This window comes from Mesorhizobium sp. WSM4809, from assembly GCF_055811655.1.
Map to the genome: position 1 here is coordinate 745,946 of NZ_JBVVQW010000001.1, position 55,300 is coordinate 801,245.

Below are 55,300 nucleotides of genomic sequence, written 5' to 3' on the forward strand. Positions count from 1 at the left end.
GCATGCGGATGACGTTTGGCCTGGAGATATCGATCGGCGGCATCGCCGAGGCCGGCCCGAGTTCGCCATAGGCCTCGTCGAGCACCAGCATGGTGGTTCGCGGCAGCGCCTCGGTGAAGCGGATGATCTCGCTCGCCTCCCACCAACTGCCCATTGGATTGTCGGGGTTGGAGAGATAGACCAGCGGGGCCTTGTCCTTGCGCACCGCCCCCAGCAGGCCATCCAGGCTTTCCTGGTCGTTCTCGTAAGCGACTGTCACCAGCCGCCCGCCGACACCGGCAATGTGGAAGTTGAAGGTCGGGTAAGCGCCGAGCGAGGTAACCACCGCGTCACCAGGCGCGACATACATGCGTGCCACCAGGCTGAGCAGGCCATCTATGCCTTCGCCGACAACGACGTTCTCGGCCTTTACGCCGTGATGCGCGGCGACCGCCACCTTCAGATCGTGATTGTCGGGATCGCAATACATCCACATGTCGCCGGCGATCTCGGCCATCCGGGCTGTGACGCGCGGCGAGGGACCAAAGCTGCTCTCATTGGCGCCGATGCGGGCGCGAAAAGCGCGGCCACGCTCGCGCTCCTGCGCTTCGGGGCCGACAAACGGCACCGTCGAGGGAAGCGCTGCGATGAGTGGCATGAGGGGAGGGCGCTGGTGCATGGTGGAAGCTCGCTTGAAAAGGGCCTTCTTGCTAGCGTGGAGGCATGTTCGGTGCAAGATGACAATGCCGCACTGGATTTCGCCGATCCGTTTTGTTAGCAGAATAGAATGAGCAACCGATTGCCGCCCGCTTGGGCCAAGCACCTTAATACCCAACTAGCGCCGAAGGGCGCACCGCCGAAGATTGGGCAACCGAAACCTAAGCCCGCAAAGGCAGCTCCGTCTCGCCCTCAGGCCACCGATATGATGTTGAGGCAGGCGCTCGAATTCCAGCAAGAGAATCGATTGCCTGAGGCGGAAGAACTCTGTCATCGCGTTCTGGCGAGAACGCCCGAACATCCGTTGGCCCTTTATATACTTGGGACGCTGGGGATCGGGTACGATGACGAAAAGGTCCTGCGGTATTTTGCTCGGGCGATCGCGCAGGAGCCTCTAAACCCCTACTATCACCTAAGCCTCGGTCAAGCCTATTTGAGGCTCAGCGAGTTTACACCAGCGATCAAACACATTCAGCACGCATTGGCATTGAAGCCAGATCTGGTGGAAGCGCTTTGCGCCTTGGGCGATGCATACAATTCGTTTGACAAGGGGGAAATGGCGCTGCCTCTCTTTGAGAAGGCGCTCAGGGTCGATCGAGATCATCCTATGGCCCGATTGGGGCTGCCTCGTGCGCTGGCAAGCCTCGGCCGCATGGACGAAGCCGCGGTTCATCTCAAAGAGGCAATAGATCGGCGCATCGCGATACCTGCTGCCTACAATTCACTTGTACGCACGCACAAATTCACTGAAGAGCCACCAGAACTCGCTGCGATCCTGACGGAGCTTCAAGACCCTGACCACGGGTCTAAGGGAGCGACGGCGCTCCATCACGCAGCCGGAAAGCTGCTCAACGACCTCGGTCGCTACAAGGAGGCGATGAAGCACTTCAAAAAAGGAAATCAAGCCGGCGGCAGCAGGTTCGATCTTCAATCCTATCGTCGTTGGGTCGACGCCCTGATCGAAACCTTTACACCGGATTTGGTGGCTTCAAGGGCTGCTTCTGGCAATGTCTCGGAGTTGCCCGTGTTCGTAGTCGGGATGCCTCGCTCGGGAACGACACTGACTGAGCAGATCTGCGCCAGCCATCCCTATGTTCATGGTGCTGGCGAGTTAACAAAGCTTAGGCGCACATCGAATGGGCTCGATCTTAGGTATGGATCCGGCATAAGCCCGGGTGAGGCGATCGCATCGATGACGCCACAGCTGTCCAGGGCGCTGGCTGCGGAACATCTTGCCTATCTGCGCGAGCGGGCCCCCGATGCGCTTCGAATTATCGACAAGATGCCTCACAATTTCGAGCTGGTCGGCCTTATTGGCGTTCTTTTCCCCAACGCCCGCATTATTCATTGTCGCCGCGACGCCATTGACAACTGTATCTCTTGCTTTGTCCTGCAATTCAATGAAGCGCATAGCTACAGCGCCGATCTGGAGACACTGGGGCTTTACTACAGGGAGTATGATCGCCTGATGCGGCATTGGGACAAGATTTTCCCGGGCCGTATCTTCGAAAACCGGTACGAGACGTTGATTGAAAATCAAGAACAGCAGTCGCGCTGTCTCATAGATTATCTCGGACTACCCTGGGACGATATCTGCTTGCGCTTTTTTGACAGGGGCGGCTCCGTAAACACCTATAGCAATTGGCAGGTGCGCCAGCCGATCTATAAGTCTTCCGTCAGGCAGTGGAAGAATTACGAAAGCGAGATCCAGCCCTTGATCGAGGCCCTAGGCGATTTGGCCCATATCTGATCTGGAAATCCAGGCATCGTCAGTGCACACCGCGTCGCCTGCTCCGGCAATCCGGGCAGTCCATCCATTGAGCAGGTCGACACCTGCAAGATCTAAAAGAGGCGCGACGGCCGAAAAACCCGGCGGTTGCCCGCCGGGTTAGATTTTCGGCCAGGCTCGGTCCGTTAGAACGAGCGCTGGAAGCGGAGGAGGCCGCCGACGCTGTTCTTCTTGTCGGCCGGAGTCCAGGCGACGTTATCCGTGCTGCCCTCATCGAACTTGCCGGCATGAAGATAGTCAACTTCGGCCGTGACGGTGAAGCCGGGAACGATGTCATAGGCAACGTTCGCTGCGACGCCGACGTTCTTCCAGTCATCAGCAGACGCCTGAAGGTTGAACGAGGTCTTCTCGTTGAACTTGTAGGTGCCACCGCCCCACACTGCCCAGTTGCCGCCCCACTGCTTGTAGAAGCCGCGACCGCCCGCGGGCTGATTATAGGTCGGGTCGTTGAGGTTGTCGTCGGTGCCATAGCCACCCATGATGAACAACGACAACTCGTTGGAAACGTTCACATCCAAGCGAACTTTGCCGGCGACTTCTTCGTAGTTGCTGTCATACGCAACGACACCGGTGATCGCGCCCCAGCCCTGGGTCCACTTCACGCCGCCGACAACATGCGGAACATAGCTATCGATCGTGCCAACGCCATACTTGCCGTTGCCAAGATCGTCGACGGAGCCGGCGCCCGAGCCTTCTTCGAGCGAGAGCACGGCCGAGAACCCATTGCCTGCGTCGAAATAGTACTGGACGACGTTGGTGTCGAAGTCGCCGTAGGGAACCAGCGTATCCTGGATGACATTGCCGGCGTAGCCGATGAACGTATCGAAGGCCGATTCGTCCTTACCGACGCGCAGACCGCCAAGTTGGATCCAGGCGAAGTTCAGCGATACGTCCTTGTTGTGCGCATCGTTCGGGCCAAAGTCGGGATCACCGTTGCTGTTGCCGAAATTGAAGCGGGTCTCGGTGTAGGTCTTCAAGGTGCCGAGCTCGGTCTCCTGGCCGGTCCAGGTTTTGAGCGTGAAGCGGGTGTTCTTGTACCAGGCTCCCTGGTTCTTGCCGTCCTGCACGTCATTGCTGCGAGCACCATCGAACGAGCCGACGTCGCCAGCACCGATGTCGTAACGGACATAGCCGCCGACGCGCAGGCAGGTTTCGGTGCCGGGGATGTAGAAGTAGCCAGCGCCGTAGACGTCACAAATCTTGACGTATTCAGCGGGTTCCGGCTCGGCGACGACGACGGCGTCGGCGGCGCGCGCACCGGAAACTGCGATCAGGGCCGCAGCGGAGCCGAGGAGAAGGCTCTTGATGTTCATTTTCTGACCTCCAGTCAGAATCGAGAGCGGAGGTCGGCAAAAACCAGCTCTCAGGCCTTTTTTTCTTTATGTTTCAGGTGGATAGGTAAAAATGCCTTCAGCGGGCTCTGTTCGCCAAAACCGTTTACTGGCGAAAGCCTTGCCCGATCGGTCTTGAAATATCGCTCGAGTTGCCGCGCGTTTGGCCTCGATTTCGACCGCGATTAGGTCTTCAGGGCTACAGGCAGATGGGCCCTGGTCGAAGTCACATAGCCTGATTGATGCGATTCGAACCGGCGTCGAAGATCGTTTGTCGACCCGACATAGACACCGCCATTATGAAGCTGCAGGAAATACACGTACCACATGGTCCCCCTACGCTACTTGGTAGCTTCGGGCGACACTCCCACGCCCGAAATGCGGTTCCGGGTGGCCTGCCACCCGAAGCCCGCAGGGCGTAGGGTGGCGGAGAGGATGGGATTCGAACCCACGAGAAGCTTTTGACCTCTACTCCCTTAGCAGGGGAGCGCCTTCGACCACTCGGCCACCTCTCCGTTGCGCCGCTGGATAAAGAAAAGCGCCGGCACAATCAACAAGCCCGCATCATTATATGCAAAAATAAGAAGGCGCCGAACCGCGACCTTCCATGGATGTGGCGGTTCTGCGGTTGTTTCTGGCCAGCGACTCGGGAACTCGCCATGATTCCGTCGGTCCATCGCCGGATTCGGCGACGAGCAAGGGGGTGCGGTGGCCTGATGGTTAACGAGAGCTTTCTGAGTGAGGCCAAATCGTGTCATTTGTGCAACAACGCTAGGGGATAGCAGCCAGGCAGCCCTTTCACCGGTACGATCGTGGTTGAACGCCGCCGTCTCATGAGTAATGTCGATTTCGAAGGAGCGGCGCGGTGCGCATCTTTTTCGGTAGTGGGGATGGGGCAGGGAACGCTGTCCTTCAGCAAAGAATACCCAGACCCGTTTTTTAACTTTTGACTGGAGGTCAGAAAATGAACATCAAGAGCCTTCTCCTCGGCTCCGCTGCGGCCCTGATCGCAGTTTCCGGTGCACGCGCCGCCGACGCCGTCGTCGTCGCCGAGCCGGAACCCGCTGAATACGTCAAGATTTGTGACGTCTACGGCGCTGGCTACTTCTACATCCCTGGCACCGAAACCTGCCTGCGCATCGGCGGCTATGTACGTTACGACATCAGTGGTGGTGACGTCGGTTCGTTCGATGGTGCGAAGTCCCGTGACGTGAATTCGGGTGACGAACAGGATACCTGGCGCAAGAAGGCCCGCTTCACGCTGAAGACCTGGACCGGCCAGGAGACCGAGCTCGGAAGCTTGAAGACCTACACCGAGACCCGCTTCAACTTCAACAACGCCAACGACTATGCCACCTACTATGGCAATCCTGCTGGCAACAGCGGTGCTTCGCTGAATTTCGCCTGGATCCAGCTCGGTGGTCTGCGCGTCGGTAAAGACGAATCGGCCTTCAATACGTTCATCGGCTATGCCGGCAACGTCATCCAGGATACGCTGGTTCCCTACGGCGACTTCGACACCAACGTCGTCCAGTACTATTTCGACGCAGGCAATGGGTTCTCGGCCGTGCTCTCGCTCGAAGAAGGCTCGGGTGACGGCACTCTTGGCGCGTATGGCGTCGGCACGATCGACAGCTATGTTCCGCATGTTGTCGGCGGCGTGAAGTGGACCCAGGGCTGGGGCGCGATCACCGGTGTCCTTGCCTATGACAGCAACTACGAAGAAGTCGCTGGCAAAGTTCGCTTGGATGTGAACGTTTCCAACGAGTTGTCGTTGTTCATCATTGGTGGCTATGGCACCGACGACAACCTCAACGATCCGAGCTATACGCTTTCGGCTGGCGGTCGCGGCTTCTACAAGCAGTGGGGCGGCAACTGGGCAGTGTGGGGCGGTGGCACCTACAAGTTCAACGAGAAGACCTCGTTCAACGCCCAGATTTCGTATGATGACTGGAAGAACCTCGGCATCGCTGCGAACATCGCCTATGACGTTGTCCCAGGCTTCACTGTGACGGCCGAAGTTGACTACCTCAACGCAGGCAATTTCGATGAGGCCGGCTTCTCCAATTGGACCAATGCCGACAAGAAGAGCAACATCGGCGGCATGCTCCGCTTCCAGCGCTCGTTCTAAGGGCTGGTTCCTTACAGGTGAAATCCAGCCCGGGCGCACAACGCCCGGGCTGTTTTTGTTTTCGTGGCTGGATCGAGGCAAACAGAAGGATGGGGGTAACGGTAGCTGAATAATCCGTGGAGTGGTTTCGTGGGATCCGCTGATGGGCGGATGAAATCACAACTGCGTGATTAAATTCTCTTGAAAGGACTCTTCCAAGCGGGTAGGGCTGACCTATCCCACTCGGGGGTGTGGCAAATGATGACGAACGAAGCGATTCAAGAGGGCGAGTCCTCTGATCATTTTTCGATGTTTTCTTCTCAAAATCCGAAGATTCGATACACCTACAACAAGATTAGAGAAGTAAAGTCGCATCGGGTCGGAGATCTTTTTTCAGCATATCGGGACATATTGTGGGACGACGGGCGGCATAAGTATAATGTCAGCTCGTTCATCGGCGAAATAGACGAAATTCTCCTTGGGGAGCGTTTCAGCGCCTTTGACCAAAGTACCCTGGACAACCTTATCGGCACCTTGCGCCAGCGCGGCAACAGCAACGCAACCATCAATCGAAAGATGGCTGCCCTCAGCAAACTGCTGCGCAAGGCTCACAAGATGGGAGATATCCACAGCCTGCCCGAGTTCCGCCGCCAGAAGGAGCGGGCGGGGCGGATTCGCTTCCTCGAGAGGGACGAAGAGGCAAGGCTGTTCGCCGCCATCAAGAGCCGAAGCGAAGATGCCTACAGGCTTTCCGTCTTCCTGGTCGATACCGGATGCCGTCTCGGCGAGGCGCTTGGGCTGATCTGGAACGATATCCAGGAGCATCGCGTCAGTTTCTGGATCACCAAATCCGGCCGCAGCCGCACCATTCCGATGACCGAGCGGGTCAAGGAGGTCATCAAGCTGCCTCCCACTGAGGGTCGCCGGCCCAAAGGACCGTTCACAAAGCTTAGCCAGGCACAGTTTCGTGCCATCTGGAACGACGCGAAGGCCGAAGTCGGACTTGGCGCAGACGACCAGGTGGTGCCGCACATACTGCGCCATACCTGCGCCTCGCGCCTTGTCCAGGGCGGCATCGACATCCGGCGCGTGCAGATGTGGCTCGGCCACCAGACGTTGTCGATGACCATGCGCTACGCGCATCTGGCCACCAACGATCTCGATGGCTGTGTCATCGTGCTGGAAACACCTCGATCGACTCAGCCGGGCGGCAATCGCGCTGAAGGCTCCATGTTTTCTTCGCCTATGACGACGCCTTCGTCGCCGACGGCAGGGCGGAAAAAGAAGGACGAGGCAGCCGCCGCCGCAAAGGAGTCGCCGAAAGCGACTCGGAAAAGTTCAAAAGCCAAGTAGGCTAAAGAATCCCCATCTATACTATCATGGCTATCCCGTGACCTTGTTTGGTCATGGGATTTACTTCAGGATATTCTTCCGCTCGGCTTGATCGAGAAAAGCGGCTATGTCGCCCGGTAGGCTGCCGGTCTCGAGGAATGGCGCATGGCCCTGGCCCTCGACAGTGATCGCCTCCATCACGGAATGGCGCTCTCTCATCTGCTTGAGCGAATCTATGGACAGCAATCTCGAATTGGCACCACGTATGGCGAGCAACGGGATGGCGGCCAACGCCTCGAATTGAGGCCATAGATCAGGCAGCTTCTGCGTCAGATCGAGGCTCGCCACGGTAGCCACCAGCTTCGGATCGAAATCCGGCATCAGCCCATCATCCGTTTCGCGGTAGAGAGCCCATATCATCCGGTCCCAGTCGGCGCCGGCAAGGGCGGGGAAGTCTTCGTCATGCACGCTGCGCTGGGCGGCAATTGCCTGTGGGCGGGTTTTCGGTGCCGGGTCGCGCTCGAGATAAGACTGGATATGGGCAAGTCCGGCCGCCTCGATCACCGGCCCGATGTCGTTGAAAACAATGGCTTTCAGGACCGATGGCCGCATCATCCCGAGCACATGGATGATCAGCCCGCCGCGCGAGGTGCCGATGAAGGCCGCTTCTCCGATGTTCAACGCCGTCAGCCCGGCCAGGATGTCGCCAGCCTCCACGCCGACATTGTAGTTTTTGGCGTCGGGATCATAGGCTGACTGCCCGCGCCCACGGTAGTCGAAGGCGATTACCTTGCGCGGAGTTGCCGCATCCGTCGACAGATAGAGCGCCAGCTCGTGAAAATCCCTGGCGTTGCGGGTCAGGCCAGGCAGGCAGACAACCGGCCAGGGTCCGCTATTGGCCTCACCGTAGATGCGCGCATGAAGTTTTAGCCCATCCGGTGCACTGTAGAAGAAGTCGGAGAAATTTTGCTTGCTTGCCATCGGAATGTTCGATCTCGCTGTACCGATTTGGACAGCTACAGGCGAGGGCAGGGATGGTCAAATGAAAGGCGCTCTTGCCTTCTCCCCTTGTGGGAGAAGGTGAATCGGCGCGCTAGCGCCGAGACGGATGAGGGGTGTTCCTGCGAAGTGAGGCGTTGGCGTTCCCTGGAACCCCCCTCATCCGTGGCCTTCGGCGACACCTTCTCCCACAAGGGGAGAAGGACAGAAAGCCTCAACTCCGCCCGTTCACCAGATCCCCGACAATGTCGTATTTGCCCGAAATACGCATCTTGTAGACCTCGTAATTCTCCATCACGCGCTGAACGTAACTCCTTGTTTCCGTATAGGGAATCCGCTCGATCCAGTCGACGACCGCGTCGATGTCCTTGCCGCGCGGGTCGCCATATCTGGCCACCCACTGGCTGGCTCGGTTGGGGCCGGCGTTGTAGCCGGCGAAGGTCAGCACGTAGGAGCCGTTGAAGCGATCGAGCTGTTCGCCGAGGAAGGCTGAGCCAAGCGTCGCATTGTAGCCGGCATCGGTGGTCAGCCGTGTTTGCGAAAACTGCAGCCCGGCCTTCTTCGCCAGTTGCCTTGCGGTTCCCGGCATCAGCTGTAGCAGCCCGCGCGCGCCGGCGCTGGACACGGCGCCGATGTTGAATTCGCTTTCCTGACGGGCGATCGCATAGGCCAGGGCCTTGCCCGAGCCGGAAATGTCGGCCGAATCGGGAATGACGCCGAGCGGATGCGACAATGCGCCGACATCGATGCCACGCGCCCCGGCGATCTTGCCGATTTTCAGCGCCATGAAATGGTTCCCTTGCTTTTCCGCAAGGACAGCCAGCAGTGCCAGTTCGCCCGGACTGGTCAACTGCCCGGCAAGGTCGCGATAGAGCGTCTCGGCATAGCGGTCGTAGCCCGCCTCCTGCAGCCGCTTGATGGCGCTGACGGCCTCGCGGCCGGCAAAATTCTGCCGGTCGGCTGCACTTGGCGAGGGGTAGGCGATGTTCAGCGCCTGCCGGCCCACGCGTTCGGCGGCAAGCTGACCGTAGAATGTCGTGCCATAGGCAGCGGCGCGCGCAAAATAGTCCTTTGCATTGCCCGGACCACCGACTTCCGCGGCACGGCCGAGCCAGTAATAGGCGCGCGACAGCGTCATCGGCCCCTGGGCGAGGTTCGCGATGCGAGCGAAATGACTGGCCGCGGTTTTTGGGTCGTTCAGGCCGCGCAGCGCATACCAGCCAGCATGGAATTCGGCGTCTGCCGCATTGGCGGCACTTTCGGCGGCGTGTGTGGCGACGATCTTGTACGCGGTCTTCATGTCGCCCTGGTCTACCAGTTCGCGCGACAACACCCGGCGCTCGACCCACCAGGCATCCGGATCGACGAGAGCGTCGCGATCTGTCGGCGCCTGCATCACAATGGCGGCGGCCCCGGCAAAATCCTCCTGCTTGCGCAGATATTCGGCCTGCGCGAAGAAGTAGCCGGCCGAACGTTGCATTGCCGGCACGGCCTTCAGCAGCTTGGGCGCGTTCTTGTCGCCTTTGTCGGCCGCCGCCCAGGCCTCGGCGAGTTGCTGGGCGCCGGCCAGGCCGGCGACGCGCAAGGCGGAATTCGCGCGGTCGGCATAGAACATGCGCTCCATGCGAAAACGGTGGTCGGTGGCCGGGATCAAGCTGCCGAATTCCTTGATCAGCGCCGCCTCGTCCCTAGCCTCCAGGATCGCGGTGCGCCAGAAGGGCGACAGCACCGAACGTGCCGCCTTGATATTGCCTGACGCCACATAGGCGCGGGCAAGAACCATCACGCCTTCGAATGTCTGCGGCTGGCTGCCGTCGAACGCCCTGATAACGATGTCGGGGGCAGGGTTCTCGCGATAGAGTGCGCGCTCGCTGTTCCTGCGCAGGGCGACGGTGCCCGGCCAATTGGGCAGCATCTTGGCCGCAGCAGTGATATCGCCGCTCGGAACCTTGTCGCCGCCATAAAGCGCGATCGCCCAGGCAAGGATATGCTGGTCGAGCGACTGAGCCGGAAGGGCATTGCGCACTCCACGAGCGCGGGGACTATCGCCCGCCGCCAACGCATCCAGCCCGCTTTTCAGGGGGGCGACGTCAGGCAAGGGCGCCTGTCGCGTCCTATCCTGCAGGTCTGGCAGCGCAATTGCCGCGCCTGGCATCGGAATGGCTGAGGTGACCCGTACGTCCACGCTACCGCTGATCGCCATGCCCGGCATCAGCGCGAGCGTGGCGCCAAGCAGCGCGAAAAGGTGAGGCCGACCGCCCGGCATGATCCTTAAGTCTTTCCTTGTCCTGGCATTCCACAGGCTGGCGAAGATGCCTCGAAGCCTAAACTTAGGTCGTGAAGAGCCCGTAAACAAAGGGTTAGCGAGGCTGTTCGAATTGCGCTTGCTGGCACCATGGCAATGCTTGCCGCGCAACCATGTCGAGACTATGGTGCGCCGCTTCGCTTTCGGTTAGAAGGCGCGACCACAAACACCGACACAAAACATCAGAAGTGCCAAGGAGTTGGACGACATGCTGAGAGGCTCGCTTACTGCGCTCGTGACACCGTTCCAAAAGAGCGGGCGTTTCGACGAGAAAGCCTTTCGCGCGTTCGTCGAATGGCAACTCTCAGAGGGCACGACGGGCCTGGTGCCGGTCGGCACCACCGGCGAGTCGCCGACGCTGTCGCATGACGAGCACCGCCAGGTCGTCAAGGTGTGTATCGAGGTGGCCAAGGGCCGCGTTCCGGTCGTCGCCGGCGCCGGCTCCAACAACACCGAGGAAGCAGTCGGCCTCGTGCAGTATGCCGAGAAGGCCGGCGCCGATGCCGCCCTCGTCGTCACGCCCTACTACAACAGGCCGACACAGCGCGGTCTTTACGAGCATTTCGCGGCGGTCGCCAAGGCGACCAAGCTGCCGATCATCATCTACAACATCCCGCCGCGCTCGGTCATCGACATGATGCCGGAGACGATGGGGCGGCTCGCGCACGACTTCAAGAATATTGTCGGCGTCAAGGATGCCACCGGCAAGGTCGAACGGGTCTCCGAGCAGCGCGCCACGTGCGGCAAGGATTTCATCCAGCTCTCGGGCGAGGACGCTTCGGCGCTCGGCTTCAACGCCCATGGCGGCGTCGGCTGTATTTCGGTGACGTCGAACGTCGCGCCGCGGCTCTGCGCCGAATTCCAGGAGGCAACGCTTGCCGGCGACAGCGTCAGGGCGCTGGATCTGCAGGATCGCCTGCTGCCGCTGCACAAGGCGATCTTCATCGAGCCTGGCGTTTCCGGCGCCAAATATGCGCTGTCGAAGCTAGGCAAGGTCGAAAACGTGCTGCGCTCGCCGCTGGTGACGATCGAACAGTCGACTGCCGACAAGATCGATGCGGCTATGAAGTACGCCGGCTTGATTAATTAGGGATGAGGCGCCACCTCTCCACATCATGAATCAAGTCAGAAAAGCCGATCCCAACAACAAGACCGTTTCGGAAAACCGTAAGGCGCGGTTTTCCTATGAGGTGCTTGACACGGTCGAGGCCGGTCTGGTGCTGACCGGCACCGAGGTCAAGTCGCTGCGCCAGGGCCAGGCCAACATCCAGGACAGCTATGCCTCGGTCGAAGGTGGCGAGATCTGGCTGATCAATTCCTATCTGCCGGAATATCTGCAGGCCAACCGCTTCAACCATGAGCCGCGGCGGCGCCGCAAGCTGCTGCTCAACAAGCGCGAGATGGCGAAACTGTCACAGAGTGTCGACCGCGAAGGCATGACACTGGTGCCGCTGAAAATCTATTTCAACGACCAGGGCCGCGCCAAGCTGCTGCTCGCTGTCGGCCGCGGCAAGAAACTGCACGACAAGCGCGAATCCGAGAAGCAGCGCGATTGGTCGCGCGAGAAGGGCCGGCTGTTAAAAGAGCGTGGGTAGGCGGGGCCATTCGCTTGAAGAACCGGATTGTTCTCTTTGGTTTGGCCAGCCTGGTCTTGTTGTGTTTCCTCGCAGCAGGCGGCTATCTCTATTTCAGGTCATTCTCGCCGGATCGCGATAAATATCCGGTCAGGGGCATCGACGTCTCCCATCATCAGGGCCAGATCGATTGGCGGCGCGTAGCCGCCGACGATGTCGCCTTTGCCGTCATCAAGGCGACCGAAGGCGGCGATCATGTCGATGATGCTTTCGCACGGAATCTGGAAGAGGCCCGGGCCGCCGGTCTCGCCGTCGGCGCCTATCACTTTTTCACCTTTTGCCGGCCGGGTGCGGACCAGGCGAAGAATTTCATCTCGGTGGTGCCGCACGATCAGCCCCTGCTGCCACCGGTGGTCGATATCGAATTCGGCGGCAACTGCCCGCAGCGGCCGACGCCCGAACAATTGAACGCCGAACTGGCCGCGTTCCTCGCTCCAGTCGAGGCGGCGTTCGGCAAGCCGGCGGTGGTCTATCTGACCGACGACGCAGCGGAAGCGTATGCAGGGCGCATTGCTGCCCGTCCGCTCTGGCTCCGCTCATTGCTCCTGGAGCCGGATCGCGACGACTGGGTCTACTGGCAGTACCACAACAGGGGTCGCGTTGACGGCATCAATGGCGATGTCGACCTGAATGTGCTGCAGGGTGGGCCAGCCATGTTGGATGCGCTGAATGCACTGCCGCGCTGAGTTGATGTCTGCGGACACTAGCTCTAATTACTGCAAAAACATTTATGTCCGCAAGAATTCCGCTATCTGGCTGAAAACGCTAACGAACATCGCTTCGGTCAGCACGCCGGTATTGGTGTTGTAGCGTGAGCAGTGATAGCTCGAAAACAGCGTGACGCCACCGGCCGGCAGCTGCCCGCCATGCTTGAACGGGTAGGCGGCGACGCGCCCGCCCAGCGCCCGCACCGTCGACTGATGCGCGATCGATCCCAGTGCCAGCACGGCGCGCAAATTAGGGAACCGGGCGATCGTCGGCACCAGGAATGTCCGGCAGGTGGCAATCTCCGCGCCCACCGGCTTGTTCTCAGGCGGCACGCAGCGCACAGCATTGGTGATCGCCGTGCCGACAAGCTCCAATCCGTCGTCGGGTCTGGCCTTGAATTCGCCGCGTGCAAAACCGTGCGAAATCAGGGTCGAGTAGAGCAGGTCGCCGGCATAGTCGCCGGTGAACGGGCGGCCCGTTCGGTTGGCACCGCGAAGGCCGGGCGCCAGCCCGACGATCAGCAGTTGGACCGTCGCGTCACCTTCCGAGGGCAGGAAAGTCGGCACCGGCGCATTGAACCAGGATGGTTCGCGCTGCCGCCACTCGGCGATGTAGTCGTGCAGCCGCGGGCAGAGCGGGCAGTCGCGACTAGGCTCTGAGGCGCAAAGGGCGGTCAAGGCGACCGGCCTCAGTAATCATCCTCGTCGACTTCGGCCGGCTCGGGCCTGCGCACCGGCCGCTCGGACGGATCGCGGCCAACGTCGTTCTTCAAGGTCGTCAGGTCGATGAAATGGTCGGCTTGGCGGCGCAGATCGTCGGAGATCATCGGCGGCTGCGAGGCCATGGTCGAGACGATCGACACCTTGCGGCCGCGCCGCTGCAGCGCCTCGACCAGCGTGCGGAAATCGCCATCGCCGGAAAAGATGACATAGTGGTCGACGACATCGGCGAGCTCCAGCGCATCGACCGTCAGCTCGATGTCCATATTGCCCTTGATCTTGCGGCGGCCGGTCGAGTCGGTGAATTCCTTGGCCGGCTTGGTGACCACCTTGAAGCCGTTATAGTCGAGCCAGTCGATCAGCGGACGGATCGAGGAGTATTCCTGATCCTCGACCAGCGCCGTGTAATAATAGGCGCGCAGAAGATAGCCACGTTTCTGGAAGCTCGACAGGAGCTTGCGATAGTCGATGTCGAAGCCGAGCGCGCGCGACGTCGCATAGAGATTGGCGCCGTCGATGAATAGGGCGATTTTTTCACGAGGGTCGAACATGGAAAATATTCCTTCTCGAAATAAACGGCCGTCTAAACGAAATGCGATAGCGACGTTCGGTCAGGCTCATAATAAACCGGCTGACCTCCACGCCATCCGAGATAGCGCCAGATTCACGGCAATCCAAGGGCGCGTGCGGCACTGCAAGCAATTGTGATCAATGCCGGTTCGTCGCAGGCCGGCCCGGCCTTTCGTATTACGATCTCTATTCTTGCGCTGGAACCTGTAACGAGGCATGAGAAGTTGCAGCGGGTTCAGGAGGGGCAAATGAGCGACGAAATCAAGAAATTGATCGATCAGATTTGGGATGACGATCTTTTGGACAGAAAAAGTGAAGCGGAGTTTTTGCAGCGCTTTCTAGTTGGGCGTATGCAAGATCGACAAGCCGCCAAAGTCGCCGGATCATATGTAGTTAACATCGATGCGAGATGGGGAGCAGGAAAAACGTTCTTCCTGGAGCGGCTTGGTAAGCAACTAGAAATCGATCATGTCGTGGCGCGAGTGAATGCTTGGCGTGACGATCATCTAGATGACCCCTTCATAGCAATATTGGCAGCCATCGACGAGGCTCTAAAGCCGTATGTCAAGAAAGAGAAAAAGGCCGCAGCTCTTTGGAAGGGAGTCAAGCAAAATGCCGCACCTATCGCCACCAGGTTCGGCGCAGGAGTCGCCAAAACCCTTCTCAAGAAATTCGTTGGCAAAGATGAGGTTGAGGCGATCGCCGACATGATCATGGGCGATGCACCACCTACGCCAGCAGTCGTTGGGTCCGAAGGAACCGAAAAGAGCGCGCTAGAAGAGGCCATCGAGGCCGGAGCCGACGAGATCGTCGTCGAAATTCAAGGCGTTATAGACACCGGCGCACAGAAATTAATCGATCAGTTTAACTCACATAACGCGTCTGCCGAAGGATTTCGCCAAAAACTGGAAACGGCGATTGGCGCCCTTACGGAGAAGAAAATTCCGCTCTTTATTTTGATTGATGAGCTCGATCGTTGCCGTCCGTCGTATGCGATTTCACTTTTGGAGCGGGTGAAGCACCTCTTTGATGCTAACAACGTCGCCTTCGTTTTTGCGACTAATAGTGATCAGCTTCAGCACAGTATAGCTGGTGCCTACGGCGCAAATTTTGACGGGTTCCGGTATCTGAAGCGGTTTTTCGATAGAACCTATCAATTGAGCAAGCCGCCCTTGGAGCAGCTAGTGGCGTATGAAGCTCAAGACATCAATCTAAAAAGATTGCGCTCGCCAATGGGCAATCCGGTGGAGTTCTTAGCTTTTGCGTGTAGCGCGTATGAAATGGATTTGCGTCAAATTAAGCAGGTGACCGACATCATACGCACCGTATCATCGGCTTGGACATACGAACCTCCAGCGGACTTGATTGGTCTATTTCCCTTGGCTGCTCAATTCAACAAGGTAAGTGCGGCTGATTGGAGTGAGGCAGCCGCTTCAATACCAGACAAGGCGACAATAGAGTTTGGAACTAGGTATAATCATAGATCACGAGAGGAAAGCATAACTTTCAATTTGAAAGAAGCTTTTATATTGTTTAGTGACGCCATAAAGTCATTTGACAAGTCGATACGAATGGGCGAGAGAGAAGGGATGGGAAATGTACATAGATATGTTTTTGAGTCTATAAGCCCTGAATGGAACGGAAGAGCCATAAATAGATCGAGCCCCAGCATACAAATAAAATTGTCAGAGATGGTGGCCATGGCGGGTCGAATTGTGGATGAAGGAAAAGCTGTTGTGAAGTAGCTGGGCGCGACGTATCTCTTCACAGTGATCAACTCCTCCCCCAGTGCCTGCTGCTGTATGACGAATTGATTGGTTGTCTCGTCCGAACTCTGAATCCCTCATCGTCGGGTTGATCATCTCGGTCCTAAGCGCCCTGAAGCCCGGCCATTGCCATGATGCTTGTATTTTGGCGGCGTTCGGGTTATGGACCGCGCCTGTTTTCCATCAAATCCATCGCATGAAAGGGGCAATCCATGGCCCGCGTAACCGTTGAAGATTGCATCGACAAGGTCGACAACCGCTTCGAACTGGTGCTGCTTGCCGGCCACCGTGCCCGGCAGATCAGCCAGGGCGCGCCGATCACCGTGCCGCGTGACAACGACAAGAACCCGGTCGTGGCGCTGCGCGAGATCGCCGATGAGACGCTGTCGCCCGACGACCTCAAGGAAGATCTGATCCATTCGCTGCAGAAGCATGTCGAGGTCGACGAGCCCGAGGCCGATGGCGAGGCGATTGCCGATCAGACCGGCACCGCCGTTGCTGCCACCGACGCCGATGACGCCGAGGAGAACATCACCTTCGACCGCATGACCGAGGAAGATCTCCTGGCCGGCATCGAGGGTCTGGTGCCACCGGAAAAAAGCGACGACTACTAAGAGCCTGGATCAAGCATCCGGCACTTCCGTCCTGGCAGTTTCGTGGCTATCTATGACATGCGCCGTACAGCAGTGCGGCGCATGATTCATTTCACCGCTGCGAGATCCCGCCCATGATGCGTCAGTATGAGCTTGTCGAGCGCGTCCAGCGCTACAAGCCTGACGTCAACGAGGCGTTGCTCAACAAGGCCTATGTCTATGCCATGCAGAAGCATGGCCACCAGAAGCGCGCTTCCGGCGACCCGTATTTCTCGCACCCGCTCGAAGTCGCCGCCATCCTCACCGAGATGCATATGGACGAGGCGACGATCGCGGTCGCCCTGCTGCACGACACGATCGAGGACACGACCGCCACACGGGCCGAGATCGACGATCTGTTCGGCCCCGAAATGGGCAAGCTGGTCGAGGGCCTGACCAAGCTGAAGAAGCTCGATCTCGTCTCGAAGAAGGCCGAGCAGGCGGAAAACCTGAGAAAGCTTCTGCTGGCGATTTCAGAAGATGTCCGCGTGCTGCTGGTCAAGCTCGCCGACCGCCTGCACAATATGCGCACCCTCGACCACATGCCGGAGGCCAAGCGCCTGCGCATCGCCGAGGAGACGATGGATATCTACGCGCCGCTGGCCGGCCGCATGGGCATGCAAGGCATGCGCGAGGAGCTGGAAGAGATCGCCTTCCGCTTCATCAATCCGGAAGCCTATCGCGCCGTCACCGCACGGCTTGCCGAAATCTTCGAGCGCAACAAGGGCGTGCTGACGGACATCGAAAAGGCGCTGTCCACGCTGTTCGAGAAGCATGCGATCAACGCCGGCGTGAAGAGCCGGCAGAAGAAGCCGTGGTCGGTGTTCCGCAAGATGGAGGCCAAGGCGCTGTCCTTCGAGCAGCTCTCGGATATTTTCGGCTTCCGCGTCGTCGTCGACACGGTCGAGGATTGTTACAGGGCGCTTGGCGCCATCCACACCGCGTGGTCGATGGTGCCGGGCCGCTTCAAGGACTACATCTCGACGCCGAAGCAGAACGATTATCGGTCGATCCACACCACCATCGTCGGCCCGTCGCGCCAGCGTGTCGAGCTGCAAATCCGCACCCGAGAGATGAACAAAATCGCCGAATACGGCGTCGCTGCCCATTCGATCTACAAGGACACCGGCGGCAAGACGAATGGCGCCGCCCACGCGATTTCGAAGGAAACCAACGCCTACGCCTGGCTGCGGCGCACCATCGAGCAGCTTGCCGAGGGCGACAATCCCGAGGATTTCCTCGAAAATACCAAGCTGGAGCTGTTCCAGGACCAGGTGTTCTGCTTCACCCCGAAAGGCATGCTGATTGCGCTGCCGCGCGGCGCGACGCCGATCGATTTCGCCTATGCGGTGCACACCGATGTCGGCGACACCTGCGTCGGTGCCAAGGTCAACGGCCGCATCATGCCGCTGATGACGGAGCTGAAGAACGGCGATGAGGTCGAGATCATCCGCTCCAAGGCGCAGGTGCCGCCGGCGGCATGGGAATCGGTCGTCGTCACCGGCAAGGCGCGCTCGGCCATCCGCCGTGCCACCAAGAACGCCATCCGCAAGCAATATTCGGGTCTCGGCATCCGCATCCTGGAACGCGCCTTCGAGCGTGCCGGCAAGACCTTCACCAAGGAGAGCCTGAAGCAGGTGCTGCACAGGCTGGCGCGCAAGGACATCGAGGATGTGCTGGCCTCCGTCGGGCGCGGCGAGCTCGCCTCCACCGACGTCATGAAGGCGGTATTCCCCGACTACAAGGATGAGCGCGTCACTACGGCCGTCCCCAAGCCGCGCGAGGAGGGCTGGTCGAAGATCCGCAATGCCGCCGGCATGTTGTTCCAGATTCCGGGTCGTGCCGCGCGCAAGGACAAGGACCAGCCACGCGATGGCGCCGTGCCGATTCGCGGCGTGCGCGGCGATCTGCCGGTGCGTTTCGCGCCGGAAGGGGCAGTGCCTGGCGATCGCATCGTCGGCATCGTCCAGCCGGGCACCGGCATCACCATCTATCCGATCCAGTCGCCGGCGCTGCAGGCGTTCGATGACCAGCCCGAGCGCTGGATCGACGTGCGCTGGGACATCGATGAGCGCACCAAGGAACGCTTTCCGGCGCGTGTCTCGGTCACCGCCATCAACGCGCCGGGGTCACTCGCCGATATAGCGCAGGTGGTTGCCTCGAACGACGCCAATATCCATACGCTGTCGATGGTGCGCACTGCGCCCGACTTCACCGAAATGCTGATCGATCTCGAAGTCTGGGATCTCAAGCACCTCAACCGGCTGCTGTCGCAGCTCAAGGACAATTCGAGCGTCAGCGACGCAAGACGCGTCAATGGCTAGATCATGCTCCGGTTTCGGACAAAGTCATGGTCAATCAAAAAGAGGCAGAAATGAACACCGATGAAGTGCTGGGCATTTTCCGCGAGGCGGGTGCTGTTCTGGAAGGGCATTTCATTTTGACCTCGGGCCTGCGCAGTCCGGTCTTCCTGCAGAAGGCGCGCGTGTTCATGCATGCCGACAAGACCGAGCTACTGTGCAAGGCGCTGGCGGAGAAAATCCGCGCAGGCGTGCCCGGCAAGATCGACTATGTCGTCGGCCCGGCGATCGGCGGGCTGATCCCAGCCTACGAGACCTCGCGCCATCTCCGCGTGCCGGCGATCTGGGTCGAGCGGGAAGGCGGCGAGTTCCGCTTGCGCCGCTTCGAGATCGCCAGGGGTTCGCGTGTCGTCATCGTCGAGGACATCGTCACCACTGGCCTGTCGATCCGAGAGACCATCGAGTGCCTGCGCGATCTTGGCGCCGAGGTAGTGGCCGCGGCCTGCATCATCGACCGTTCGGCTGGCAAGACCGATGTCGGTGTGCCGCTCATCGCGCTGGCCGAGTATGAGGTCCCGGCCTATCCGGCCGACCGGCTGCCGCCGGAGCTTGCCGCCATCCCGGCGATCAAGCCCGGCAGCCGCAACATCTGACGGGGCATTTTTTTCGCCCAACAGTGTGCGGCGGTTTTGGGGAAAGCGACATGCGTGAAGACAAATTGGAAATGATCACCGGCATCGATCATTTCGTGCTGACGGTCGCTTCGCTGGAAGTGACCTGTGAGTTTTACCAGCGCGTGCTGGGTTTTGAGCGCATCGACGCGGCGGATCGGCCGACGGCGCTGGCTTTCGGTATCCATAAGATCAATGTGCATGAGGTCGGCCGCACTTTCGAGCCGAAGGCGAAGTCGCCGGCTCCGGGCTCGAGCGATTTCTGCCTGGTCACGGACGGGCCACTGGATGAGGTCCGTGCCCGGCTCGCGGCCAATGGTGTGGCGGTGGAACTCGGTCCGGTCGAGCGTATCGGGGCCCGCGGTCCGATGATGTCGGTCTATTTCCGCGACCCGGACGGCAATCTGGTCGAGGTCAGCGAATACCTGCCGTAGCGCTGGTGCTCTTCGAAAAAGCGACTGCCAGTTTTCCTTAAATTCGCCGCGATTGTCCAATGTTCGAAGCATGAACCACCCCGAGGGGCGGCGACGAGTGCGCATCGGACAGACGGTGCTTGGTTGTTCTTCTGTCAGCGCGTCGTTATATCATGCTTGCGATTGCCATTGGGTGATCGTCAAGCGCAAGATGTGGCTACCACGCCCGGCTAAGGTGCCGTTGCGGGAGCCGTGGAACGGGAACAGAGTGCTTTTTCGACGCCGCAAGCCTGATGGCCTTTATGAGCGGGTGCGTACCTACCTTTGGCCGCGCCGCTCATTTTCGCGCTCGCTTCAGTATTTTTCCAAGCGCATCCTGCGGCTGAAGGCCACACCGCATGCGGTGGCGGCCGGCGTTGCAGCGGGGGTCTTCGCTTCATTCTTTCCCGTCGGTTTCCATTTCATCATCGCTGCCCTCCTGTGCTGGGTGATCGCCGGCAATCTGGTGGCGGCCGCTCTCGGCGCGGTTTTTTTCGGCAACCCCCTGACCTTCCCGTTGCTATGGGGGGCGTCGTGGGAAACGGGCAAGCTCATCCTGCATGACCGCTTGCCGACGCATGGGCCGCCGGCACATCTGGGCGAGATGTTGCACAACCTCTCCTTCGCGCAATTGTGGAAACCGGTCCTTGAACCGATGCTGATAGGCGCGGTTCCGCTCGGGCTCGCCTTCGGGCTGCTGTTCTACGCCCTCACGCGCTGGGGCATGAACGCTTTCCGCGAACAACGGCGCAAACGTCTGGCCGAGCGCGCAAGCCGGCATGCGCAATCGTCCCATCCCGGCGCAAGCATCGGTTCCACCGCGCGATGATCATCGGCATCGGCAGCGACCTGATCGACATCAGACGCATCGAGAAATCGCTGGAGCGTCACGGCCAGCGCTTCATCCAGAGAATCTACACCGAGGTCGAACAGGCGCGTTCGGACAATCGAGGCGCCCGCGCGGCCTCTTATGCCAAACGCTTCGCCGCCAAGGAGGCCTGCGCCAAGGCGCTGGGCACCGGTATGGCGCAGGGCGTGTTCTGGCGCGACATGGGTGTCGTCAACCTGCCCAGTGGCGCGCCGACCATGGCTCTGACCGGAGGAGCGCAGGCCAGGCTGGACAAGATCCTGCCAAACGGCCATCGGGCGGCAATCCACCTCACCATCACGGATGATTTCCCGCTCGCTCAAGCCTTTGTGATCATTGAGGCGCTGCCCGTCGAAGAAGCGCCACATTGATTGCCTCTGACGACCGGCATTGACGTTGCCCAGCGCGCGCCGAGACTCTATACCATCCAACGCACAATCGAGGACGACATGAGCGTGGCTGAAAAATCCGAGAAGAAATCCGGCGGGCTTGGCGAGACCGTCAGCGTCATCGTCCAGGCGCTTTTGCTCGCCCTGGTCATCCGCACGCTGCTGTTCCAGCCTTTTTCGATCCCGTCGGGATCAATGCGGCCGACGCTTCTTGAAGGCGACTATCTGTTCGTCACCAAATGGTCCTATGGCTATTCGCGGTACTCGCTGCCTTTCGGCCCCGACATCTTTTCGGGCCGCATCTGGGGCGCCGAGCCGAAGCGCGGCGACGTGGCGGTGTTCAAGTTCCCGCCTGATCCGTCCGTCGACTACATCAAGCGCGTTGTCGGCCTGCCGGGTGACAAGATCCAGGTCAAGGACGGCCAGCTGTTCATCAACGGCGTCGGCGTGCCGCGCGTGAAAACAGGCCAGATCGACAATCCCGACATCACCGAGGAATCGCGCCCGATCGATGTCTATCGTGAGACCTTGCCCAACGGCGTCAGCTACGACACGCTCGACCTGAATTCGAACTCGATCGGCGACAACACCCGCGAATTCGATGTGCCGCCCGGCCACTATTTCATGATGGGCGACAACCGGGACAATTCCGCCGACAGCCGTTTCACCGTCGGCTACGTTCCCGCGGAAAATCTGGTTGGCCGCGCCAATCTTGTTTTCTTCTCGATCGCCGGCAAGGCGAGCCCTCTCGAAATCTGGAAATGGCCGTCGCTGATGCGCGCTTCGCGCCTGTTCCACTTCGTCAATTGATGGCTTTGAAGCGTCCGACAGGCGAAACTCTGGCCGGTTTGGTAAAAGCCAAGACCGGCCACGTCTTCAAGGATATCCGCTTGCTCGAGACCGCCTTGACGCATTCCAGTGCGGTCAAGGCCGCCACCAACAACCAGCGTCTTGAATTTCTTGGCGACCGCGTGCTCGGGCTTGTCGTCGCCGATATGCTTTTCGAAAAATTTCCCGATGCGCCGGAAGGTGAAATCGCGCCGCGCTTCAATGCGCTGGTCGATGCACGGACATGCTCCGAGATCGGCATCGAAATGCAGCTGGAGGATCTGGTCCGCGCCGATTCTGCCTTGAAGATGCGGTCGCGTGGCTCGGGCGGAAACTATCTGGCGGATGCGGTCGAAGCCCTGATCGCGGCGGTTTACGTAGACGGTGGCATCGAGGCCGCGCGGCGGTTTGTCCTGCGCTACTGGGAACCGCGCTCGCATACGGTGATCACAAAGCCGCTCAATCCGAAATCCGATCTGCAGGAATGGATTGCCAAGACCAGCGATATCAGACCCGAATACGTGATCGAAAAACGCGAAGGCCCGGACCACCAGCCCGTCTTCACCGTGTCCTTGCAGGTCCGAGGTTTTGCGCCGATAAGCGGCACTGGCGGCTCCCGCAGGGTTGCCGAAGAAGCGGCGGCTTCGGCATTTCTTGTGCGCGAGGGCGTCTGGGCCACCACATCGGCCCAAAAATCGGAGGGCGCGCGACCCTCCAGTGAAGGGAGTGCGGCATGACCGCTACCGAAGAGCCGGCGACCGCAGCCGCCGCCACGCATTCCGGTTTTGTCGCGCTGATCGGCGCGCCCAATGCGGGCAAGTCGACGCTGGTCAACCAATTGGTGGGCGCCAAGGTGTCGATCGTCACCCACAAGGTGCAGACGACCCGCGCCATCGTGCGCGGCATCGCCACGCATGACAATGCGCAGATCGTTTTTGTCGACACGCCCGGCATCTTCAAGCCGAAGCGGAGGCTCGACACGGCGATGGTGACCACCGCCTGGGGCGGGGCCAAGGACGCCGACATCGTGCTGCTTTTGATCGATGCCGAACGCGGCATCAGGGGCGACGCCGACGCCATCCTCGAACGGCTGAAGGATGTGCGCCAGCCGATGGTGCTGATCCTCAACAAGGTCGACCGCGTCAAGCACGAAGCGCTGCTCGCTCTGTCGGCGGCAGCGAACGAAAGGGTGCCGTTCAAGCGCACCTTCATGGTGTCGGCGCTGACCGGTTCCGGCTGCAAGGACGTGCTCGATTATCTGGCCGAGGCTCTGCCGGTCGGCCCCTGGTACTATCCGGAAGACCAGATCTCGGACCTGCCGATGCGCCAGCTCGCGGCCGAGATCACGCGCGAGAAGCTGTATCTAAGGCTGCATCAGGAACTGCCCTATTCCTCGCATATCGAGACCGAGAAATGGGAAGAGAAGCCGGATGGCTCGGTGCGCATCGACCAGACCATCTATGTCGAGCGCGACAGCCAGAAGAAGATCGTTCTTGGCCACAAGGGCGAGACAATCCGCGCCATCGGCCAGGCGGCACGCATGGAGATAGCGGGCATCCTCGAACAGAAGGTGCACCTGTTCCTGTTCGTCAAGGTGCGCGAGAACTGGGGCGACGACCCTGAGCGCTATCGCGAGATGGGGCTCGAGTTTCCGCGCTAGGCTCGATGGACAACAAGCCTCCGATTGACACAGCTTCGGTCCGCCGGTTGGTGGCCACGCAATTCCCCTGGTGGAAAGATCTTGCGGTCAGGCCGGTCGAATTTGGCGGATGGGACAACAGGACCTTTCATCTCGGCGACGAGATGACCGTGCGGCTGCCAAGCGCCGCGGCCTATTTCCTGCAAGTGGAAAAGGAACATCGCTGGCTGCCGAGGCTGGCGCCTCTGTTGCCGCTGCCGATTCCGGTGCCGCTGGCGATGGGAGTTCCGGCCGAAAACTATCCTTGGCACTGGTCCGTCTACCGCTGGATCGAAGGCGAGACGGCAAAGCGCGAGCGGATTGCCAGCCTGCCTCAATTTGCGACCGACCTGGCCGCGTTCCTGGTCGCCCTGCAGCGTATCGATGCCACTGGCGGACCGGCGCCGGGACAACACAACTTCTTTCGCGGCGGAGCACTCAGCGTCTACGATGGCGAAACCCGGCAAGCGATTGCAGCCCTCGACGGCAAGATCGATACGGTCGCAGCCCGCGCGGTGTGGGAGGCAGCACTTGCCGCGCCATGGCACGGTGCGCCGGTCTGGTTCCACGGCGACGTCAGTTGGGGAAACCTGCTGGTCAGGCAAGGCCGGTTGGGCGCGGTGATCGACTTCGGAACCTCCGGCGTTGGCGATCCCGCCTGCGATCTGGCGATTGCCTGGACATTGTTTGAAGGCAAAAGCCGGGAGGCGTTTCGCGCCGGCCTTCCAGCCGATGAGGCGATGTGGGCGCGTGGTCGTGGCTGGACGCTTTGGAAGGCGCTGATCACGGTAGCTGGACAGATCGACGTCAACCCTGTCGAGGTTGAAAAATCCCGTCATGTGATCGATGAGGTGCTTGCCGATCACGCGCGGCGGGGGTGAGGCGCCAAACGTTCAAGGCGCTCTCGCCCACCAGATCCTGATCCTGTCGCCGATCCATCCGCCCCCGTATGGCGCGACCAGGGACATTCTGGCCGAGGCGATGCTTTCCCGGACCTATGCGTGCCCACCCGCCTGATCGAGGCGGGGGGGAGCGCATCGCCTGCGTCGTTCAGGTCGACTGAGAGGGCGTCACGGAGGAATCGTTTTTCAACGGCTGGCTGCTGTCACAATCGGCGACACGACGGCACTCCAGGAAGTTTCGACCGCCTTGGAGGGGGCAGACACCCTTGGAAGCGTCATCCCGCTTTTCGCCTCGGTATCAGAGCGGGATTTGCAGATGGGCGTTATCTGGCAACAGAAGGGGAGGCGGCAATAATCGGATAAATTTCGACGGAATTGAGGTATACTTTGCGTATTGTGCGGCAATATTGGAAATATAACACGTTATCAGTATAGTTAGCCGCGAAAGTATCCGTATATATATTTAATAAATGACATTGTGCCATTTGTGCCGCTCGTCGGATTATCAAGTGTTATTTGTGCAACACGGCATTAATCTGTTTGGGGAATTGTCATTATTCCGGAAATCGTCATTGAAGGCAGATGATCGATGGTATGTTCGCCGCTGAAAAGGGCGAGCGGTGTGAGCCTTTTTCGTTGTGGGGGTGAGGCGGGAAAACATTGCCGCCAGCCACAAATCCGAAGCCATTTATAACTATGACTGGAGAGGTCAGAAAATGAACATCAAGAGCCTCCTTCTCGGCTCAGCCGCGGCCCTGATCGCGGTCAGCGGCGCGCGCGCCGCCGACGCTGTCGTCGTCGCCGAACCGGAACCGGCCGAATACGTCAAGATCTGCGACGTCTACGGCGCCGGTTACTTCTACATTCCGGGCACCGAGACCTGCCTGCGCATCGGCGGCTACCTCCGCTACGACATGGGCGTCGGCGATTCCGGCGCGCTGGATGGCGCCAATAACGTTGCCGATCACATGGACGGCTCTAGGAACGACACCTACTACAAGAACATGCGCTTCACGCTGAGGACTTATACCGGCCAGGAAACCGAGCTCGGCACATTGAAGACCTTCACCGAGACCCGCTTCCAGTTCGGCAACTCTTCCGGCGACTATACCGGTGACGGCACCGGCTGGCAGGCCGGCAACAAGGCCACTACCCTCAACTTCGCCTGGATCCAGCTCGGTGGCCTGCGCGTCGGTAAGGATGAAACGGTATACGACCAGTTCATCGGCTATGCCGGCAACGTCATCCAGGACACGCTCATCCCGTATGGTGTCAAGGATACCAATCTCATCAGCTACTACTTCGACGCAGGCAGCGGCTTCACGGGCGTGGTCTCGCTCGAAGAAGGCACCGGCGTCAACACGATCGACAGCTATGTTCCGCATGTCGTCGGCGGTTTGAAGTACAAGGGCGACTGGGGTGCGATCACCGGCGTCGTGGCCTATGACAGCAATTATGAGGAAGTGTCCGGCAAGGTCCGTTTGGACGTCAACGTCAGCAAGGAACTGACGCTGTTCGTCATGGGCGGCTACGGCACCAACGACAACATCAACGACTTCGGCACAGGCCGTACCCAATACAAGCCATGGGGCGGAAACTGGGCGATCTGGGGCGGCGGCACCTACAAGTTCAACGACAAGACCTCGTTCAACGCCCAGGTCTCCTATGACGACTGGAAGAACCTCGGCGTCGCGGCCAACGTGGCCTATACCATTGTGCCCGGCTTTACGATCACGACTGAAGTCGATTACCTCAATGCAGGAAAATTCGACGACTTGGACTTCAACAACTGGACGAAGGCCGACAAGAAGAGCAGCGTCGGCGGCATCGTTCGCTTCCAGCGCAATTTCTAACGGATCGACTGACCTCACCAGCCCGCCCGCAGCACATCGCTGCGGGCGGTTTTTTATGCATTGGCATGAGAGTTACCCGGGGGCCAAGCCCATACCTTGATTTCGCCACCCGATCGGTGAAAAGCTCCTGAATGGAATGGCGCGACGAGGGAATCATTCTCGGCACCCGCAAGCATGGCGAAACCAGCGCCATTCTCGAGGTGTTGACGCGAGCGCATGGCCGTCATCTCGGCCTTGTTCGCGGCGGCCGTTCGCGCAAGCAGCAGCCCGTGCTCCAGCCCGGCAATCGCGTGGACCTGTTGTGGCGTGCGCGGCTTGATGAACATCTCGGCACGTTCCAGGCCGAGGCGATCGAGATGAACGCGGCCCGGTTGATGGACAGTGCCGTCGCCGTCTACGGATTGCAGACCATGGCCGCGCATCTGCGCCTGCTGCCCGAGCGCGACGCGCATGAAGGTCTCTACGAAACGCTTGCCGTGATGATCGTCCATCTCGACGACGCCGACGTTGCCGGCGAACTGGTGGCGCGCTTCGAGCTTCTGGTGCTGGACGAACTCGGCTTCGGCCTCGATCTCAGCCAATGCGCCGCCACCGGCACGCGACAGGACCTGGCCTATGTCTCACCGAAGTCGGGACGTGCGGTATCGCGCGAAGCCGGTTTGCCGTGGCGCGACAAGATGCTGGCTCTGCCGGCCTTCCTGCAGCGCGGCTCCGGCCTGCGCGCCGATGCGGCTGATGTCGACGACGCCTTCCGGCTCACCGGCTTCTTCTTCAACCGTCACGTCTATGAGCCGCGCGGCATCGAGCCGCCGGACGCTCGTACCGGCTTCCTCGCCGCCTTGCGCAAACATCACGCGCGCGGCAAGGCCATAGCTGGCGAAGACGCAGCCAGAGAAATCATCACATGAGCGAGGTCGAACTTTATCCTGGCCGGGTCTCACCGCTCGGCCTCGGCACCATTCCGCACGCCGACATCCTGAAATACACCGGTTTGGAATTGCTGCAGCGCATCGTCGACGGCAAGTATCCGGCGCCGCCGATTTCCTTCCAGCTGAATTTCACTCTCACCGAAGTCTCGGAAGGGCGCGCTGTCTTTCGGGGCATGCCGAGCGAGCGCCATCTCAATCCGCTGGGCAGCGTGCATGGCGGCTGGGCGGCGACGCTGCTCGATTCGGCACTGGCCTGTGCCGTGCAGACGCTGCTCGAAAAGGGCGAGGCCTATACCACGGCGGAGTTCAAGGTGAATTTGACGCGTCCCATCACGCCGAAGACCGGCGAGGTGGTGTGCGAGGGCAGGGTTGTTCACAAGGGCCGCACGTTGGCGGTGTCGGAAGCGACGCTGAAGGATGCCGGCGGCAAGCTGCTGGCTTTCGGCACCGAAACATGCTCGATCTTTCCGGCCGCCAATCTGGCGGCGCGTTGACTGGCGGCGCATTGAGTTTTCCGAGCTTGGATTTTCTGGCCGTTTGGCCGCCGCATTTGAATGTCAGTAAGACGAATGTCAGTGAAAACTGGCCTGGTTTGGGGGAACCGCCATGTTTGAAAGCCTGATCGGCCTTGTCGCCATCATCGCCTTGTTCGTCATCATTTCGCGCCAGCAGAGCCGCATCGGCCTTGTCGAGCGCGAGCTTGGCGCACTGCGCAGCCTTGTGCTCTCGGGAGCCGTGCCGCCTGCGGCCAGGCCGTCCGAACAGGCGGTGGCCGACAACGTGCCCGCCGATATGGCTCCGGCCGTAGCGGCCGCGGCCGATATCGTTCCGCCGGAGGTAAGCGCAGCGGTCACCGTCCCGGCGCCAGCCACGGACACGGAAGACTCGACCGGCGAGATCGTCTCCGGGCCGTGGACCGCTGCAGAACCGGCCCCGAAGGCGGTGGATCCCGCGGAGCTTCCCGCAGCCGCGAAAGCCGCCCGCCAATCTGACGTCGAAACCGCGCTCGGAACCCGCTGGGCGGTCTGGGTTGGCGGCATCGCACTGGCGCTGGGCGGCCTGTTCCTGATCCGCTACACCATCGAGGCCGGCATTTTCGGTCCCGGCGTGCGGCTGGCCATGGCCGGCGTGCTCGGCCTGGTGCTGGTCGCCGGCGGCGAGTTCATCCGGCGCACCGGCTTCAAGGTGCCGGTGCAAGGGGCCGCCGGCGCTTATATTCCAGCGATCCTGACTGCTGCCGGTGCCTTCATCCTGTTCGGCACCGTCTATGCCGCGCATGGCATTTACGGCTTCATCGGCCCGGCACTCGCCTTCACGCTGCTCGGCGTCATCGGCGTGGCAACGATCGCGGCAGCCCTGGTCCATGGTCAGGCGCTGGCCGGCATCGGCTTGGTAGGCGCCATGGTGACGCCGGTGCTGGTCGCCTCGCAGGCACCCAATCCCTGGGCGCTGTTCGGCTACCTCGCGATCGTGCTCGCCGCCACCGGCGTCATCGCCCGCATGCGGGACTGGAAATTACTGATGGCGGCCGCCTTTTTCGGCACCGGTGTCTGGACCATCCTCTATATGACCGATGCGCCGGGGGCGAACCTCTCTGCCATCCTGTTCATCGACGCCGTCACGCTGGCCGTGCTCGTCCTTGTCTGGCTCGCTCGCCGTGACGACGAACCTGGACCAGCCAGGGCTTTCGACTGGCCGTCCATCGTGCCTGGCCTGTTCGTCGCATTCTCGGCGCTGGGCCTGTCGGTCGACCCGGCCTTCGCTGCCGCCGGCTACGCCTTGCCGGGCGCTGTGGTGATCGCCGCGATGGTGGGGGTCGCGCTTTATCGTCCGCTGGCGCTGCCGCTCCTCTATGCCGCGGGACTGGTCACGGTGCTGATCTATCTCGGCATCATCCCGCCAACCTCCATCGCTTCCGATTTTTCCAGCGGCGCCTTGGGCGTCGACGGACTGCCGGTGGCCACGTCCAACGTGCTGACCTTGCGCATCGGCATCGTGCTCGGCCTGGTCTTCATCGGCGCCGGCTTCTGGGCCGCGCGCCGGTTCGCCGCCGGCACGCAGATCCGCGCGGCCTCATGGGCAGCGTGGGGCGTCATCGTCCCGCTGGTCATCCTGCTGGCGCTCTGGTTCACCTTCGGCAATCTCGACCGTGACCTTGTCTACGCCGCCGCAACGGCACTGCTGGTCGTCATTTTCACCGCCGGCGGCGAGTGGATCGCGCGGGCCGAGGAGCCGCCGCTCAAGGGCGGTGTCGCGGTGTCGTTTGCCCTGGGTGGCGCGGCCATCGCCGGGCTCCTGCTCATGCATATGGCTTTCGATTCCGGCTGGACCACCATCCTGCTCGGTGCGACGGCCATCGTGCCAGCGCTGGCCACGCGCTGGCGCGCCTATCCGGTGCTCGGCTGGATTTCGGTCGGCGCTGTGATCGCGGTGCTTGGCCGCGTCGCTTTCGACCCGACCATTGTCGGCGCCGCGTTCCTGTCGAGGACACCGGTCTTCAACTGGCTGTTGCCCGGCTACGGCGTGCCGGCGCTGGCCTTCGGCTTTGCCGCCTGGCAGCTTGCGCGCACCACGAATGGCCGGCCGCGCCTTGCCATGGAGGCGGCTGCGGCGCTGTTTGCGCTGCTCACGCTCGCTATGCTGGTGCGCCACGCCATGCACGGCGGCGTCATCGACACGGGTGCCATGACGCTCGCCGAACAGTCGATCTACACCCTGATCGCCATCGGTGCCGGCGCCATCCTGGTCGCCATCGACATGCGCTCGCCAAGCTCGGTGCTGCGCTATGGTTCGATGGCCGCCGGTGTGGCCTCGGTCGCCTTCATCGTTGTCAGGCACTTCGTCGTGCTGAATCCGCTGTTGACAGACGAATCGACAGGCCGCATCCCGGTGTTCAACCTGTTGTTCCTCGCCTATCTCCTGCCTGCGGTCGCCGCCGGGGGACTGGCGCTCTACGCCAGGGACAAGCGGCCGAAATGGTATGCGCAGATGCTGGCCGTGGTGGCTGCCGTGCTTGCCTTCGCCTATGCCACGCTGTCGGTGAGGCGCCTGTTCAAGGGCGAGTTCATCGGCTTGTGGAGCGGCCTCGGCCAGTTGGAAACCTATACCTATTCGGCGCTTTGGCTGGGGATTGGCGTTGCGCTGCTTACCGCCGGCGTCTGGTTGAAATCGCAGGTGCTGCGCATCGCCTCGGCCGCGCTGATCGCGATCGCCGTGCTGAAGGTCTTCATCTTCGACATGTCGGAGTTGGAAGGCGTGCTGAGGGCGCTGTCGTTCATCGGCCTTGGCGCCGTGCTGATCGGTATCGGCCTGTTCTATCAGCGGCTTTTGACACGGGCGGCGAAGGAGGGATGATGCGCTTGCTTCCGTGAAGAGCTCTTACCCGTTCATGTGTCGGTTTGTCCGCTATTTTCGTACGACGCCGCGCACGCGGCGTTGTACGATTGCCTCTTTGATGAGGCCCGCGATCTTGCGAACAAACGCCGGGCTGAAGGAGCCGATTGGCTTCGTCGTGACGAGATCATAAGCTTCATCGATCTGTACGCGGTTGTACTCGTCTAGGATCAGCCATGACGGGAAATCGAGCCCACCCCTGCGACACTCGATTTCGCTCACGGCAACATGCGTGCGGGACCGGTCGGGCCTTTGCGAGGTGAGCGGGAACAAGAACAGTGCGGCAGGCGTTGCCGGCGTTCTGACCACAATGCAGACGGGCCGCGCCTTGCGGCCGGATTCCTCGCCGGCGTCAGCCTGTCGTGCCCATAGATAATAGTATCGAAGCAAATCGCCGGGCTTAAGCATTTGGCTTGTCGCTGGTTGTGATGGCCTCCAATCCGGACATGAGTTCATCGTGAACCTCGTCCGGCGCGTCCTCAAGCGTGTAGGCTACGGCATACGGCGAACTAACGAGCTGCCGATATTGGGCCGCTGATAGGATGATCAGCTTCTCTTTGCCGCGTTTCGTGAGAGCGACAGGCTCGATCATTGCCGTTTCGAGAATTTCGCCGGACGCCCGATTCATATCCGAAAAGGTGAATTGTTTCATTGAGTGACCCTCATACGTATTTTACATATTGTGCATATTTTACGTATTTGCGCAATCGATTTACCGCTGCCTTCGATCGGGAATAAATCGGCACCGGCCATCGTTATCTCATTGCTTGGGTGACCGGGGCGGGAGACCGCTTCGCGCTGGCCGCTTGCGCCGCGCCCGGAAGGCGCGTTCAATCGGGATCAACAAGGGCGACCTCGAAACCTGCGGTCATGGACGAAAAGAAGGCAGCAATCCTTGGCGAAATACCGCGCCTGCGCCGTTACGCGCGCTCGCTTTTGCGCGACCGCGACGCTGCCGACGACCTTGTTCAGGATTGCCTTGAGCGGGCGCTTGTGCGGCTCGGCAATTGGCAGACAGGAGAAAGCCCCCGGAGGTGGCTGTTTACGATCATGCATCATTTGTTCATCGATCAGATGCGCAAGGTGAACCGCCGCGGCGAGGCGGCGATGCTGCCGCTGGAGGCGGGCGAGACCGTTGCCCAGCCGGCCGAGCAGGTGGAGAACATTGCCTCGCGCGAGATCATCGACGCATTGCAGGCGATCAGCCCCGACCGTCGCGCGGCCCTTGTCATGGTTGCCATCGAAGGTTTTTCCTATGCCGAAGCCGCCAACATTCTGGGCGTGCCTGCCGGCACGCTGATGTCGCGCATTGCGCGCGGGCGTGAGGAATTGCGCGGGTTGCTGGACGACACGGCGCGCCGCCGCGCGATAAGGATCGTCGAGAAATGATCCGCCGCGACTTTTCCGAACGTGACATCCACATGGCGCTAGATGGCGAGCTGCCCAGCGATGAGCGCTCGGCCTACGATGCCTGGCTCGACGCCAATCCCGAGATGAAGGCCAAGAGCGCCCGTTTCACCGCCGACCGAGCGGCGCTGCGTGCCGCCTTCGCCGACGTGTTGGACGAAGCCGTGCCTGCGCGGTTGCGCAAGGTCGTGCTTGGCGAGGTGCCGGTCAAGGCATCTGTGCCACGCTCACGCTGGTGGCTTGCCGCTGCTGCCGCCGTGCTTCTGGTCACCGGCGGACTTGGTGGCTATTTTGCCGGCATCGACGGCATCGGCCAGGAGGACCCGGCGGAAGATCGGCTGGCCGAGCAGGCAATCGCGGCCCATGTCATCTATGCCGCCGAAAAGCGGCATGCCGTCGAGGTGCCGGCCAGCGACAAGGACCATCTGCAGACCTGGCTGTCCAACCGTGTAGGGCTGAAGCTGGTGGCGCCGGACCTGACCGCCGACGGATTCCAGTTGGTCGGCGGCCGGCTGTTGCCGGCAGGCGAGAGCAAGGCCGCCATGCTGCTTTACGAGGACGGCAATGGGCAGCGTATCTCGCTGTTCGTCACCACGGAATCGACGGAGAATGCCAAAGGCACCTACGCCGCCGCGCAAGACGGACCCGAGGCCGTCTACTGGCTGGACAAGGGCTATGGCTGCGCCGTGGTCGGCTCCTTGCCGCGCGAGCGGCTGGCCGAGGTCGCCAGGAGCGCCTACACGCAACTTGTGAACGGGCTGGCAAGCTGAACGGCATTGCTTTTGCCGGTGCCGTCGATCCGCGAATGCCGATCCGGCCGGAGGACCTTTTGCGCCCGTCGGGCCGGCGTCGGATTTGTCACAATTCGGCCCTAATCGAGGTGCGATAGCGCTTGATGAATGCCGTCGCATCGCCCCGAAAATCGGAAAGGGTTTTTGGAAACACGAGGCGAAGATTCAAGGTGGTGGAGCGGACTTCGTGCGCCCAGGTGGACGCCGGTTTTCCCAACGCCCTGGTTGGCGTCAAGGACGTGTTCGAGTAGGGCCATTTCCACCACCAATCGAGGTTTTCTGAAGCCGCATGCCTGCCGAGATCCGCACGGCCCGCGCGTCTGACGTCGATGATCTCGCCGCCATTGAGAAAGCTGTTTTCTCAAGCGACCGTATTTCCCGCCGCTCCTTCCGCCTGTTCATCGAGCGTGAAACCGCCGAGACGCTGGTCGCCGAAGTCGACGGCCGCGTGGCCGGCTATGCGATCGTGCTGTTTCGCAAGGGTAGCGGCGTGGCGCGACTCTACTCGATTGCGACCAGTCCGTTTTTCGGCGGACTGGGTGTCGGCCGCATGCTGCTCGGATCCGCCGAAGATGCCGCCTTCGAGCATGACCGCATGATGCTGCGTCTCGAAGTTCGCGAGGACAACAGCCGCGCGATCCGCATCTACGAACAGGCCGGGTATCGCAAGATCGGCCGCGAGCCCGGCTACTATGAGGATGGCGAAACGGCACTTCGCTACGAAAAGACCTTGCGTGGCGACATTCCGATCGCCACCAAGGTGCCGTTCTACCCGCAGACCTGCGAATTCACCTGCGGCCCGTGCTGCCTGATGATGGCGATGGCCAATTTCGATCGCGGCTTCGTGCCGGATCCGGTCATGGAAATCCGCCTGTGGCGTGAAGCGACGACCGTCTTCATGATGTCGGGTCCCGGTGGATGCGAGCCATTCGGCCTCGCTGTGTCGGGCTACGAAAGCGGGCTCGCGGTGGAGATCTACGTTTCCTTCTATGGCGCGCTGTTCCTGCAATCGGTACGCAGTGTGGACAAGCGCAGGGTGATGGAACTGGCCCAGGTCGACTTTCGCCGACGCGCGGAACTTTACGGCATCCCGGTGAATTACCGTGCATTCACAATCGACGATATCCGCGCTGCGATCGCTGGGGGAAAGCTGGTGCTGGTGCTGATCAGCGGCTTCCTGATGTTTGGCAAGAAGGTGCCGCACTGGGTGCTGGCGATCGGCGATGACGGCGACCATATCCTGATCCACGACCCTTGGGTCGAGGACGAAAGGCAGGAGACCATCCTTGATGCAGCCAACATTCCCGTGCCTTACGGCATCTTCATGAACATGGCGCAGTTCGGTCGCGATGGATTGCGTGCCGCCATCACTCTGGGAAAGCGTGACAGATAATGACCTGGGTCATCCTTACCGGCAGGCAGAGCGATCTCGACCAGGTGGCGACACCGCACAAGATCATCACCAATCGCGACTATCTCGCGCACCCGTCACTGTTTCGCGGCCAGCGGCCGAAGGTCATCAACCTGTCGAACAATTACGGCTACCAGAGCCGCGGCTACTATGCGTCGCTGCTGGCAAGCTCGCGCGGCCACAAGGTGATCCCGACGGTCGAAACGATGATCGACCTGTCGGAGCGCAAGCTCTATGAACACGCGCTGCCGGAACTGGAGCTGGCGCTCAACAAATGCCGCAAGGATCTCGCCGGCGTTTTTCCGCAAAAGGTCTGCATCTTCTTCGGCATCGGCCCGTCGAAAATCTGGGACCGCTTCGCCAAACTTCTGTTCGACTGGTTCCGCGCGCCGGCGCTCGAAGTCCACATCAAGGACAGCGCCGAATGGGCCTCGATCCGTAAGATCGGTTTCCATCCGCTGGCGCGGATGACCGAGGACGAGGAAAAAAGCTTCATCCAGTGCCTGGAGACCTACACCAACCGCGAATGGCGCGACACCAAGGGCCGCACGCCGGCGCGCTACACCTTCGCCACGCTGGTCGACCCGCATGAGGAATTGCCGCCATCGGAGATATCGTCGCTGCGCTATTGGGCCAAGATCGCCGAGAAGATGGGTGTCGAAATCGAGCCGATCACCAAGCGGGACCTCGCCAAGCTCGCCAATTACGACGCGCTGTTCATTCGCGAGACCACCTCGATCTCCAATCACACCTATCGTTTCGCCCGCCGCGCCCAGCAGGAAGGCATGCCGGTGATCGACGATCCACTGTCGATGATCCGCTGCACCAACAAGGTCTATCTCAACGAGCTGATGGCCTACAACAAGGTGCCGGTACCGCCGACGGTGATGATCGCCGGCACCTCGGATCTCGAATTGGCAGCGCAGACGCTGGGCTTTCCGCTGGTGCTGAAAATCCCGGATTCGTCGTTCTCGCGCGGCGTCAAGAAATGCGCCAATTTCGAGGAACTGAAGACGCTTGCTACCGAATGGCTGGAGGATTCCGACCTTCTGATCGCGCAAAAATTCATTCCGACCGAGTATGACTGGCGCGTCGGCGTGCTCGGCGGCCAGCCGCTGTTTGCCGTGCATTATCTGATGGCCAAGAAGCACTGGCAGATCGTCAACCATAAGGCCAACGGCAAGCCCGACCAGGGCGGCATCAAGACCTTCACGCTGAAGGAGACGCCCGCGCATGTCGTCGAGACGGCTGTGAAGGCGGCGCGCTGCATCGGCGACGGGCTCTACGGCGTCGACCTCAAGGAGACCAAGGACGGCGTCTTCGTCATCGAGGTCAACGACAATCCCAACCTCGACCATGGCTGGGAGGATTCCGGCGAGAAGGACGAGGTCTGGGTGCGGCTGACGCAGTGGTTCCTGGAGCGGCTGGACCGGCCGGGGCGGTAGTTTGATCGGGGGTAGAACATGCAGTTTATCGTGATCGAGGATTTCACCGGCTGCGACCGCAAGGAGATCTATCGCCGCTTTCGCGACCGGGGCCGCCTCAAGCCGGACGAACTCGTCGTGCACCACAGCTGGATCGCGGCGGACATGAGCCGCTGCTTCCTGCTGGTGGAGACCGATGACGTCACGCTGCTGCAGCGCTGGGTCATCGAATGGGCGGATCTGGTGGAGTTCGAGATCATCCCTGTGGCGACAAACAAGGACATGGCTGAGGCATTGAGCGGGCACCTCTGATCATCGCCGCACGCTACGTCAACGCAGCGCGGGCGAGTTCACTGCGCGTCGGCATTCGTCGATCAGCCACTGGCGAAACGCCGCCACGACGTCGCGCCTGGCGCTGCGCTCGGGGATCGTCAGGCAATAGGGCTGGCGTAGCTCCAGTGCCTGGGCGAGGGGCCTGACAAGCCGGCCGTCTTCCAGCGCCTCGGCACAGTAGATTCCTTGCGCCAGCGCCACGCCCAATCCCGAAATCGCAAGGTCGAGCGCTGCGCGCGATGAGTTGGCCGAGAGGCCGCGCTGCGCTGCCCGGCCGGGCTCGATGCCGGCCGCCTCGAACCAGTTGTGCCAGGACGGAAAGGACGCACCAGTCGGTCCCCAGCCCGTGTGGATAAGCGGCAGGCTGGCCAGGCCTTCGGGTTTGATCGTGTCCGCCAGTCCGGGCGCACACACGGGATAGACTGCGTCCTGGACGATGTCCTCGGTCGGGTGCTCGCGATAATGCGGCCCATAGGAGAGCCTGATGTCGAGCTGGCGCGCGACGCTGCCGATCTCCTGGAAGGCCATGGTCAGCCTGGGCAGCATCTCGACGCCGGCCTCGGTGAGGACGACGCGCCGGTTGACGCGGTGGAACAGCTTGCGGCCCATCTGCTCCTCGACCGTGCGGATGAGCTGGCTGACGGCAGCGGCCGACACCGAAAGCTCTTCCGCTGCCGCGGCAAAGCTGCCTGTACGGGCCGCAGCCTCGAAAGCTTGAAGTCCTTTGAGAGAGGGAGGTACGGCCATAATCACCGAATAGATAAGTTCAGCTTATCTAGATTGCAGAAATCGTCGTTTTTGGAAAGGTTGTTCATTGGCTACAATGGGTTCATCAAACTCCAGTCTGGATCGAAGCACGTGGATCATCGTGACGTAATTTCATCGTTGACGCAGGAGGAGCGCAACCGGCTGACCGCCAAGTCTGATGTTGCGGGCCTCGTTCAGCTTGCTGCTCATTGGGGCGCGATCGTGGTCGTCGGATCGCTGATCGCTGCCAAGGTGCCGTTCTGGCCACTGCTGATGCTTCCGCAAGGTATCCTCATCGTCTTCCTGTTCACGCTGCTGCACGAGACGGTTCATCGCACGGCTTTTGAGGCACAGCGGCTGAACGATGTCGTGGCGCGGGTGTGCAGTCTGGCGATCGCACTGCCGGCGGACTGGTTCCGCTACTTCCACTTTGCCCACCATCGATACACGCAAGACCCGGAGAACGACCCTGAACTGGCCTTCCCGAAACCGGAGACATGGCGGCAATACCTCGTCCACATATCCGGCATCCCCTTATGGTGGGGCCACCTCAAGACGCTCTATGCCAACGCGGCAGACCGTGGTCGCGAAAGCTACGTTCCGCCGAAGGGCTATGACAAGGTGCGCATCGAGGCCCGCGCCATGATTGCCTTTTACGCCGTGGTCCTTCTGCTGGCCGTTTATTTCCGGCTCTCGGTGCTTGTCTATGTCTGGATCTTGCCCGCTCTGTTGGGGCAGCCGTTTCTGCGCCTCTATCTGCTGGCCGAGCATGGTCGCTGTCCGTTCGTCGCCAACATGCTGGAGAACACCAGGACCACGTTGACCAACTGGCTGGTCCGCAAGCTGGCGTGGAACATGCCGTTCCATGCCGAGCATCATGCCTATCCCGGCGTGCCGTTTCATCAACTGCCGCGGTTTCATGCGCTGATCGAGCGGCATCTCAAGGTGGTCGAGCCCGGCTATGTCAGCTTCCACGAAAAGTACATCGACACGCTGCGTTGACGATGGCCGGCCTCAGCCGGTCTGGCTGTGCAGCGCTCGGGATTTCAATAGACGCTGGATCTCGGCGGCCGTTGACGGCACGCCGATCAGATAGCCCTGCGCCTCTGTACAGCCATTGCCGCGCAGGATGTCGAGTTGCACCTCGGTCTCGACCCCCTCGGCGGTGACAGTGATGCCAAGCTCGGCGCCCAGCCCGATGACGGTGCGAACGATCGCCGCGGCGTCACGATTGCCCAGGTCGTGGATGAACGAACGATCGATCTTGATCTTGTCGACAGGAAAACGCCTGAGATAGCCGAGCGAGGAATAGCCGATGCCGAAATCGTCCAGCGCGATGCGGATGCCGAGTTCGCGCAACTGCCGCAGCGTCCTCAGCACCGCCTCGCTTTCGTCCATCAGCACGGTTTCGGTGATTTCAAGCTCCAACCGATCGGCTGGCACGCCGGAGAAGGCCAGCGCCGAGATGACGCTGCGGGCGAAGCTGCCGCTTTTAAGTTGCACGGCCGAGACATTGACCGCGACGCGCAGGCCGGCGGGCCAGTGTGCCGCCGCCGTGCAGGCTTTCCTCAGCGCCCATTCGCCAAGCGGCACGATCAATCCGGTGTCTTCGGCGACCGGAATGAAGCTGTCCGGCGCCACCGTGCCGCGTGTCGGCGAATGCCAGCGCATCAAGGCTTCGGCGCCGACGATCTCCCCGGATGCGATGTTCATGATGGGCTGGAAGTCGAGGTCGAACTCCTGGCGCGGCAGCGCGGTCTCAAGGTCGACCTCCAGCGCACGCCGTGCCTGTACCATAGCGTCCATTCCGGGTTCGAAGAACCGATACTGATTGCGCCCTTCGCTCTTCGCCCGGTAAAGCGCCGTATCGGCGTTCCTCAGCAGCGTGTCGGCATCTCCACCGTCGTCGGGGAAAACCGCGATGCCCAGGCTGATGCCGACATGCATCTCGCGGCTCTTGTCGCGGAACGGTTTTCCGATTGTCTCGACGATGCGCTTCGCGAGTTTTTCTGCATTGGCAATGCCCTTGAAGTTGAACTGGATGATGACGAATTCGTCGCCGCCGAAACGGGCGACGACGTCGGTTTCGTTGTGCAGGCAGCGCTGCAGCCTCTCGGCCACACTCTTCAACAGCCAGTCGCCGGCCGGATGTCCCCAGGTGTCGTTGACCGCCTTGAAGCGATCGAGATCGAGCGAAAAGATTGCCAGCGGCGTGACCGCCGTGGCTTCCAGCGCCAGGTCGAGCCGTTCGCGAAACATCGAGCGGTTGGGCAATCCCGTCAGCGTATCGTGATGCGCAAGATGGGTCATGCGCTCTTCGGTGCGGCGACGTTCTGTGACGTCGTCGAAGGTCACTACCCAGCCGCCGCCGTTCATCGGCCGGCGTGTGACCAGAACCGTCCTGCCGTCGGTAAGATGCCGGTAGGCCGAATGCATTTTTGCCGCCGTCAGGCAGGCCTCGGTCTTGGCGACTTCGCTGTCGACGTCGATCTCCGTATAGATGCCGAGTTCCAGCAATCGTTCGAGCGCCTCGCGGTGCGTCGTTCCAAGCGGGAAGTCTGCCGCGGTGACATTGTAGAGTTCAAGAAAACGCCGGTTGCGCACGATCATCTTGCCGTCGGCGCCGTACATCAGCAGGCCTTGCGACATGTTGGCAAGCGCTGCGTCGAAGCGGCGGTGCTGCTCCTTCAGATCCTCTTGCGCGCGGCGCTGCTCGGTGATGTCCTCGTAGATCGAGACCCAGCCGCCCAGAGCCAGAGGGCGGTGCGAGATGCTGACGATGCGGCCGTCCGACAGTGTTTCTTCGTAGGTCGAGGGCTTTGCCTGATCGATATAGGGCTTGCGGATGGCGTAGAGTTCGTCGGCGGTTTGCGAGGCGATGCCGATATCGACGCTGTGGCGCAGAATGTCGAGGAACCGGATGCCGGGCCTTATGACGCTGGCTTCGAGGCAAAAGATGTTCAGGTAGTTGCCGTTGCAGATGATCATCCGCTCGTCGGCGTCGAACATGCACAGGCCGTGCGACATGTTCTCGACCGCAGCCGAAAAGCGTTGGTTCTGCTCGCGCAGTTCGTCTTCCATGTGGCGGGAGCGGTCCATGCCTTCGGCCTCCCGTTTCGGGATGGTCGAACCATCCTTGGCATCAGCGACGGGCATGAGCGCGCCTGCGGACCGTGATCGAACGCGCTATTGTGGCCGCCGCCGGTTAATTTAGCGTTTTAATGCCTGTCGCCCAAAAGTGACCTCGGTTTTGGGGGAACGACATGCATAAAAACAAAGACCTAAAGCGCGTCGCATGAATCCGTTTCAGCGCGACGCGCTTTAGACGATTGCGGTCGCCGAAACCTGATGCCGCGACATCTCGATCGCCGAAAACCGTTTCAGAAACGCGTTCTGCGCCCAGGTCACCGAGCGTGGCGTGAAATCGAAGCGGTCGGCATTGAAGCCGCGCGGACGGCCGAAGAACTCGGTCGCCTCGGCGGTCGAAAAGCCGGCGAGCAGCGTTGCCTCGAAATAGGCGGCGATCTGGTCGGCGCGCTTGATCTCCTTGCGCAGCGCAGCACTTGGCTCCTGCGGCAGCGAGAAGCGCAGATGGATGGCGCGCTGCAGCCGCAACTCACAATCCTTGTAGCTGCCGCCCATCACCGATTTGAACGGTGAGATCATGTCGCCGATGACATATTCGGGGGCGTCGTGCAGAAGAGCCGCCAGCCGGGCGTCGGCCGAAGCCTCGGGTACCAGGTCGCGGAACAGCGCTTCGACCAGCAGCGAGTGCTGGGCAACCGAAAAAGCATGCTCGCCACTGGTCTGGCCGTTCCAGCGGGCAACGCGGGCGAGCCCGTGCGCAATGTCTGAAATTTCGATGTCGAGCGGCGAGGGGTCGAGCAGGTCGAGCCGGCGGCCCGACAGCATGCGCTGCCAGGCGCGTGCCGGCGCGCCGACGCGGTCGGCCGCCATCAGGCCTCCTCCGCGCTGACGGCTTCCTGCGGGAAGGCGAATTTTGCCCAACCGGGAATGGCTAGTGTAACCGGAACGTCCGCCGCCATGATCGGCAGGTCGGCGTCGAGCGCCGCCTTGATCCGGTCGATGCGCGCAATCGCCAGACCGATCGTGCCGGCGGTCGAGCCGAGCGTGCCAACCGGCCTGCCTTCGACGGTCAGTTCGATGCCGGGCGCGGGCAGGGACCCGTCAGCCGACACAATCAGCACGCGCCGCCTGGCGGTGCCGCGATGCTGCATGCGCGAGACGACCTCCTGGCCGACATAGCAGCCCTTCTTGAAGCCGACGCCACCGGTTTCGTCCAGCAGCACGTCGTGGGGAAAGGCGTCTCCGAGTTGGTAGTCGCTGCCGCTTTCGGCAATGCCGCCGGCAATGCGGAAGGCTTGCCACGCGGCAAGATCGCTGCGCTCATCTGTTTCGCCATAGGAACGCGTGACGGCACCCTTCGGAAAGCGCGTGTCGGCGGCCGCCGTTGAATCGGATTGCGAGGGTGTTGATTCATGTCCCCATGCAACGGTGACAAATGCCTGATCGGATTTGGCAATCTCGACCTTGGCGCGCAGTTTGTAGAGCGTCAGCCGGCGTATGAAATCGTCCGATATGTCGGCGCGGCATTCGAGCCAAAATGCATTCTCGCCGGTGCGGGAGATCAGGAAATCGAACAGGATCTTGCCTTGCGGCGTCAGCAGCGCACCGGGCCTGGCTTCGCCGGGAGCCAGGATGTCGAGATCGGTGGTCAGGATGTTCTGCAAAAAATGCTCGGCATCCGGACCTGATACGGAAACGAGGGCGCGGTCTTTGAGCTGGGCAAAGGGCATGGGCGGAAAAGCAACCTGATCTTGCAAAACGGTCGGCCTTTACGTAAGCCGCTGGCACTCCCCCCGCAAGAGAGCATGGCCATGATCTACGACCTCATCCTGACAGGCGGCACCGTGGTCAACCACGACGGCGAAGGGGCTCGCGACATCGGCGTGAAGGGCGGGCGCATCGCCGCCATCGGCGATCTCCGCCAGGCCTCGGCGGGCGAGACGATCGATTGCCGCGGCCTGCATATCCTGCCGGGCGTCATCGACAGCCAGGTGCACTTTCGTGAGCCGGGATCGGAGCACAAGGAAGATTTGGAAACGGGTTCGCGCGCGGCCGTGCTTGGCGGCGTCACCGCCGTGTTCGAGATGCCCAACACCAATCCTTTGACCACCAGCGAGGCAGCGCTTGCCGACAAGGTTCGGCGCGGCACGGATCGCATGCATTGCGATTTTGCCTTCTGGGTCGGCGGCACCCGCGAAAACGCTGGGGATGTCGGCGAGCTTGAGCGGTTGCCGGGCGCGGCCGGGATCAAGGTTTTCATGGGCTCGTCCACCGGCGACCTGCTGGTCGAGGACGACGAAGGTGTCGCCTCGATCCTGAGAAACACGCGTCGCCGTGCCGCCTTTCATTCGGAAGACGAATTCCGGCTGCGCGAGCGTCTTGGCGAGCGCATCGAGGGCGACCCGGCATCGCACCCTGTCTGGCGCGACGAGATCGCCGCCTTACGCTGTACCGAACGGCTTGTACGCATCGCGCGCAGCGTCCGCGCCCGCATTCATGTCCTGCACATCTCGACGGCCGAGGAGATTTTGCTCCTCGAACAGCACAAGGATGTCGCGACCTGCGAGGCGACGCCGCATCATTTGACGCTGAGCGCCGACGACTATGCACGGCTTGGCACGCTGATCCAGATGAACCCGCCGGTGCGCGCCGCCCGCCATCGCGACGGCGTCTGGCACGGCATTGCGCAAGGCATTGTCGACGTGCTCGGCTCCGACCATGCGCCGCACACGCTGGCCGAGAAGGCCAAGCCGTATCCGGCCTCTCCGTCGGGAATGACCGGCGTGCAGACGCTGGTGCCGATCATGCTCGACCACGTCAATGCCGGCCGGCTGACCTTGCAGCGCTTCGTCGACCTGTCCAGTCATGGCCCGCAGCGGATCTTCGGCATGGCCAGGAAAGGCCGCATCGCCGCCGGCTATGACGCCGACTTCACCATCGTCGACATGATGCGGCGCGAGATGATCACCAATGCGCAGGCCGGCTCGAAAGCCGGCTGGACGCCTTATGATGGCAGGGAAGTGACGGGTTGGCCGGTCGGCACCGTCATTCGAGGCCGACGTGTCATGTGGGAGGGGGAAATCGTCACGCCAGGCCAGGGCAAAGCGGTGGAGTTTTCCGAGGCATTGCCCGTCTAGGCTCCCGGATCTCTGCAAGGGCAGAGGCAGAAAGCTCAATCCCCGGCGACGAAGAACGACCACTGTCCGGCAGGCGTGATGCCGACACGGTAGAAAATATAAGCGCCGAACTGCTTCATGTCGTTGAAATCGCCAGCGGTGACGATCTTGAACAGCTCGACCCGCTGCTTGGCGTCCAGCTTGTCCAGCGGCAGGGCGAAGAAATACGGCCACACATAGAGTTCTTGTGGCGTGCCGGCATCGAGGTGGACGTAGCCGGCATTAAGCACCTCCTCCAGGATGGCCAGAATCTCCTGACCGTCTGGGTCGCCGGAGAGGCCCTTGAGGAAGGCGATGGCGTCGCCGTCTATGTCGGTCAGCGATATCTGTGTCATGCTCTCGCCCGTGCCGATCAACGGCCGCAGCTTTTCGATATCGCCGCCCTTGCAGGCTTCGACGATCAGATCGTGCATGCGCCGCACCGGTTCCGGCAGCTTGCCGAGATCGTAGACGACCTCAGGCACCGGCGTTTCCGGATCCACACGCGGTCTGGTCACGCCGCCATCCGCCGGACTGTCCGGCTCGGCTTCGGCAGGAGCAGTCGGCTGGCTGGCCGGCGGCGGTGTTCCGACCGGATTGGGCATCGGCACGGCGCTTCCGGAGGGCGACATGTCGTCGTCGGCCGGCGGCGTGACTGTCGGGGGGAGCTCTTCGCGCTTGATTTCGCTCAGTGCATACACGGGGCTGCTCGCGAGACACACAAGCAGGGGAATCGCGGCACAGCAAGCGGCGAAGGAGATGCGAAGGACCAAGCCACACGGCTTGCCTGACATCGAAAAACTCACTGCCCGTTTCTCCCTGCTTCCGGGCATGACGCCCGAGCGGCATGTTGCCGTCAAAGAACCGGACGTCGGTTCAGTGCCGCAGCCGTTCAGGTTCGAAGGCGCCAGCAATCACCTTTTCACGCATACGGTCGAGCAGGGCAAGGGCCGAGGTCTCGCCATTGGCACGCAACATCTCGCCGAAGGCTGTTTCGAGCGCTGCTTCGGCAATGATCTCGGGCTCTATCCCGGCGGAGAGACCTTCCGCCCAGGCCTCGCTGTGGCTTTCCACGGCGGTCAGGCGTTTTTCTTCCCTGACCAGCGCGTCGATGTCGTTGACACCATGTTCCATAAGCGAATGTCCACCCTTTCAAGCTGCGATCCGTCGATGTGGATCAGGCCTGATCTGTTCATTTCACACGCAGGGACAATTAAGTATTTGTAAATACGACATTTTTTTGATCGTCTTTTACAAAGCCCAATTGCCTTGTGCGAAGCTGCGTTCAGTCCGAGTCAAACTTAGCCGATTGGGGCGGCCTGCGGGGCGAAAACCTTCAGTTTGAGTTAATTCCGCTTTCGCGCTGTAAGGTTTCGTTAATACTGTTGCAGAAGTGCAACATGAGGATTGCACCAAGAGATCGCCTGGCACAAGCCGATATATCGGCTTGTGCCCAGCAATGATCCGGATAGTTGTTGATGAGCGAGTGCCTAGTTGCCGTAACGCGAGGCGATATCGCGAGACAGCGTCTCGCCTTCCTTCATGTAGCGGCTGATGGCTTCGGTCGCCGAGGGCGTACACCTCGTATAGGTGCCGCCGAAGGAGCGGTAGCCGCGATTGAAGCTGGCAATGAAGCGGGCGCGCCGCTCGGCGTCCGGATTTTCCGAATCGAGCAGTTTTGTCATTTCGACACGCCACTGGTCGCCCTTCTCGCCGCACAGATTGCGCAGGAAATGCAGCGAGCCCAGAACCTCCGCCAGCCGCATCAACCCAGGCTCGAACGGCGATTCGGCGCTGAGCGCGGGCCGTATCGAAACGGTCGCGACGACCGCAAGACACACGGCGAGGAGCATGGACGGACGGTTCATAAGCCTTCTCTACCCAACGGCGTGGCTCTGCCAAACAGGATAAGTCTTTGTGGCGAAACAATTTGTCGCCTGCAAGGCTGTTTTCAGGGCTTCGGCCCGTCGTCTCCGTCGGGTTCCAACAACTCCTCGGCCACGGCGAACACCGAGCCGGCGAGCGGCAATGCCGCCATCTCGCTGAGTGTATAGAAGGCCGCCGTCTCTGCGTCGTCGCTGGCTACCGCCTCGCCGCCGGCATAGGCGGCGCCGAAGACCGTGAGGATATAATCGACCGGGTGGCTGTCATCCCTGCCGTCAATGTGGATTTCCCGGAGCGGGCGATAATTTGTGGCGCGCAAACCGGTTTCTTCCTGAAGTTCGCGCTCTGCCGCTGCCTCCAGCGTCTCGCCGGGTTCGACCTTGCCGCCCGGAAAGGCATAGAGCCCTTGCGAGGGTTGCCGGGCTCGCTTGACCAGAAGCACGGTGTCTGCACGCACGACGGCGACCGAGACTGCCGGAAGTGTCTTGCGCGCTTCGTTCATGGGTTCCCGATCAGGCGTGTAGGCAGGTCTGTTGTGGACCGCCCAGCATGGGCAAGCTTTAGCGGTTGCGCAATGCCGGTTGCACCGGCACTTTCAGAATCCGAACCTTTCAAAGGGCGCCAATAGACCATGTGCGGACGTTTTGCCTTGACCGCGACGCCGGACCAGACTGCCGCCTTGCTAGGCTTGGCGGAACTGGAGGATTTCCCGGCGCGCTACAACATCGCACCAACCCAGCCGATCCTGATGGCGGTCGCCGGCCCCGCGCGGGCGCCGGGCTCCAATTTGCCCGACCGGCAGCCAATGCTGGTGCGCTGGGGGCTGATCCCGACCTGGGTGAAGGATACCAGGGAGTTTCCGCTGCTGTTCAACGCGCGCTCCGAAGGGGCTACCGAAAAGGCGTCGTTCAAGGCTGCCATGCGCCATCGCCGCGCCTTGGTGCCGGCCTCCGGCTTTTATGAATGGCGGCAAACCGGCGGCAAGAAAGGCCAGCCTTACTGGATCCGGCCCAGGCATGGCGGGTTGGTCGCCTTTGCCGGCCTGGTCGAGACCTATGCCGAGCCGGGCGGTTCGGAAATGGACACCGGTGCCATCCTGACTATCAACGCCAATGCCGATATCGCGCATATCCACGACCGCATGCCTGTGGTGATCGACCCCAGGGATTTCGCCCGTTGGCTGGATTGCCGCACGCTCGAACCGCGTGATGTCGCCGATCTGTTGCGGCCGGCTCAACTCGATTTCTTCGAGGCCATTCCCGTCTCCGACCTGGTCAACAAGGTCGCCAACACCGGACCGGAGATTCAGGAGCGGGGCGAGATCGGGCCGGAGCCCGAAAAGGTCAAGCGCCAGAAGCCCGGCGCGGACGACAATCAGATGACGTTGTTCTAGCTGAACTGTTCTTCAGCGACGTATGTCTGCGCCATTTGCCAGGCGCCCTTGGCGCCGGGCCGCACACCACTTCAGGCGGCGCGGGGCGACACGATCTTCTGTACCGGCTTTTTCTTCTTCGCGGTGTGAAGGAGGGCGGCGACGATCGCGGCCGGGCCGATCGCGCGGTAGTGGTTGGCCAGTGCCGGCTGCTTGGCTCGGTTGGCTTCCTGCTTGGTTCGGGGCATGTCTCTCTTCCCAGGTAACATTTTCGTGTCTGCGTTTGATGGCCGATTCTGACCAAATCGTGACGCCTGCTGATCTAGCCGGCGAATGTTTCATGACTGTGCCGACATGTTTAATAAAATGTTTCAGTGCATCATTACCTGTGATCCAGCGACGTTTTTGCCGAAACTTGCGACTTGACGGCAACACATGCCAAGGCGATAAAGCCGCCCATGAAAACGTCTTTCGCCATTTGTGGCATTTGCATTATTGGCTAGCCTCGCGCTGGTCCGGACGTTTTCGCCTCATCTTTCCCCAGATTGGACAAACGCCCCGGCCAGCAGGCTGGAGCCTGATTTGCGTTTCGCGCAGGGCTGGCTTCGTCAAATTGAGTTCTGAACCGGGAAGGCACGAATGTCCGACGCATCGCAGGGCCTGCGCCTCTACAACACGCTGACGCGGACGAAAGAGGATTTCGTCCCGATCGATCCGGACAATGTGCGCATGTATGTCTGCGGCCCGACCGTCTACGACTTTGCCCATATCGGCAATGCCAGGCCGGTGATCGTCTTTGACGTGCTTTTCCGCTTGCTGCGTCACGTCTACGGGCAGGCGCACGTCACCTATGTGCGCAACATCACCGACGTCGACGACAAGATCAACGCGCGCGCTCTGCGCGACTTCGGCGGCGAGATCGCTTCCGGAACACTTTCGCTCAACGAGGCGATCAGGCGGGTCACCGAAAAGACCGCCGATCAGTTCCATCGGGACGTGGCGGTTCTCGGCTGCCTGGAGCCGACGGTCGAGCCGCGCGCCACCGAATTCGTCGAGCCCCGCGCCGACGGCAAAGTCGACATGATCACCTTGATTCAAAGCCTGATCGAACGCGGCCATGCCTATGTTGCCGCGGGCGAAGTCCTGTTCGATACGGCGTCGATGCCGGACTACGGCCAACTGTCGAAGCGCAATCTCGACGAGCAGCAGGCTGGAGCTCGCGTCGCCGTCGACGCGCACAAGAAAAATCCCGGCGATTTTGTCCTGTGGAAGTTGTCGTCGCCGGAGGAGCCTGGCTGGAACTCGCCATGGGGCAGGGGCCGGCCGGGCTGGCACATCGAATGCTCGGCAATGTCGGCCGCCTATCTCGGCGAGGTGTTCGACATCCATGGCGGCGGCCTCGACCTGATCTTCCCTCACCATGAGAACGAGATCGCCCAGTCGCGCTGCGCCCATGGCACGGATGTGATGGCCAATATCTGGATGCACAACGGCTTCCTCCAGGTCGAAGGTCAGAAAATGTCGAAAAGCGTCGGCAATTTCTATTCGATCAACGAACTGCTCGAGACCGAGACGTTCGGCGGCCGCAAATGGCCGGGCGAGGTGCTGCGGCTGGCAATGCTGATGACGCACTATCGCGAACCGATCGACTTTTCCGTGCGCAAGCTGGAAGAGGCCGAGAACACGCTGCGCAAATGGAAGCGGGCGGCCGACCTTGCGCCGGCCGCCGCAGGACTGCTGCCCGTGCAGGTCATCGATGCCTTGTCGGACGATCTCGCAACCTATGCCGCCTTCCAGGTCTTGACGCAGTTGGCTGGCGAGGCAGCGGACGGCAACGATGCGGCGGCTGCGCTGAAGGCGTCGCTGCTGTTCCTCGGCTTCGATGTCGCGTCGGCGACGGTTGATGAAGACCACGTCGCCAAGGCAATCGCCAAGCGTCTCGCATTCATCGCCGCCAAGAACTGGGCCGAGGCCGACCGCATCCGCGACGAACTGCTGGCGCAAGGTGTACAGTTGAAGGACGGCAAGGATCCGGTCACTGGCGAGCGCATCACCACCTGGGAGGTAAAAAGATGATCGACCATCTCGGCATCACCGTTGCCGATTTCGACGCTTCGAAGGCTTTCTATGACAAGGCGATGGCCCCGCTTGGTGCGGCGCTGCTTTACATGGTGCCGCTGGAATATACCGGGGGTGCCAAGGTCGGCGGCTATGGCCGTGACCGGCCGGTGTTCTGGCTGAGTACCGGCAAGGACAAGCCCAGGGATCACCAGCACGTCGCCTTCACCGCGCGCAGCCGCGCCGAGGTCGATGCCTTCCATGCCGCAGCCCTTGCCGCCGGTGGCAAGGACAATGGCGGGCCAGGCCTGCGGCCGCATTATCACCCGAGCTACTATGGCGCCTTCGTCTTCGATCCCGATGGCAACAATGTCGAGGCCGTCTGCCATGTCCCGGAGTGAGCGGTGATGAGCCTCGACAACCGGCCGGTCTACACCGGCGGCTGCCAGTGCGGCGCGGTGCGCTTTCGCGTTGAAGGCGCGCTCGGCGACGCTTCGGTCTGCCATTGCCGCATGTGCCAGAAGGCGTTCGGCTCGTTCTATGCGCCGCTGGTTTCGGTGCGTGGCGCCCGGCTCGACTGGACGCGCGGCGAGCCGAAATACTTCCGCTCCTCCAACCATGTCGATCGCGGTTTTTGCGCCGATTGCGGCACGCCGCTGACCTTCACCGCGCCGGACGGCGTTGGCCTCGCCATCGGCGCGTTCGACAATCCGGCGGAGATCGTGCCGCTGATCCAATGGGGCACCGAGGCAAAGCTGCCTTATGTCGATACGATCCCGCAATTGCCGGGCGAGGAGACGATGGCCGACGTGTCGTCGGCCTCTTATCTGGCGGATCTCGTCTCCTATCAGCATCCGGACCACGACACCGAACAATGGCCGCCAAAGGAAAGATCATGACCGATCAGGTAAGAACCGGCGGCTGCCAGTGTGGCGCCGTGCGTTTCCGCATTCATGGAGCGCTCGGCCGTCCATCGATCTGCCATTGCCGCATGTGCCAGAAGCAGTTCGGCTCGTTCTTCGGTGCACTGGTCACGGTGCCCAGGGACGGCGTCGAATGGACCCATGAAGAGCCGAGCTATTTCCAGTCGTCGGTCAACATCGATCGTGGTTTCTGCGCGCGCTGCGGCACGCCGCTGACATATCGGCAGCCCGGCGGGCTGGAAATCGCCATCGGTGCCTTCGACGACCGTTCGGATCTGGCACCGCAGATCCAGGTCAACTATGCCGCGCGGCTGCCATGGGTGGAGACGATCTTCGATCAGCCCGTCCACCAGGATCCTGATTATTACAACAGGCAGGAATCCATCATCTCCTTCCAGCACCCAGACCATGAAACAGCGGACTGGCCGACCAAAGGTTTGCAGCTATGAGCAGTCAATTGCGTACGCTTTATCCCGAGATCGAGGCGTTCGATTCCGGCATGCTGGATGTCGGCGACGGCCATCAGGTCTACTGGGAGCGTTCGGGCACGAGGGGCGCCAAGCCGGCGGTGTTCCTGCATGGCGGGCCGGGCGGCACCATTTCCCCAAAACACCGGCGGCTGTTCGACCCGAAGCTCTACGATGTCATCCTGTTCGACCAGCGCGGCTGCGGAAAATCGACGCCCAACGCCTCGCTCGAAGCCAATACGACCTGGCACCTGGTCGCCGACATCGAACGCCTGCGCGAAATGGCCGGCTTCGACAAATGGCTGGTGTTCGGCGGCTCCTGGGGGTCGACGCTGGCGCTCGCCTATGCCGAGACGCATCCCGATCGCGTCAGCGAGTTGGTGGTGCGCGGCATCTACACGCTGACGCGTGCGGAACTCGAATGGTACTATCAATTCGGCGTCTCGGAAATGTTCCCGGACAAATGGGAGCGCTTCCTGGCGCCGATCCCGGAGGCCGAGCGCGGCGACATGATGGCTGCCTACCGCAAGCGGCTGGTCGGCACGGATCGCAAGGCGCAGATCGAGGCGGCCCGCGCCTGGAGCTTGTGGGAAGGCGAAACGATCACGCTTTTGCCCGAGCCGGAGACCAGCGGACCATTTGGGCAGGACGACTATGCCATCGCCTTTGCCCGCATCGAGAACCACTATTTCGTCCATGCCGGCTGGCTGGAGGAAGGGCAGTTGCTGCGCGACGCGCACAAGCTGGCTGACATTCCCGGCACCATCGTCCATGGCCGCTACGACATGCCGTGCCCGGCGCATTATGCCTGGGCGCTGCACAAGGCCTGGCCAAAGGCGGATTTCCACCTGATCGAGGGCGCCGGTCATGCTTATTCGGAGCCGGGGATTCTGGATCGGCTGATCCGCGCGACGGACAAGTTTGCAGGCAAATGACCATGACCCGCGAGCGCCTCTATCTCTTCGACACCACATTGCGCGATGGCCAGCAGACCCCTGGCATCGACTTTTCCGTCGAGGACAAGATCGCCATCGCGAAACTGCTCGACGCTTTTGGCCTCGACTATGTCGAAGGTGGCTATCCCGGCGCCAATCCGACCGACACCGCCTTCTTCCAGGAGAAACGTACGTCGCGCGCCAAATTCGTCGCCTTCGGCATGACCAAGCGGGCTGGGGTGTCGGCTTCCAACGATCCCGGCCTTGCGTCGCTCGTGCAATCCAAGTCGGATGCCATCTGCTTCGTCGCCAAGAGTTGGGACTACCATGTCCGTGTCGCGCTCGGCTGCACCAATGAGGAGAACCTCGACGCCATCAAGGCCTCCGTCGAGGCGGCGATCGCCGCCGGCAAGGAGGCGTTGGTCGACTGCGAGCATTTTTTCGACGGCTTCAAGGCCAATCCCGATTATGCGCTGGCCTGCGCCAGGACCGCCTATGATGCCGGCGCGCGCTGGGTGGTGCTGTGTGACACCAATGGCGGCACGCAGCCCTCGGAAGTCCGCGCCATCGTCGAGAAGGTTATTTTGTCAGGTATTTCAGGCGATCATCTCGGCATCCATGCCCATGACGACACCGGCCAGGCCGTGGCCAATTCCCTCGCCGCTGTTGAGGCCGGCGTGCGCCAGATCCAGGGCACACTCAATGGCATCGGCGAGCGCTGCGGCAACGCCAATTTGATTTCGATCGTACCGACGCTGGCGTTGAAACCGGCCTTCGCCGATCGTTTCGACACCGGTATTTCGACTGAGGCACTGACCGGCATTTCCAGGTTGTCCCGCGCGTTCGACGAACTCTTGAACCGCGCCCCGGAAGCGCAGGCGCCCTATGTCGGCGCTTCCGCCTTTGCTACCAAGGCCGGCATCCATGCCTCCGCGCTGGCCAAGGAGCCGGCGACCTATGAGCATGTGCCTCCGGAAACGGTCGGCAACCGCCGCCGTGTCATGGTTTCGGACCAGGGCGGCAAGGCCAATTTCCTCGCCGAACTGAGGCGGCGCGGCATCGAGGTGCCGAAGGACGATCACCGGCTCGACGCGCTGATATCAGTGGTCAAGGAGCGCGAGGCCGAGGGCTACGCCTATGAAGGCGCCGACGCCAGCTTCGAGCTCCTGGCGCGCAAGATGCTGCACGGCCTGCCGGAGTTCTTCAACGTCACCTCCTTCCGATGCATGGTCGAGCGCCGCTTCGACGCCAACGGGCAATTGAAGACGGTCTCCGAAGCGATCGTCAAGGTGGTGGTCGACGGCGAGGAGAAGATGTCGGTGGCCGAGGGGCATGGGCCGGTCAACGCACTCGACATCGCGCTGCGCAAGGACCTCGGCAAATTTCAGGGCGAGATCGCCGACATGGAGCTGGCCGACTTCAAGGTGCGTATCCTCAATGGCGGCACCGAGGCGATCACCCGCGTTCTGATCGAATCGCATGACGGCACCGGCGCGCGCTGGTGGACGGTCGGCGTTTCCGAAAACATCATCGACGCCTCGTTCCAGGCGCTGATGGATTCCATCGTCTACAAGCTGATGAAGAACCGCGAGATGGCCGGACTGGTGGCCGCCGAATAGGGTTGAACCATCAGCGAAAGTCCATTGATCCATCAGAACTTTGCGATGGTCTTGCCAAGGTGACTGGGCCATAGCGTTGGCCCATGGCCACTGAAGCAATTACCCTGGACGCGGATTCCAAGGCCCGGCGCGGCTTTCTGCTGGCGCTCGGCGCCTATCTGCTGTGGGGATTGCTGCCCTTCTACATGAAGGCGGTCGCTCATCTGCCGCTCGCCGAAGTCATTGCCCATCGCATCGTCTGGTCGGTGCCGATCGCCGCCGCCGTTCTGATCTGGGCCGGCCGCATGGCGGATTTCAAGGCGGCACTGCGCTCGCCGCGCACCATCGCCATGGCCGCGCTGACGGCGGCGCTGATCTCGGTCAACTGGGGCATCTATGTCTGGGCGATCGCTGTCGACCGCACCGTCGAAACCGCGCTCGGCTACTACATCAATCCACTGGTCAACGTCGTCGTCGGCGCGCTGCTGCTTGGCGAGCGGCTCGACCGGCTGCAGATCGCCGCGGTGGTGCTGGCGGCCGTCGCGGTCGCCGTGCTGACCGTCGAGGGCGGCAAGCTGCCCTGGGTGTCGCTGGCGCTGGCGTTTTCCTTCGCCGCCTACGCCTTCTTCCGCAAGACGCTGCCGATCGGACCGAGCCAGGGATTTTTGCTCGAAGTCCTTCTGCTGTCGGTGCCGGCGCTTGGCTACATCGTCTATCTCATCGCGACCGAACAGGATCACATCGTATCCAGCAGTGGCACCGATACGGCATTGCTGATCGGCTGCGGTCCGGTCACATCGATCCCGCTGCTGCTGTTTGCGTTCGGCGCGAGGCTGCTGCGGCTGTCCACCATCGGCATCATGCAGTACATCGCGCCGACCATTGTGTTTCTGATCGCCGTGCTGATCTTCGACGAGCCTTTCGGCACCACCCAGGCGATTGCCTTTGGCCTGATCTGGACAGCGCTCGCGATGTATTCCTGGTCGATGTTCCGTGGCCGCGAGATCCGGCCGGCGGTGCCGGCTGCAAGGTAAGGATCCCCTATGTACCTGCTGCATATCGCCAACAAAAATTATTCCTCATGGTCGCTGCGGCCTTGGGTGTTGATGCGAGAGCTGAACATCCCGTTCGAGGAACGGCTGACGCCATTCCCGACCGCATCGAGTTGGGATCTGTACCGGCCCTTCTCGCCGAGCGGCCGCGTGCCGTGCCTGATCGACGATGGCTGGGCGGTCTGGGATTCGCTGGCCATCGTCGAATATCTGGCCGAACGCCACCATGGCGTGTGGCCTGTCGAGGCCAAGGCGCGCGCCTGGGCACGCTCGGCCGCCGCCGAGATGCATTCGAGCTTCACCGCATTGCGCGGGGCATGCCCGATGAGTTGCGGCGTGCGCGTAAAGCCATTCCCGATGTCCGATGCGCTGAAGCAGGACATCTTTCGCCTCGGCGATCTCTGGAACGATGGCCTTGCCCGTTTCGGCGGGCCGTTTCTGGCCGGCGCTCATTTTACCGCCGTCGACGCTTTCTTTGCCCCGGTGGCGTTCCGCGCCCAGTCCTATGGGCTCTCCTTCGAGGGTGCGGCTGCAGCCTATCCAGCGCGGTTGCTTGCCCTGCCGGCGATGCGCGAATGGTATGCGGCTGGCTTGGCCGAGACCTGGCGCGAGCCCGACCACGAAGCGGAAGCCGCCGCCGCCGGCACCGTCATCGAGGATCTTCGCGCCTCGGCGTGAAAGTCGCCGGGCGGGCGTTACATCTGTCCGAGCCGCCTGACAAAGAGATAGGTCGCGCCCGCGATCACCATCGCTACCGCCGTCACCACCCAGAAGCCCATTGGCGTGTCGACCAGCGGCAGGCCGCCGACATTCATGCCGAACAGGCCCGAGATGATGGTCATCGGCAACAGCACCGCCGGCATCACCGACAGTACGTACAGCAGCCGGTTCGACTGCGTCGTCAGCTTGGCCATAAGCTCGTCCTGCAACAGCCGGGCGCGTGCCTGCAATTGTTCGCCATCATAGTGCAGCGTCTGCGCCCTGTGTGAAAGACGCGCGGCCATGTCGTTGATGCTGTCGGGCAGGTCGTTACGGTGCGAGTGGTCGAGATGGCGAAACAGATTGGTCAACGTCGCCATCTGCCTGTGGATCACCACCAGATGCCGGCGCGCGTCGACGAGGGATTGCCGTTCATTGTGCCATGCGTCGCAGACGATGCGATCCTCGATCCCGTCGAGGCTGTCGCCGAGTGCCGCAAGTTCAGCCACCATGCCGTCAAAAGACTGGCCGACAACCGCCTCGATCAACTCGGCCGGCGAGCGGAACTTGCGCGATCCATTCTCGATCGCCTTGCGGATGTTGTCGACCGACTGCAGCGGTTGCTTGCGGGCGCCGACCAGCATCGTGTCGTTGAGCGCGAAGCGGAAATGGCCAAGCCCGCCCGCTTCCGCCGAATAGTCATGGCGCAGGTCCGGCAGATCGCCATAGAGCCAGTCGTCCTCGAGGTCGATGTGGCAGCCATGGCTGGCGGACAGGAAAGCTTCGCGCACCGGTGCCGGCAAAGCCTGATCGGCGCCGATCTCATGGCGGGCCCGCATGTCGGAAAGCTGGTAGCTGCGCCATGTCCAGTGCGCGGCGGCGGCGTCCCTGGTTCGCATGCCCTCAGCGGTGAAATGATAGATGAGAACAATCCGTGCTCGTCGGGCAGGTAGGGCGACAGGTCGGTGCCTCCGGGGCGAGAGTGATATCCATGGGGCGGTGCCAGATGCATGTTCCGAAATGGCACCGCACGGCGGCTGCCTGGCCTTGATTTCTAGCACGAGCGAACCCGGTTCCGTGTGACGGTTTCTTGACAGCCGATC

The 55,300-nt window shown here is 61.5% G+C and carries 55 protein-coding genes, 1 tRNA gene and 1 pseudogene (1 of these 57 only partly in view); 37 read left to right on the top strand and 20 right to left on the bottom strand.

What is annotated here, in order from left to right:
* Nucleotides 1-658: the 5' portion of a pyridoxal phosphate-dependent aminotransferase gene (locus AC0L24_RS03305; protein ID WP_127810901.1), read on the bottom strand. Its footprint begins 455 nt before the window's first position; the window shows 658 of its 1,113 coding nt (coding positions 1-658); it begins with the start codon at nt 656-658; its stop codon lies off the left edge, out of view.
* Between the two features lie 108 nt (nt 659-766).
* On the opposite strand from AC0L24_RS03305, the gene AC0L24_RS03310 reads away from it, so the two are divergent.
* Nucleotides 767-2,446: a tetratricopeptide repeat-containing sulfotransferase family protein gene (locus AC0L24_RS03310; RefSeq protein WP_127397409.1), complete on the top strand. Its 1,680-nt coding sequence runs from the start codon at nt 767-769 to the stop codon at nt 2,444-2,446.
* Nucleotides 2,447-2,610: 164 nt separating this feature from the next.
* Here the strand turns inward: AC0L24_RS03310 and AC0L24_RS03315 are convergent, their stop codons facing one another.
* From AC0L24_RS03315 to AC0L24_RS03325, 3 genes are all read right to left on the bottom strand, one after another.
* Nucleotides 2,611-3,798, bottom strand: a complete 1,188-nt coding sequence (locus AC0L24_RS03315) for a porin (protein ID WP_127397410.1) — start codon at nt 3,796-3,798, stop codon at nt 2,611-2,613.
* A gap of 203 nt (nt 3,799-4,001) precedes the next feature.
* Nucleotides 4,002-4,145 (bottom strand): GIY-YIG nuclease family protein, encoded by a 144-nt coding sequence (locus AC0L24_RS03320; RefSeq protein ID WP_245481753.1) that lies wholly within the window; start codon nt 4,143-4,145, stop codon nt 4,002-4,004.
* 95 nt (nt 4,146-4,240) lie between these two features.
* Nucleotides 4,241-4,331 (bottom strand) — tRNA-Ser (locus AC0L24_RS03325).
* 449 nt (nt 4,332-4,780) lie between these two features.
* Between AC0L24_RS03325 and AC0L24_RS03330 the strand changes: the two genes are divergently transcribed.
* Both AC0L24_RS03330 and AC0L24_RS03335 read left to right on the top strand, forming a co-directional pair.
* On the top strand, nt 4,781-5,947 hold the full coding sequence (locus tag AC0L24_RS03330; RefSeq protein WP_127810899.1) for a porin: 1,167 nt from the start codon (nt 4,781-4,783) through the stop codon (nt 5,945-5,947).
* 237 nt (nt 5,948-6,184) lie between these two features.
* A complete protein-coding gene (locus AC0L24_RS03335) occupies nt 6,185-7,279 on the top strand; it encodes a tyrosine-type recombinase/integrase (protein ID WP_127810898.1) in 1,095 nt (364 codons plus the stop codon).
* Between the two features lie 60 nt (nt 7,280-7,339).
* On the opposite strand, the gene AC0L24_RS03340 is transcribed toward AC0L24_RS03335, so the two are convergent.
* Both AC0L24_RS03340 and AC0L24_RS03345 read right to left on the bottom strand, forming a co-directional pair.
* On the bottom strand, nt 7,340-8,239 hold the full coding sequence (locus tag AC0L24_RS03340; protein WP_127810897.1) for an alpha/beta fold hydrolase: 900 nt from the start codon (nt 8,237-8,239) through the stop codon (nt 7,340-7,342).
* A 232-nt stretch (nt 8,240-8,471) separates the two neighbouring features.
* Entirely contained in the window at nt 8,472-10,523 is a 2,052-nt protein-coding gene (locus AC0L24_RS03345; protein WP_127810896.1) for a lytic transglycosylase domain-containing protein, read from the bottom strand.
* 247 nt (nt 10,524-10,770) lie between these two features.
* On the opposite strand from AC0L24_RS03345, the gene dapA reads away from it, so the two are divergent.
* The 3 genes from dapA to AC0L24_RS03360 are packed head-to-tail and all read left to right on the top strand — an operon-like array spanning nt 10,771 to nt 12,882.
* Entirely contained in the window at nt 10,771-11,652 is an 882-nt protein-coding gene (gene dapA / locus AC0L24_RS03350) for a 4-hydroxy-tetrahydrodipicolinate synthase (protein ID WP_473563415.1), read from the top strand.
* A gap of 25 nt (nt 11,653-11,677) precedes the next feature.
* Nucleotides 11,678-12,157, top strand: coding sequence for an SsrA-binding protein SmpB (gene smpB / locus AC0L24_RS03355; RefSeq protein ID WP_013532594.1), 480 nt, complete (start codon nt 11,678-11,680; stop codon nt 12,155-12,157).
* Between the two features lie 14 nt (nt 12,158-12,171).
* On the top strand, nt 12,172-12,882 hold the full coding sequence (locus AC0L24_RS03360; RefSeq protein WP_127810894.1) for a glycoside hydrolase family 25 protein: 711 nt from the start codon (nt 12,172-12,174) through the stop codon (nt 12,880-12,882).
* Between the two features lie 42 nt (nt 12,883-12,924).
* On the opposite strand, the gene AC0L24_RS03365 is transcribed toward AC0L24_RS03360, so the two are convergent.
* Together AC0L24_RS03365 and AC0L24_RS03370 are read right to left on the bottom strand one after the other, a co-directional pair.
* A complete protein-coding gene (locus AC0L24_RS03365) occupies nt 12,925-13,581 on the bottom strand; it encodes a uracil-DNA glycosylase (protein WP_127810893.1) in 657 nt (218 codons plus the stop codon).
* 11 nt (nt 13,582-13,592) lie between these two features.
* Nucleotides 13,593-14,174 carry a LabA-like NYN domain-containing protein gene (locus tag AC0L24_RS03370; RefSeq protein WP_127267156.1) on the bottom strand — a complete coding sequence of 194 codons (582 nt, stop codon included), beginning with the start codon at nt 14,172-14,174 and terminating at the stop codon, nt 13,593-13,595.
* Between the two features lie 267 nt (nt 14,175-14,441).
* Between AC0L24_RS03370 and AC0L24_RS03375 the strand changes: the two genes are divergently transcribed.
* The 15 genes from AC0L24_RS03375 to AC0L24_RS03445 all read left to right on the top strand — a co-directional run bounded on the left by AC0L24_RS03375 (nt 14,442) and on the right by AC0L24_RS03445 (nt 30,815).
* The gene (locus tag AC0L24_RS03375) at nt 14,442-15,938 is read left to right on the top strand and encodes a KAP family P-loop NTPase fold protein (RefSeq protein WP_473563416.1); all 1,497 of its coding nucleotides are present in this window, start codon (nt 14,442-14,444) and stop codon (nt 15,936-15,938) included.
* Between the two features lie 233 nt (nt 15,939-16,171).
* Nucleotides 16,172-16,573 carry a DNA-directed RNA polymerase subunit omega gene (gene rpoZ, locus AC0L24_RS03380; protein WP_013532591.1) on the top strand — a complete coding sequence of 134 codons (402 nt, stop codon included), beginning with the start codon at nt 16,172-16,174 and terminating at the stop codon, nt 16,571-16,573.
* 113 nt (nt 16,574-16,686) lie between these two features.
* Nucleotides 16,687-18,915: a RelA/SpoT family protein gene (locus tag AC0L24_RS03385; protein ID WP_023812864.1), complete on the top strand. Its 2,229-nt coding sequence runs from the start codon at nt 16,687-16,689 to the stop codon at nt 18,913-18,915.
* Nucleotides 18,916-18,965: 50 nt separating this feature from the next.
* Nucleotides 18,966-19,544 carry an orotate phosphoribosyltransferase gene (gene pyrE, locus AC0L24_RS03390; RefSeq protein ID WP_127267157.1) on the top strand — a complete coding sequence of 193 codons (579 nt, stop codon included), beginning with the start codon at nt 18,966-18,968 and terminating at the stop codon, nt 19,542-19,544.
* Between the two features lie 50 nt (nt 19,545-19,594).
* The gene (locus AC0L24_RS03395) at nt 19,595-19,996 is read left to right on the top strand and encodes a VOC family protein (RefSeq protein ID WP_127322856.1); all 402 of its coding nucleotides are present in this window, start codon (nt 19,595-19,597) and stop codon (nt 19,994-19,996) included.
* A 247-nt stretch (nt 19,997-20,243) separates the two neighbouring features.
* Nucleotides 20,244-20,843: a DUF2062 domain-containing protein gene (locus AC0L24_RS03400; protein ID WP_127322859.1), complete on the top strand. Its 600-nt coding sequence runs from the start codon at nt 20,244-20,246 to the stop codon at nt 20,841-20,843.
* Nucleotides 20,840-21,253 (top strand): holo-ACP synthase, encoded by a 414-nt coding sequence (acpS, locus tag AC0L24_RS03405; protein ID WP_127267159.1) that lies wholly within the window; start codon nt 20,840-20,842, stop codon nt 21,251-21,253. Before AC0L24_RS03400 ends, acpS begins: the two co-directional genes overlap by 4 nt.
* A gap of 78 nt (nt 21,254-21,331) precedes the next feature.
* Entirely contained in the window at nt 21,332-22,081 is a 750-nt protein-coding gene (gene lepB, locus AC0L24_RS03410) for a signal peptidase I (protein ID WP_127267160.1), read from the top strand.
* Nucleotides 22,081-22,836 (top strand): ribonuclease III, encoded by a 756-nt coding sequence (gene rnc / locus AC0L24_RS03415; protein ID WP_127267164.1) that lies wholly within the window; start codon nt 22,081-22,083, stop codon nt 22,834-22,836. Before lepB ends, rnc begins: the two co-directional genes overlap by 1 nt.
* Nucleotides 22,833-23,759 (top strand): GTPase Era, encoded by a 927-nt coding sequence (gene era, locus AC0L24_RS03420; RefSeq protein WP_027038032.1) that lies wholly within the window; start codon nt 22,833-22,835, stop codon nt 23,757-23,759. The genes rnc and era overlap by 4 nt, the downstream gene beginning before the upstream one ends.
* Nucleotides 23,760-23,764: 5 nt before the next feature.
* A complete protein-coding gene (locus AC0L24_RS03425) occupies nt 23,765-24,658 on the top strand; it encodes an aminoglycoside phosphotransferase family protein (RefSeq protein ID WP_473563417.1) in 894 nt (297 codons plus the stop codon).
* A 737-nt stretch (nt 24,659-25,395) separates the two neighbouring features.
* Nucleotides 25,396-26,532, top strand: coding sequence for a porin (locus tag AC0L24_RS03430; RefSeq protein ID WP_127395515.1), 1,137 nt, complete (start codon nt 25,396-25,398; stop codon nt 26,530-26,532).
* Nucleotides 26,533-26,663: 131 nt separating this feature from the next.
* A complete protein-coding gene (gene recO / locus AC0L24_RS03435) occupies nt 26,664-27,440 on the top strand; it encodes a DNA repair protein RecO (RefSeq protein ID WP_127321915.1) in 777 nt (258 codons plus the stop codon).
* The gene (locus AC0L24_RS03440; RefSeq protein ID WP_027162667.1) at nt 27,437-27,955 is read left to right on the top strand and encodes a PaaI family thioesterase; all 519 of its coding nucleotides are present in this window, start codon (nt 27,437-27,439) and stop codon (nt 27,953-27,955) included. Before recO ends, AC0L24_RS03440 begins: the two co-directional genes overlap by 4 nt.
* Before the next feature lie 112 nt (nt 27,956-28,067).
* Nucleotides 28,068-30,815: a DUF2339 domain-containing protein gene (locus tag AC0L24_RS03445; RefSeq protein WP_473563418.1), complete on the top strand. Its 2,748-nt coding sequence runs from the start codon at nt 28,068-28,070 to the stop codon at nt 30,813-30,815.
* Nucleotides 30,816-30,866: 51 nt separating this feature from the next.
* Here the strand turns inward: AC0L24_RS03445 and AC0L24_RS03450 are convergent, their stop codons facing one another.
* Nucleotides 30,867-31,076 (bottom strand): hypothetical protein, encoded by a 210-nt coding sequence (locus AC0L24_RS03450; RefSeq protein ID WP_348629726.1) that lies wholly within the window; start codon nt 31,074-31,076, stop codon nt 30,867-30,869.
* 178 nt (nt 31,077-31,254) lie between these two features.
* Nucleotides 31,255-31,506: a type II toxin-antitoxin system Phd/YefM family antitoxin gene (locus AC0L24_RS03455; RefSeq protein ID WP_127810887.1), complete on the bottom strand. Its 252-nt coding sequence runs from the start codon at nt 31,504-31,506 to the stop codon at nt 31,255-31,257.
* Nucleotides 31,507-31,724: 218 nt separating this feature from the next.
* On the opposite strand from AC0L24_RS03455, the gene AC0L24_RS03460 reads away from it, so the two are divergent.
* From AC0L24_RS03460 to AC0L24_RS03480, 5 genes are all read left to right on the top strand, one after another.
* Nucleotides 31,725-32,243 (top strand): sigma-70 family RNA polymerase sigma factor, encoded by a 519-nt coding sequence (locus AC0L24_RS03460; RefSeq protein WP_127810886.1) that lies wholly within the window; start codon nt 31,725-31,727, stop codon nt 32,241-32,243.
* Nucleotides 32,240-33,031: an anti-sigma factor family protein gene (locus tag AC0L24_RS03465; RefSeq protein ID WP_127810885.1), complete on the top strand. Its 792-nt coding sequence runs from the start codon at nt 32,240-32,242 to the stop codon at nt 33,029-33,031. The genes AC0L24_RS03460 and AC0L24_RS03465 overlap by 4 nt, the downstream gene beginning before the upstream one ends.
* 310 nt (nt 33,032-33,341) lie before the next feature.
* Nucleotides 33,342-34,445 carry a peptidase C39 family protein gene (locus tag AC0L24_RS03470; RefSeq protein ID WP_127810884.1) on the top strand — a complete coding sequence of 368 codons (1,104 nt, stop codon included), beginning with the start codon at nt 33,342-33,344 and terminating at the stop codon, nt 34,443-34,445.
* The gene (locus AC0L24_RS03475; protein WP_127327236.1) at nt 34,445-35,908 is read left to right on the top strand and encodes a RimK family protein; all 1,464 of its coding nucleotides are present in this window, start codon (nt 34,445-34,447) and stop codon (nt 35,906-35,908) included. The genes AC0L24_RS03470 and AC0L24_RS03475 overlap by 1 nt, the downstream gene beginning before the upstream one ends.
* An 18-nt stretch (nt 35,909-35,926) precedes the next feature.
* Entirely contained in the window at nt 35,927-36,199 is a 273-nt protein-coding gene (locus AC0L24_RS03480; protein WP_128289827.1) for a DUF3303 domain-containing protein, read from the top strand.
* A gap of 18 nt (nt 36,200-36,217) precedes the next feature.
* On the opposite strand, the gene AC0L24_RS03485 is transcribed toward AC0L24_RS03480, so the two are convergent.
* Nucleotides 36,218-36,967: a LysR substrate-binding domain-containing protein gene (locus AC0L24_RS03485; RefSeq protein ID WP_128289828.1), complete on the bottom strand. Its 750-nt coding sequence runs from the start codon at nt 36,965-36,967 to the stop codon at nt 36,218-36,220.
* 111 nt (nt 36,968-37,078) lie between these two features.
* Between AC0L24_RS03485 and AC0L24_RS03490 the strand changes: the two genes are divergently transcribed.
* Nucleotides 37,079-37,969 (top strand): fatty acid desaturase family protein, encoded by an 891-nt coding sequence (locus tag AC0L24_RS03490; RefSeq protein WP_127397531.1) that lies wholly within the window; start codon nt 37,079-37,081, stop codon nt 37,967-37,969.
* A 12-nt stretch (nt 37,970-37,981) separates the two neighbouring features.
* Here AC0L24_RS03490 and AC0L24_RS03495 read toward each other — a convergent pair whose 3' ends face one another.
* The 3 genes from AC0L24_RS03495 to ygfZ form a co-directional block, all read right to left on the bottom strand.
* A complete protein-coding gene (locus AC0L24_RS03495; RefSeq protein ID WP_127397529.1) occupies nt 37,982-40,123 on the bottom strand; it encodes a putative bifunctional diguanylate cyclase/phosphodiesterase in 2,142 nt (713 codons plus the stop codon).
* Nucleotides 40,124-40,288: 165 nt separating this feature from the next.
* Nucleotides 40,289-40,924: an HD domain-containing protein gene (locus AC0L24_RS03500; RefSeq protein ID WP_127397530.1), complete on the bottom strand. Its 636-nt coding sequence runs from the start codon at nt 40,922-40,924 to the stop codon at nt 40,289-40,291.
* Nucleotides 40,924-41,784 (bottom strand): CAF17-like 4Fe-4S cluster assembly/insertion protein YgfZ, encoded by an 861-nt coding sequence (gene ygfZ, locus AC0L24_RS03505; RefSeq protein ID WP_292338107.1) that lies wholly within the window; start codon nt 41,782-41,784, stop codon nt 40,924-40,926. The genes AC0L24_RS03500 and ygfZ overlap by 1 nt, the downstream gene beginning before the upstream one ends.
* Before the next feature lie 75 nt (nt 41,785-41,859).
* On the opposite strand from ygfZ, the gene AC0L24_RS03510 reads away from it, so the two are divergent.
* Nucleotides 41,860-43,191: a dihydroorotase gene (locus AC0L24_RS03510; RefSeq protein WP_292692876.1), complete on the top strand. Its 1,332-nt coding sequence runs from the start codon at nt 41,860-41,862 to the stop codon at nt 43,189-43,191.
* A gap of 35 nt (nt 43,192-43,226) precedes the next feature.
* On the opposite strand, the gene AC0L24_RS03515 is transcribed toward AC0L24_RS03510, so the two are convergent.
* The 4 genes from AC0L24_RS03515 to AC0L24_RS03530 all read right to left on the bottom strand — a co-directional run bounded on the left by AC0L24_RS03515 (nt 43,227) and on the right by AC0L24_RS03530 (nt 45,595).
* Entirely contained in the window at nt 43,227-44,015 is a 789-nt protein-coding gene (locus AC0L24_RS03515; RefSeq protein WP_164762549.1) for a hypothetical protein, read from the bottom strand.
* Nucleotides 44,016-44,085: 70 nt separating this feature from the next.
* Nucleotides 44,086-44,343, bottom strand: a complete 258-nt coding sequence (locus AC0L24_RS03520) for a hypothetical protein (protein ID WP_008874920.1) — start codon at nt 44,341-44,343, stop codon at nt 44,086-44,088.
* A 356-nt stretch (nt 44,344-44,699) separates the two neighbouring features.
* Complete coding sequence (locus AC0L24_RS03525) at nt 44,700-45,077, bottom strand: TIGR02301 family protein (protein ID WP_473563419.1); 378 nt, start codon at nt 45,075-45,077, stop codon at nt 44,700-44,702.
* Nucleotides 45,078-45,160: 83 nt separating this feature from the next.
* Complete coding sequence (locus AC0L24_RS03530; RefSeq protein WP_473563420.1) at nt 45,161-45,595, bottom strand: NUDIX hydrolase; 435 nt, start codon at nt 45,593-45,595, stop codon at nt 45,161-45,163.
* A gap of 129 nt (nt 45,596-45,724) precedes the next feature.
* Here AC0L24_RS03530 and AC0L24_RS03535 point away from each other — a divergent pair, with 129 nt between their 5' ends.
* The gene (locus AC0L24_RS03535; protein WP_473563421.1) at nt 45,725-46,486 is read left to right on the top strand and encodes an SOS response-associated peptidase; all 762 of its coding nucleotides are present in this window, start codon (nt 45,725-45,727) and stop codon (nt 46,484-46,486) included.
* A 71-nt stretch (nt 46,487-46,557) separates the two neighbouring features.
* Here the strand turns inward: AC0L24_RS03535 and AC0L24_RS03540 are convergent, their stop codons facing one another.
* Nucleotides 46,558-46,713: a hypothetical protein gene (locus AC0L24_RS03540; RefSeq protein ID WP_081738801.1), complete on the bottom strand. Its 156-nt coding sequence runs from the start codon at nt 46,711-46,713 to the stop codon at nt 46,558-46,560.
* Between the two features lie 391 nt (nt 46,714-47,104).
* On the opposite strand from AC0L24_RS03540, the gene cysS reads away from it, so the two are divergent.
* The 8 genes from cysS (at nt 47,105) to AC0L24_RS03580 (ending at nt 54,176) form a co-directional block, all read left to right on the top strand.
* Nucleotides 47,105-48,541, top strand: a complete 1,437-nt coding sequence (cysS, locus tag AC0L24_RS03545; protein WP_127327246.1) for a cysteine--tRNA ligase — start codon at nt 47,105-47,107, stop codon at nt 48,539-48,541.
* A complete protein-coding gene (locus AC0L24_RS03550; protein ID WP_127268542.1) occupies nt 48,538-48,924 on the top strand; it encodes a VOC family protein in 387 nt (128 codons plus the stop codon). Before cysS ends, AC0L24_RS03550 begins: the two co-directional genes overlap by 4 nt.
* A 6-nt stretch (nt 48,925-48,930) precedes the next feature.
* Complete coding sequence (locus AC0L24_RS03555; protein ID WP_127268543.1) at nt 48,931-49,422, top strand: GFA family protein; 492 nt, start codon at nt 48,931-48,933, stop codon at nt 49,420-49,422.
* Nucleotides 49,419-49,895: a GFA family protein gene (locus AC0L24_RS03560; protein WP_027038010.1), complete on the top strand. Its 477-nt coding sequence runs from the start codon at nt 49,419-49,421 to the stop codon at nt 49,893-49,895. Before AC0L24_RS03555 ends, AC0L24_RS03560 begins: the two co-directional genes overlap by 4 nt.
* On the top strand, nt 49,892-50,848 hold the full coding sequence (gene pip, locus AC0L24_RS03565) for a prolyl aminopeptidase (protein WP_127321042.1): 957 nt from the start codon (nt 49,892-49,894) through the stop codon (nt 50,846-50,848). Before AC0L24_RS03560 ends, pip begins: the two co-directional genes overlap by 4 nt.
* Nucleotides 50,845-52,467 (top strand): citramalate synthase, encoded by a 1,623-nt coding sequence (gene cimA, locus AC0L24_RS03570; RefSeq protein WP_189526251.1) that lies wholly within the window; start codon nt 50,845-50,847, stop codon nt 52,465-52,467. Before pip ends, cimA begins: the two co-directional genes overlap by 4 nt.
* An 83-nt stretch (nt 52,468-52,550) precedes the next feature.
* Nucleotides 52,551-53,480, top strand: a complete 930-nt coding sequence (gene rarD / locus AC0L24_RS03575) for an EamA family transporter RarD (RefSeq protein ID WP_292457637.1) — start codon at nt 52,551-52,553, stop codon at nt 53,478-53,480.
* A 9-nt stretch (nt 53,481-53,489) separates the two neighbouring features.
* Complete coding sequence (locus AC0L24_RS03580; RefSeq protein WP_127398289.1) at nt 53,490-54,176, top strand: glutathione S-transferase family protein; 687 nt, start codon at nt 53,490-53,492, stop codon at nt 54,174-54,176.
* A 17-nt stretch (nt 54,177-54,193) separates the two neighbouring features.
* Here AC0L24_RS03580 and AC0L24_RS03585 read toward each other — a convergent pair.
* Nucleotides 54,194-55,209: pseudogene (locus tag AC0L24_RS03585) on the bottom strand (transporter).
* Nucleotides 55,210-55,300 lie beyond the last annotated feature (91 nt).

What these genes read in the sequence shown, in the direction of transcription:
- AC0L24_RS03310 (WP_127397409.1), top strand. Translation starts at nt 767, where the DNA reads ATGAGCAACCGATTGCCGCCCGCTTGGGCCAAGCACCTTAATACCCAA.
- AC0L24_RS03315 (WP_127397410.1), bottom strand. Translation starts at nt 3,798, where the DNA reads ATGAACATCAAGAGCCTTCTCCTCGGCTCCGCTGCGGCCCTGATCGCA.
- AC0L24_RS03320 (WP_245481753.1), bottom strand. Translation starts at nt 4,145, where the DNA reads ATGTGGTACGTGTATTTCCTGCAGCTTCATAATGGCGGTGTCTATGTC.
- AC0L24_RS03330 (WP_127810899.1), top strand. Translation starts at nt 4,781, where the DNA reads ATGAACATCAAGAGCCTTCTCCTCGGCTCCGCTGCGGCCCTGATCGCA.
- AC0L24_RS03335 (WP_127810898.1), top strand. Translation starts at nt 6,185, where the DNA reads ATGATGACGAACGAAGCGATTCAAGAGGGCGAGTCCTCTGATCATTTT.
- AC0L24_RS03340 (WP_127810897.1), bottom strand. Translation starts at nt 8,239, where the DNA reads ATGGCAAGCAAGCAAAATTTCTCCGACTTCTTCTACAGTGCACCGGAT.
- AC0L24_RS03345 (WP_127810896.1), bottom strand. Translation starts at nt 10,523, where the DNA reads ATGCCGGGCGGTCGGCCTCACCTTTTCGCGCTGCTTGGCGCCACGCTC.
- dapA (WP_473563415.1), top strand. Translation starts at nt 10,771, where the DNA reads ATGCTGAGAGGCTCGCTTACTGCGCTCGTGACACCGTTCCAAAAGAGC.
- smpB (WP_013532594.1), top strand. Translation starts at nt 11,678, where the DNA reads ATGAATCAAGTCAGAAAAGCCGATCCCAACAACAAGACCGTTTCGGAA.
- AC0L24_RS03370 (WP_127267156.1), bottom strand. Translation starts at nt 14,174, where the DNA reads ATGTTCGACCCTCGTGAAAAAATCGCCCTATTCATCGACGGCGCCAAT.
- AC0L24_RS03375 (WP_473563416.1), top strand. Translation starts at nt 14,442, where the DNA reads ATGAGCGACGAAATCAAGAAATTGATCGATCAGATTTGGGATGACGAT.
- rpoZ (WP_013532591.1), top strand. Translation starts at nt 16,172, where the DNA reads ATGGCCCGCGTAACCGTTGAAGATTGCATCGACAAGGTCGACAACCGC.
- AC0L24_RS03385 (WP_023812864.1), top strand. Translation starts at nt 16,687, where the DNA reads ATGATGCGTCAGTATGAGCTTGTCGAGCGCGTCCAGCGCTACAAGCCT.
- pyrE (WP_127267157.1), top strand. Translation starts at nt 18,966, where the DNA reads ATGAACACCGATGAAGTGCTGGGCATTTTCCGCGAGGCGGGTGCTGTT.
- AC0L24_RS03395 (WP_127322856.1), top strand. Translation starts at nt 19,595, where the DNA reads ATGCGTGAAGACAAATTGGAAATGATCACCGGCATCGATCATTTCGTG.
- acpS (WP_127267159.1), top strand. Translation starts at nt 20,840, where the DNA reads ATGATCATCGGCATCGGCAGCGACCTGATCGACATCAGACGCATCGAG.
- lepB (WP_127267160.1), top strand. Translation starts at nt 21,332, where the DNA reads ATGAGCGTGGCTGAAAAATCCGAGAAGAAATCCGGCGGGCTTGGCGAG.
- rnc (WP_127267164.1), top strand. Translation starts at nt 22,081, where the DNA reads ATGGCTTTGAAGCGTCCGACAGGCGAAACTCTGGCCGGTTTGGTAAAA.
- era (WP_027038032.1), top strand. Translation starts at nt 22,833, where the DNA reads ATGACCGCTACCGAAGAGCCGGCGACCGCAGCCGCCGCCACGCATTCC.
- AC0L24_RS03425 (WP_473563417.1), top strand. Translation starts at nt 23,765, where the DNA reads ATGGACAACAAGCCTCCGATTGACACAGCTTCGGTCCGCCGGTTGGTG.
- AC0L24_RS03430 (WP_127395515.1), top strand. Translation starts at nt 25,396, where the DNA reads ATGAACATCAAGAGCCTCCTTCTCGGCTCAGCCGCGGCCCTGATCGCG.
- recO (WP_127321915.1), top strand. Translation starts at nt 26,664, where the DNA reads ATGGAATGGCGCGACGAGGGAATCATTCTCGGCACCCGCAAGCATGGC.
- AC0L24_RS03440 (WP_027162667.1), top strand. Translation starts at nt 27,437, where the DNA reads ATGAGCGAGGTCGAACTTTATCCTGGCCGGGTCTCACCGCTCGGCCTC.
- AC0L24_RS03445 (WP_473563418.1), top strand. Translation starts at nt 28,068, where the DNA reads ATGTTTGAAAGCCTGATCGGCCTTGTCGCCATCATCGCCTTGTTCGTC.
- AC0L24_RS03455 (WP_127810887.1), bottom strand. Translation starts at nt 31,506, where the DNA reads ATGAAACAATTCACCTTTTCGGATATGAATCGGGCGTCCGGCGAAATT.
- AC0L24_RS03460 (WP_127810886.1), top strand. Translation starts at nt 31,725, where the DNA reads ATGGACGAAAAGAAGGCAGCAATCCTTGGCGAAATACCGCGCCTGCGC.
- AC0L24_RS03465 (WP_127810885.1), top strand. Translation starts at nt 32,240, where the DNA reads ATGATCCGCCGCGACTTTTCCGAACGTGACATCCACATGGCGCTAGAT.
- AC0L24_RS03470 (WP_127810884.1), top strand. Translation starts at nt 33,342, where the DNA reads ATGCCTGCCGAGATCCGCACGGCCCGCGCGTCTGACGTCGATGATCTC.
- AC0L24_RS03475 (WP_127327236.1), top strand. Translation starts at nt 34,445, where the DNA reads ATGACCTGGGTCATCCTTACCGGCAGGCAGAGCGATCTCGACCAGGTG.
- AC0L24_RS03480 (WP_128289827.1), top strand. Translation starts at nt 35,927, where the DNA reads ATGCAGTTTATCGTGATCGAGGATTTCACCGGCTGCGACCGCAAGGAG.
- AC0L24_RS03485 (WP_128289828.1), bottom strand. Translation starts at nt 36,967, where the DNA reads ATGGCCGTACCTCCCTCTCTCAAAGGACTTCAAGCTTTCGAGGCTGCG.
- AC0L24_RS03495 (WP_127397529.1), bottom strand. Translation starts at nt 40,123, where the DNA reads ATGCCCGTCGCTGATGCCAAGGATGGTTCGACCATCCCGAAACGGGAG.
- AC0L24_RS03500 (WP_127397530.1), bottom strand. Translation starts at nt 40,924, where the DNA reads ATGGCGGCCGACCGCGTCGGCGCGCCGGCACGCGCCTGGCAGCGCATG.
- ygfZ (WP_292338107.1), bottom strand. Translation starts at nt 41,784, where the DNA reads ATGCCCTTTGCCCAGCTCAAAGACCGCGCCCTCGTTTCCGTATCAGGT.
- AC0L24_RS03510 (WP_292692876.1), top strand. Translation starts at nt 41,860, where the DNA reads ATGGCCATGATCTACGACCTCATCCTGACAGGCGGCACCGTGGTCAAC.
- AC0L24_RS03520 (WP_008874920.1), bottom strand. Translation starts at nt 44,343, where the DNA reads ATGGAACATGGTGTCAACGACATCGACGCGCTGGTCAGGGAAGAAAAA.
- AC0L24_RS03525 (WP_473563419.1), bottom strand. Translation starts at nt 45,077, where the DNA reads ATGAACCGTCCGTCCATGCTCCTCGCCGTGTGTCTTGCGGTCGTCGCG.
- AC0L24_RS03530 (WP_473563420.1), bottom strand. Translation starts at nt 45,595, where the DNA reads ATGAACGAAGCGCGCAAGACACTTCCGGCAGTCTCGGTCGCCGTCGTG.
- AC0L24_RS03535 (WP_473563421.1), top strand. Translation starts at nt 45,725, where the DNA reads ATGTGCGGACGTTTTGCCTTGACCGCGACGCCGGACCAGACTGCCGCC.
- AC0L24_RS03540 (WP_081738801.1), bottom strand. Translation starts at nt 46,713, where the DNA reads ATGCCCCGAACCAAGCAGGAAGCCAACCGAGCCAAGCAGCCGGCACTG.
- cysS (WP_127327246.1), top strand. Translation starts at nt 47,105, where the DNA reads ATGTCCGACGCATCGCAGGGCCTGCGCCTCTACAACACGCTGACGCGG.
- AC0L24_RS03550 (WP_127268542.1), top strand. Translation starts at nt 48,538, where the DNA reads ATGATCGACCATCTCGGCATCACCGTTGCCGATTTCGACGCTTCGAAG.
- AC0L24_RS03555 (WP_127268543.1), top strand. Translation starts at nt 48,931, where the DNA reads ATGAGCCTCGACAACCGGCCGGTCTACACCGGCGGCTGCCAGTGCGGC.
- AC0L24_RS03560 (WP_027038010.1), top strand. Translation starts at nt 49,419, where the DNA reads ATGACCGATCAGGTAAGAACCGGCGGCTGCCAGTGTGGCGCCGTGCGT.
- pip (WP_127321042.1), top strand. Translation starts at nt 49,892, where the DNA reads ATGAGCAGTCAATTGCGTACGCTTTATCCCGAGATCGAGGCGTTCGAT.
- cimA (WP_189526251.1), top strand. Translation starts at nt 50,845, where the DNA reads ATGACCATGACCCGCGAGCGCCTCTATCTCTTCGACACCACATTGCGC.
- rarD (WP_292457637.1), top strand. Translation starts at nt 52,551, where the DNA reads ATGGCCACTGAAGCAATTACCCTGGACGCGGATTCCAAGGCCCGGCGC.
- AC0L24_RS03580 (WP_127398289.1), top strand. Translation starts at nt 53,490, where the DNA reads ATGTACCTGCTGCATATCGCCAACAAAAATTATTCCTCATGGTCGCTG.